Source organism: Streptomyces argenteolus, assembly GCF_042902585.1.
Classification (GTDB): Bacteria; Actinomycetota; Actinomycetes; order Streptomycetales; family Streptomycetaceae; genus Streptomyces; species Streptomyces argenteolus.
The window spans coordinates 55,067-111,563 of sequence record NZ_JBIBEG010000008.1 but is presented as its reverse complement, the minus strand read 5'-3'; the positions used below and the strand labels follow the sequence as shown (position 1 = coordinate 111,563).

At 71.0% G+C, this 56,497-nt stretch carries 51 protein-coding genes (2 of these 51 cut by a window edge); 23 read left to right on the top strand and 28 right to left on the bottom strand.

Annotated features, from left to right (window positions below; genetic code table 11):
- Positions 1–2,442 carry the 5' portion of a D-alanyl-D-alanine carboxypeptidase gene (locus tag ACFY8O_RS25995; protein ID WP_387906294.1) on the bottom strand. Its footprint begins 342 nt before the window's first position, so the window shows 2,442 of its 2,784 coding nt (coding positions 1–2,442); the start codon lies at positions 2,440–2,442; its stop codon lies beyond the left edge, outside the window.
- 164 nt (positions 2,443–2,606) lie between these two features.
- Here ACFY8O_RS25995 and ACFY8O_RS25990 point away from each other — a divergent pair, with 164 nt between their 5' ends.
- The 4 genes from ACFY8O_RS25990 (at position 2,607) to ACFY8O_RS25975 (ending at position 6,985) form a co-directional block, all read left to right on the top strand.
- Positions 2,607–3,326, top strand: coding sequence for a GOLPH3/VPS74 family protein (locus ACFY8O_RS25990; RefSeq protein WP_145809230.1), 720 nt, complete (start codon positions 2,607–2,609; stop codon positions 3,324–3,326).
- A 238-nt stretch (positions 3,327–3,564) separates the two neighbouring features.
- A complete protein-coding gene (locus ACFY8O_RS25985; protein WP_145809233.1) occupies positions 3,565–4,422 on the top strand; it encodes a helix-turn-helix domain-containing protein in 858 nt (285 codons plus the stop codon).
- A gap of 188 nt (positions 4,423–4,610) precedes the next feature.
- Complete coding sequence (locus ACFY8O_RS25980; protein WP_145809235.1) at positions 4,611–4,817, top strand: DUF397 domain-containing protein; 207 nt, start codon at positions 4,611–4,613, stop codon at positions 4,815–4,817.
- A 584-nt stretch (positions 4,818–5,401) separates the two neighbouring features.
- Entirely contained in the window at positions 5,402–6,985 is a 1,584-nt protein-coding gene (locus ACFY8O_RS25975) for a sodium:solute symporter family protein (RefSeq protein ID WP_387906290.1), read from the top strand.
- Between the two features lie 133 nt (positions 6,986–7,118).
- Here the strand turns inward: ACFY8O_RS25975 and ACFY8O_RS25970 are convergent, their stop codons facing one another.
- A complete protein-coding gene (locus ACFY8O_RS25970; RefSeq protein ID WP_145809238.1) occupies positions 7,119–8,234 on the bottom strand; it encodes an ADP-ribosylglycohydrolase family protein in 1,116 nt (371 codons plus the stop codon).
- Between the two features lie 169 nt (positions 8,235–8,403).
- Positions 8,404–9,510, bottom strand: coding sequence for an alkene reductase (locus ACFY8O_RS25965; protein WP_387906288.1), 1,107 nt, complete (start codon positions 9,508–9,510; stop codon positions 8,404–8,406).
- 57 nt (positions 9,511–9,567) lie between these two features.
- On the opposite strand from ACFY8O_RS25965, the gene ACFY8O_RS25960 reads away from it, so the two are divergent.
- Positions 9,568–9,942 carry a MerR family transcriptional regulator gene (locus ACFY8O_RS25960; protein ID WP_387906285.1) on the top strand — a complete coding sequence of 125 codons (375 nt, stop codon included), beginning with the start codon at positions 9,568–9,570 and terminating at the stop codon, positions 9,940–9,942.
- A gap of 258 nt (positions 9,943–10,200) precedes the next feature.
- Here the strand turns inward: ACFY8O_RS25960 and ACFY8O_RS25955 are convergent, their stop codons facing one another.
- Positions 10,201–12,777: a bifunctional FO biosynthesis protein CofGH gene (locus ACFY8O_RS25955; RefSeq protein ID WP_387906282.1), complete on the bottom strand. Its 2,577-nt coding sequence runs from the start codon at positions 12,775–12,777 to the stop codon at positions 10,201–10,203.
- 120 nt (positions 12,778–12,897) lie between these two features.
- Here ACFY8O_RS25955 and ACFY8O_RS25950 point away from each other — a divergent pair, with 120 nt between their 5' ends.
- Entirely contained in the window at positions 12,898–13,584 is a 687-nt protein-coding gene (locus ACFY8O_RS25950) for an HAD family hydrolase (RefSeq protein WP_145809388.1), read from the top strand.
- Positions 13,585–13,857: 273 nt separating this feature from the next.
- Here ACFY8O_RS25950 and ACFY8O_RS25945 read toward each other — a convergent pair whose 3' ends face one another.
- On the bottom strand, positions 13,858–14,598 hold the full coding sequence (locus ACFY8O_RS25945; RefSeq protein ID WP_167526223.1) for a FadR/GntR family transcriptional regulator: 741 nt from the start codon (positions 14,596–14,598) through the stop codon (positions 13,858–13,860).
- A gap of 244 nt (positions 14,599–14,842) precedes the next feature.
- Between ACFY8O_RS25945 and ACFY8O_RS25940 the strand changes: the two genes are divergently transcribed.
- From ACFY8O_RS25940 to ACFY8O_RS25915, 6 genes are read left to right on the top strand one after another with little or no spacing between them, the layout of a single operon-like run.
- Complete coding sequence (locus ACFY8O_RS25940; RefSeq protein WP_145809248.1) at positions 14,843–16,204, top strand: MFS transporter; 1,362 nt, start codon at positions 14,843–14,845, stop codon at positions 16,202–16,204.
- Positions 16,204–17,940: a dihydroxyacetone kinase family protein gene (locus ACFY8O_RS25935; protein ID WP_387906278.1), complete on the top strand. Its 1,737-nt coding sequence runs from the start codon at positions 16,204–16,206 to the stop codon at positions 17,938–17,940. The genes ACFY8O_RS25940 and ACFY8O_RS25935 overlap by 1 nt, the downstream gene beginning before the upstream one ends.
- A complete protein-coding gene (locus tag ACFY8O_RS25930) occupies positions 17,940–18,419 on the top strand; it encodes a ribose-5-phosphate isomerase (protein WP_387906275.1) in 480 nt (159 codons plus the stop codon). The genes ACFY8O_RS25935 and ACFY8O_RS25930 overlap by 1 nt, the downstream gene beginning before the upstream one ends.
- Positions 18,419–19,216, top strand: coding sequence for a triose-phosphate isomerase family protein (locus tag ACFY8O_RS25925; RefSeq protein WP_387906273.1), 798 nt, complete (start codon positions 18,419–18,421; stop codon positions 19,214–19,216). The genes ACFY8O_RS25930 and ACFY8O_RS25925 overlap by 1 nt, the downstream gene beginning before the upstream one ends.
- The gene (locus ACFY8O_RS25920; RefSeq protein WP_387906270.1) at positions 19,201–19,998 is read left to right on the top strand and encodes a sugar phosphate isomerase/epimerase family protein; all 798 of its coding nucleotides are present in this window, start codon (positions 19,201–19,203) and stop codon (positions 19,996–19,998) included. Before ACFY8O_RS25925 ends, ACFY8O_RS25920 begins: the two co-directional genes overlap by 16 nt.
- Positions 19,998–20,867 (top strand): phosphogluconate dehydrogenase C-terminal domain-containing protein, encoded by an 870-nt coding sequence (locus ACFY8O_RS25915; protein WP_387906268.1) that lies wholly within the window; start codon positions 19,998–20,000, stop codon positions 20,865–20,867. The genes ACFY8O_RS25920 and ACFY8O_RS25915 overlap by 1 nt, the downstream gene beginning before the upstream one ends.
- A gap of 258 nt (positions 20,868–21,125) precedes the next feature.
- Here ACFY8O_RS25915 and ACFY8O_RS25910 read toward each other — a convergent pair whose 3' ends face one another.
- The 5 genes from ACFY8O_RS25910 to ACFY8O_RS25890 form a co-directional block, all read right to left on the bottom strand.
- Positions 21,126–22,613, bottom strand: a complete 1,488-nt coding sequence (locus ACFY8O_RS25910; protein WP_145809260.1) for a peptidoglycan D,D-transpeptidase FtsI family protein — start codon at positions 22,611–22,613, stop codon at positions 21,126–21,128.
- Positions 22,614–22,748: 135 nt separating this feature from the next.
- Positions 22,749–23,594 carry an LLM class F420-dependent oxidoreductase gene (locus ACFY8O_RS25905; RefSeq protein ID WP_145809262.1) on the bottom strand — a complete coding sequence of 282 codons (846 nt, stop codon included), beginning with the start codon at positions 23,592–23,594 and terminating at the stop codon, positions 22,749–22,751.
- 156 nt (positions 23,595–23,750) lie between these two features.
- Positions 23,751–25,319 (bottom strand): APC family permease, encoded by a 1,569-nt coding sequence (locus ACFY8O_RS25900; protein ID WP_387906265.1) that lies wholly within the window; start codon positions 25,317–25,319, stop codon positions 23,751–23,753.
- Between the two features lie 308 nt (positions 25,320–25,627).
- Positions 25,628–27,547, bottom strand: a complete 1,920-nt coding sequence (locus ACFY8O_RS25895; protein ID WP_387906262.1) for an AMP-dependent synthetase/ligase — start codon at positions 27,545–27,547, stop codon at positions 25,628–25,630.
- 125 nt (positions 27,548–27,672) lie between these two features.
- Positions 27,673–28,950: an acetyl-CoA C-acetyltransferase gene (locus tag ACFY8O_RS25890; RefSeq protein WP_145809268.1), complete on the bottom strand. Its 1,278-nt coding sequence runs from the start codon at positions 28,948–28,950 to the stop codon at positions 27,673–27,675.
- Between the two features lie 74 nt (positions 28,951–29,024).
- Between ACFY8O_RS25890 and ACFY8O_RS25885 the strand changes: the two genes are divergently transcribed.
- The gene (locus tag ACFY8O_RS25885; RefSeq protein WP_145809270.1) at positions 29,025–30,347 is read left to right on the top strand and encodes a 3-oxoacyl-ACP reductase; all 1,323 of its coding nucleotides are present in this window, start codon (positions 29,025–29,027) and stop codon (positions 30,345–30,347) included.
- Positions 30,348–30,350: 3 nt separating this feature from the next.
- A complete protein-coding gene (locus ACFY8O_RS25880) occupies positions 30,351–31,187 on the top strand; it encodes a MaoC family dehydratase (protein ID WP_387906260.1) in 837 nt (278 codons plus the stop codon).
- A gap of 3 nt (positions 31,188–31,190) precedes the next feature.
- Here the strand turns inward: ACFY8O_RS25880 and ACFY8O_RS25875 are convergent, their stop codons facing one another.
- Positions 31,191–31,811, bottom strand: a complete 621-nt coding sequence (locus tag ACFY8O_RS25875; RefSeq protein WP_145809389.1) for a TetR/AcrR family transcriptional regulator — start codon at positions 31,809–31,811, stop codon at positions 31,191–31,193.
- A 242-nt stretch (positions 31,812–32,053) separates the two neighbouring features.
- Here ACFY8O_RS25875 and ACFY8O_RS25870 point away from each other — a divergent pair, with 242 nt between their 5' ends.
- Positions 32,054–33,244 carry an alpha/beta hydrolase family protein gene (locus ACFY8O_RS25870; protein WP_387906672.1) on the top strand — a complete coding sequence of 397 codons (1,191 nt, stop codon included), beginning with the start codon at positions 32,054–32,056 and terminating at the stop codon, positions 33,242–33,244.
- Between the two features lie 71 nt (positions 33,245–33,315).
- Here the strand turns inward: ACFY8O_RS25870 and ACFY8O_RS25865 are convergent, their stop codons facing one another.
- The 5 genes from ACFY8O_RS25865 to ACFY8O_RS25845 form a co-directional block, all read right to left on the bottom strand.
- On the bottom strand, positions 33,316–34,710 hold the full coding sequence (locus ACFY8O_RS25865) for a dicarboxylate/amino acid:cation symporter (RefSeq protein ID WP_387906258.1): 1,395 nt from the start codon (positions 34,708–34,710) through the stop codon (positions 33,316–33,318).
- Positions 34,711–35,100: 390 nt separating this feature from the next.
- Positions 35,101–35,397, bottom strand: a complete 297-nt coding sequence (locus tag ACFY8O_RS25860; RefSeq protein WP_145809276.1) for a DUF4229 domain-containing protein — start codon at positions 35,395–35,397, stop codon at positions 35,101–35,103.
- 160 nt (positions 35,398–35,557) lie between these two features.
- Positions 35,558–36,085, bottom strand: a complete 528-nt coding sequence (locus ACFY8O_RS25855) for a GNAT family N-acetyltransferase (protein ID WP_387906254.1) — start codon at positions 36,083–36,085, stop codon at positions 35,558–35,560.
- Positions 36,086–36,234: 149 nt separating this feature from the next.
- Positions 36,235–37,398 carry an aminofutalosine synthase MqnE gene (mqnE, locus tag ACFY8O_RS25850; RefSeq protein WP_387906252.1) on the bottom strand — a complete coding sequence of 388 codons (1,164 nt, stop codon included), beginning with the start codon at positions 37,396–37,398 and terminating at the stop codon, positions 36,235–36,237.
- Positions 37,399–37,541: 143 nt separating this feature from the next.
- Positions 37,542–37,997 (bottom strand): Lrp/AsnC family transcriptional regulator, encoded by a 456-nt coding sequence (locus ACFY8O_RS25845; RefSeq protein ID WP_145809279.1) that lies wholly within the window; start codon positions 37,995–37,997, stop codon positions 37,542–37,544.
- 122 nt (positions 37,998–38,119) lie between these two features.
- On the opposite strand from ACFY8O_RS25845, the gene ACFY8O_RS25840 reads away from it, so the two are divergent.
- The gene (locus ACFY8O_RS25840) at positions 38,120–38,269 is read left to right on the top strand and encodes a hypothetical protein (protein ID WP_387906248.1); all 150 of its coding nucleotides are present in this window, start codon (positions 38,120–38,122) and stop codon (positions 38,267–38,269) included.
- A gap of 9 nt (positions 38,270–38,278) precedes the next feature.
- Here ACFY8O_RS25840 and ACFY8O_RS25835 read toward each other — a convergent pair whose 3' ends face one another.
- Complete coding sequence (locus tag ACFY8O_RS25835; protein ID WP_387906670.1) at positions 38,279–38,944, bottom strand: UbiX family flavin prenyltransferase; 666 nt, start codon at positions 38,942–38,944, stop codon at positions 38,279–38,281.
- A gap of 113 nt (positions 38,945–39,057) precedes the next feature.
- On the opposite strand from ACFY8O_RS25835, the gene ACFY8O_RS25830 reads away from it, so the two are divergent.
- On the top strand, positions 39,058–39,651 hold the full coding sequence (locus ACFY8O_RS25830) for a rhomboid family intramembrane serine protease (RefSeq protein WP_387906245.1): 594 nt from the start codon (positions 39,058–39,060) through the stop codon (positions 39,649–39,651).
- Here ACFY8O_RS25830 and mqnP read toward each other — a convergent pair.
- On the bottom strand, positions 39,641–40,552 hold the full coding sequence (gene mqnP, locus ACFY8O_RS25825) for a menaquinone biosynthesis prenyltransferase MqnP (protein WP_387906242.1): 912 nt from the start codon (positions 40,550–40,552) through the stop codon (positions 39,641–39,643). The genes ACFY8O_RS25830 and mqnP overlap by 11 nt on opposite strands.
- Entirely contained in the window at positions 40,549–42,006 is a 1,458-nt protein-coding gene (locus tag ACFY8O_RS25820; RefSeq protein WP_145809282.1) for a menaquinone biosynthesis decarboxylase, read from the bottom strand. The genes mqnP and ACFY8O_RS25820 overlap by 4 nt, the downstream gene beginning before the upstream one ends.
- 87 nt (positions 42,007–42,093) lie before the next feature.
- On the opposite strand from ACFY8O_RS25820, the gene ACFY8O_RS25815 reads away from it, so the two are divergent.
- Positions 42,094–42,498, top strand: coding sequence for a PLD nuclease N-terminal domain-containing protein (locus tag ACFY8O_RS25815; protein WP_387906239.1), 405 nt, complete (start codon positions 42,094–42,096; stop codon positions 42,496–42,498).
- A 98-nt stretch (positions 42,499–42,596) separates the two neighbouring features.
- Here the strand turns inward: ACFY8O_RS25815 and ACFY8O_RS25810 are convergent, their stop codons facing one another.
- Positions 42,597–43,037 carry a MarR family winged helix-turn-helix transcriptional regulator gene (locus tag ACFY8O_RS25810; RefSeq protein WP_387906237.1) on the bottom strand — a complete coding sequence of 147 codons (441 nt, stop codon included), beginning with the start codon at positions 43,035–43,037 and terminating at the stop codon, positions 42,597–42,599.
- 168 nt (positions 43,038–43,205) lie between these two features.
- On the opposite strand from ACFY8O_RS25810, the gene ACFY8O_RS25805 reads away from it, so the two are divergent.
- Positions 43,206–43,901 (top strand): type 1 glutamine amidotransferase domain-containing protein, encoded by a 696-nt coding sequence (locus tag ACFY8O_RS25805; RefSeq protein WP_145809286.1) that lies wholly within the window; start codon positions 43,206–43,208, stop codon positions 43,899–43,901.
- Positions 43,898–45,226 carry an aldehyde dehydrogenase family protein gene (locus tag ACFY8O_RS25800; RefSeq protein ID WP_387906235.1) on the top strand — a complete coding sequence of 443 codons (1,329 nt, stop codon included), beginning with the start codon at positions 43,898–43,900 and terminating at the stop codon, positions 45,224–45,226. Before ACFY8O_RS25805 ends, ACFY8O_RS25800 begins: the two co-directional genes overlap by 4 nt.
- Before the next feature lie 62 nt (positions 45,227–45,288).
- Here the strand turns inward: ACFY8O_RS25800 and ccsB are convergent, their stop codons facing one another.
- The 7 genes from ccsB to hemL all read right to left on the bottom strand — a co-directional run bounded on the left by ccsB (position 45,289) and on the right by hemL (position 53,014).
- Positions 45,289–46,371 carry a c-type cytochrome biogenesis protein CcsB gene (gene ccsB, locus ACFY8O_RS25795; RefSeq protein WP_145809288.1) on the bottom strand — a complete coding sequence of 361 codons (1,083 nt, stop codon included), beginning with the start codon at positions 46,369–46,371 and terminating at the stop codon, positions 45,289–45,291.
- Positions 46,368–48,062: a cytochrome c biogenesis protein ResB gene (gene resB, locus ACFY8O_RS25790; RefSeq protein WP_387906232.1), complete on the bottom strand. Its 1,695-nt coding sequence runs from the start codon at positions 48,060–48,062 to the stop codon at positions 46,368–46,370. The genes ccsB and resB overlap by 4 nt, the downstream gene beginning before the upstream one ends.
- A 4-nt stretch (positions 48,063–48,066) precedes the next feature.
- Positions 48,067–48,837: a cytochrome c biogenesis CcdA family protein gene (locus tag ACFY8O_RS25785; RefSeq protein WP_387906668.1), complete on the bottom strand. Its 771-nt coding sequence runs from the start codon at positions 48,835–48,837 to the stop codon at positions 48,067–48,069.
- Positions 48,837–49,439 carry a TlpA family protein disulfide reductase gene (locus ACFY8O_RS25780; RefSeq protein WP_387906230.1) on the bottom strand — a complete coding sequence of 201 codons (603 nt, stop codon included), beginning with the start codon at positions 49,437–49,439 and terminating at the stop codon, positions 48,837–48,839. The genes ACFY8O_RS25785 and ACFY8O_RS25780 overlap by 1 nt, the downstream gene beginning before the upstream one ends.
- Before the next feature lie 67 nt (positions 49,440–49,506).
- On the bottom strand, positions 49,507–50,763 hold the full coding sequence (locus tag ACFY8O_RS25775; RefSeq protein ID WP_145809291.1) for a hypothetical protein: 1,257 nt from the start codon (positions 50,761–50,763) through the stop codon (positions 49,507–49,509).
- 257 nt (positions 50,764–51,020) lie between these two features.
- Complete coding sequence (locus ACFY8O_RS25770; RefSeq protein WP_145809293.1) at positions 51,021–51,710, bottom strand: histidine phosphatase family protein; 690 nt, start codon at positions 51,708–51,710, stop codon at positions 51,021–51,023.
- Complete coding sequence (gene hemL, locus ACFY8O_RS25765) at positions 51,707–53,014, bottom strand: glutamate-1-semialdehyde 2,1-aminomutase (RefSeq protein ID WP_387906227.1); 1,308 nt, start codon at positions 53,012–53,014, stop codon at positions 51,707–51,709. The genes ACFY8O_RS25770 and hemL overlap by 4 nt, the downstream gene beginning before the upstream one ends.
- A 292-nt stretch (positions 53,015–53,306) precedes the next feature.
- On the opposite strand from hemL, the gene ACFY8O_RS25760 reads away from it, so the two are divergent.
- Positions 53,307–53,903, top strand: a complete 597-nt coding sequence (locus ACFY8O_RS25760; protein ID WP_387906224.1) for a hypothetical protein — start codon at positions 53,307–53,309, stop codon at positions 53,901–53,903.
- A gap of 220 nt (positions 53,904–54,123) precedes the next feature.
- On the opposite strand, the gene ACFY8O_RS25755 is transcribed toward ACFY8O_RS25760, so the two are convergent.
- A complete protein-coding gene (locus ACFY8O_RS25755) occupies positions 54,124–55,371 on the bottom strand; it encodes an MFS transporter (RefSeq protein ID WP_387906222.1) in 1,248 nt (415 codons plus the stop codon).
- Positions 55,372–55,492: 121 nt separating this feature from the next.
- Between ACFY8O_RS25755 and ACFY8O_RS25750 the strand changes: the two genes are divergently transcribed.
- Positions 55,493–56,452: a LysR family transcriptional regulator gene (locus ACFY8O_RS25750; RefSeq protein WP_387906219.1), complete on the top strand. Its 960-nt coding sequence runs from the start codon at positions 55,493–55,495 to the stop codon at positions 56,450–56,452.
- Positions 56,453–56,465: 13 nt separating this feature from the next.
- Positions 56,466–56,497: the 5' end (the start) of an STAS domain-containing protein gene (locus tag ACFY8O_RS25745; RefSeq protein ID WP_387906216.1), read on the top strand. The gene runs 322 nt beyond the window's last position; only the first 32 of its 354 coding nucleotides appear in the window; the start codon lies at positions 56,466–56,468; its stop codon lies off the right edge, out of view.

Sequence of the window (56,497 nt, the reverse complement as noted above, 5' to 3'; positions counted from 1 at the left end):
ACGCTCCAGCTTCGCGTACAGGGTGCCGTCGGTGTCGGCGCCCATCACCGCACCGATGATCCTGCGGTTCTTGCCGTCCACGACGGTGTCGGCGGTCCAGAGGAGGTTGCCGCCGGCGGGGGTGGAGGATCCCGTCTTGATGCCGTTGACCCCGTCCTCCAGGAGGATGGTGTTGTTGTTGTAGATCTTGCCGACGCCCGGGATGTCGGCCTGCGGCATGTTCACGATCTCCCGGAAGATGTCGTTCTGCATGACCGCCTTGCCCAGGGCGATCTGGTCGGCCGGGGTCGACATGGTGGAGGACTTCAGGCCGCTCGGGTCTGTGTAGGTCGAGTTGGTCATGCCGAGGTCCTCGGCCGCGGCGTTCATCTTCTCAACGAAGGCCTTCTCGGTCGTGGCGTCCCAGCGGGCCAGCAGACGGGCCACGTTGTTCCCCGAGGGGATCATCAGCATCTGGAGCATCTGGCGCTCCGTGTACGTGTCGCCCTCCTTGATGCCCGCCATCGACTCGTCCGTGTTGGCTGCCTCCTCGGCCGCCTGCTTGTCCACCGTGATCCGGTCACCGGTCTCCTTGCCGGTGATCGGGTGCCCCTGGAGGATCACGTAGGCGGTCATGACCTTCGCCATACTCGCGATCGGCGCGGGCTTGTCCGCCCCGTACGAGCCGAGGGTTCCGACGCCCTCGACCTCGACCGCGCCCTGTCCCTCCGCGGGCCACGGCATGTCCAGCTTCTCGCCGCCGAAGGTGTACGTCGGCGAGGCGGTGAGCGTCAGCGTGGGCTCCGGCAGCGGCCTCATCGCCTGCGCGATCGCAAAGACGATCACCAGGAGGAGCAGCAGCGGCGTCCAGATCTTGACCCGCCGGACGGCGGTGCGGACCGGCGTCTCCGGGGGCGGCGGCGTGTTCGTGAGTTCGGCGAGGAGGTCGAGCGGCGGCTTGGGCGGCATGGGCTGCTGCCGGGTCCGCTCGGCCTCGGTGAGACCGGCTCCCGGCGCTCCCGGAGCGCCCGCGGCGATCGAGACGTCCGGCGTCACGGTGGGACCGATGACGGGGGGCGCGGGGCGTACGTCGTCCGAGCGCAGCGGCACGAACTTGCTGGTCCGCTCGGCGGGGGCCTCGGGGGCGGCCGAGGCCCCGGAGGCCTTCGCACCCCAGGAGGCGGGCTTCCGGGCGTCCTCCCTCGGGGGGAGCTTCAGCGCGGTCGTCGGCTGGTCGACCTGCTGGACCCGCGGCGCCTTGAAGGCGGTGGTCGGATGATCGATTCCTCGCTGGTCAGCCTTGGGCTCGGCGACGGCGGAGACCCCGGCCTTGTCGCCCTTCCCGGCCGGCTCACGGCCGTCCTCGGCGGACTTGCCGGCGGGCTCGGCAGGGGCGTCGGCCTCAGCGGCGGTCTCTGCCGCCGGGGACTCCTCGCGGGTCTTCGGGATGCGGGGAGCGCCGGCGGAGGCGTCGCGGGCGGCGGGGGTGCCGTCGGCGGCGTCCTCGGCGGCAGCGTCGTCGACCTCGTCGTGGACGGGCACGTCGTCCTCGACGGGCGTCTCGTCCTGGACCGGCACGTCGTCCTCGACGGGCGCCTCGTCCTGGACCGGCACCTCGTCCTCGACAGGCACCTCGTCCTCGACGTCGGCCGGGGATTCGTCCTCGTCCTCGACCTGTGCGGGGGCGTCGGTCTTCGCGGGAGTGTCGGCGCCGGCCTGCGCCGGGGCGTCGGTCTCCTCGGTGGTGGCGTCGTCCTCGGCGGGCGTGGCCCGGCCACCGGCCGTACCGGACCGGGCTGCCTCCGCCTCGTCGTCCTCGCCCGCGACCCATTCCGCGACGACGGCACGGAGCCGGGCGTCGGACGGCTCGCCGTCCGAGCCGGCTTCGGGCCGCGCGGCCGGAGCGGCTTCCGCCTCGGCGGGCGCTCCCTTCACGCCGCGCTCCACTCCCGCGTCGGCGTCCGTGGCGGACCCGCCCACGGAGGCGTCGACGGCCCCGGAGTCCTCAGCGTCCTCGGAGTCGGAGTCGGAGTCGGAGTCCTGCGCGTCCTCGGCGTCCTCGGCGTCCTGGGAGCCCTTCGGCTTCCCGGACTCCTCGGAGCCCACCGAACCCGGCGCACCCGGTGCCGTCGCAGCCGCGCCGGTCTCCTCGCCCTCTCCGGCCGCCTCGCCCTCCGCTGCCTCTCCACGGGCCGTGGAGGCGCCCTCGGCGCCCTCCGCGCCCTTCAGGGGTCCCGGGGCCCCCTCGGAGGCGTCCGCCTCCGCGGAGCGCGGCACGCGGAAGACCGCCGTCGCGCTGTCCGTCGCGGCATCCGCCGTACTCCCGTCCGCCGCAGCGCCCGGTTCACGGAACACGGCGAGACGCGGATCGCGTTCCTCAGCCGTCCCCGACGACTTCCGCTGCTCCGACTTGCCGGGGGACTCGCCCGCCACCGATGCCTCCTTTGTGCGCCGCGGGGTCATGCCCGCACTGTCCGAACCATCTACCAGTGTCCTGTGTGAACCCTTGGACGAGCCGCTAGACGAGAACGACATACCTAACGGTTCCCTCACAAAGCACCCAGGCACCCTCGACAGACCAATGTGAGAGGGGTCACCCTGTCAGACATCCACGCGGGGAGGCATGGATGGGCAGGAGCCGCAGAACAATTCCGGAGGAGCTTCTGCTGCTCGCTCTGGACCCGACAACGGGTACCACAGCGCAGCCGCAGTCGCTCGACCTCGGCCTGGCCGGGGCACAGCTAGTGGAGCTGGCTCTGGCAGGACGGATAGCCCCTGACGGGGATCGTATCGCCGTGGTGATGCCACGGCCGACAGGAGATCCGACTCTGGACTCCGCACTGGAACTGCTGCGCCGTCGTGGCAGTCCGGTTCGGGCGGTCCACTGGATCGGCGGGCCCCGACTGGGACTTCGCCAGATCTATCTCGCTCATCTGGAGCGGTGCGGCATGGTTCATGCCGTGGCGGGCCAGATGTGCGGAGTGCTGCCGACGACTCGCTACCAGGCGACGGACACGGCGATCAGCCGGGACATCAGGTCCCGGCTGGACAGTGCGATCCGCACCGGTGTACCGCCGGACCCGCGGACCGCGGCGCTCGCCGCACTGGCCCACGCGGTCGGTCTCGGCAAGCACCTGTACCCCGGGAACGAGGGGCGTTCATCGCGCTCACGGCTCCGGGACCTGATCAGACACGACCCGATGGGCGGTCTCGTGGCGCATGCCGTGATGGACGTCCAGAACGGTGTGGCCGTCCAGCCACGCCGTAACCAGCAGGCGGCAGGCGTGCCGTTGCAGCCGCAAGCGCAAGCGCGCCGCGGAAGCATGGCGCACACCTCCGTCCACTGACCGCACGACCGCGCGGACACTTGCGTGGAGTTCCACATACCGCCGCACCGACGTCCCCATGACCCGGTTCGGGAGCCGCACCAGGCGCGGGGCAGCCGGATCCACCGGCTGCCCCGCGCTTTTTGCGTGCGCCGGCGCGTGTGGCCGTTTCCCAGCGCGGCCGGGTGCGCGGGTGGCAATCTGCTGAGCAGTAGACACGCACAGCTACAAGAGCTGCATAGCCGGAGGTGCCGTTCCCGTGCCCACCAACGTCAATCCCACCGTCAGGCGACGCCGGCTGGGTCAGGAATTGCGCCGCCTCCGCGAGATCAAGGGCATGACGGCCGAGGAGGTGGCGGAGAGGCTGCTGGTCTCGCAGTCGAAGATCAGCCGCCTGGAGAACGGCCGCCGCTCCATCAGCCAGCGCGACGTCCGCGACCTCTGCGGGGTGTACGAGGTCGAGGACCACCGCGTCGTCGACTCGCTGATGCAGATGGCGAAGGACTCCCGCCAGCAGGGCTGGTGGCACGCGTTCGGCGACATCCCCTACAGCGTGTACATCGGTCTGGAGACCGACGCCGAGTCACTCCGGGTCTACGAGCCCCAGGTCGTCCCGGGGCTGCTGCAGACGCGGAGTTACGCGGAAGCCCTGATCAACGGCGCGCTGCCCGAGGCCCCGCCGACCGACATCGAGAAGCGGGTGAACGTCCGGGCCCGCCGCCAGGACCGGGTCAACGCCCCCGAACACCCCCTGCGGCTCTGGGCGGTCATCGACGAATCCGCCCTGCGCCGGCGCGTCGGCGGCAAGCAGGTCATGATCGAGCAGCTGGAACACCTCATCGAGCAGTCGCAGCTGCCCCACGTCACCGTGCAGGTGCTGCCCTTCGAGATGGGGGCGCACCCCGGCATCAACGGGCAGTACGCCATCCTGGAGTTCCCCGACGCGGCGGACTCCAGCGTGGTCTACATCGAAGGGGTCACCAGCGACCTCTACCTGGAGAAGGCGAACGACGTCCAGCGCTACAGCGTCATGTACGAGCACCTGCGCGCCCAGGCGCTGAACGTGGACCAGACCCGCCAGTTCGTCGGCGACATCGTCAAGGAGTACACCAGGTGAACTCCTTGTGAGCGGGGTGGAGGCGGGAAGATACACCGTCACCACCTCGCCACGGAAGACCCACACGGGATATGCCATCCGGTCGAGTGAACGGCGCCACCACCAAGCGATGTTGGCGAGTAGCGTCGATCACGCCAACAGGAACGAAGTTGGTGCCACTCACATCAACTCTCTGAACCGGAGTGAACATGGCTATTCTTCAGGGCGCCACGGAAAACTGGACGAAGTCGTCGTACTCCGGAGGCAACGGGGCGTGCGTCGAAGTGAAGTCGCCCGTCACGCAGGCCATCGCCGTGCGCGACTCGAAGGCCCCCGAAGGCCCTTCGCTCACCTTCGTGCCGGGAGCGTGGAACACCTTCGTGCGGGACGTCGCATCGGGCTCCATCAACGCCTGACCGGTACGACCGACCGGTGCGCCGGCCGGTTGCGCAGCACTGTCTCCGGTCAGCTCACGACCGCCAGAAGCCCTCTCGACCGGCCCGCCGTCCTGGCCGAGGGGGCCCGGGCGTCACCCGGACACAGCGCCCGCCGCTCGGCGCACCCCGCTCGTCACCGCCTCGGCGGTACAGGCGCGGACAGCGCGGTCCTCACAGACTGCGCGGTCGGCGCACACCGTACACAAGCATCACGTGATCAGCTTTTCCCCTTCTCCGACCGCACGGGACCCGCATCCCGTGCGGTCGTTTCTGCGTTCTCGGCGTTCGTGAGCCCTCTTGCTTCGATCTCTGCACAGCCTGACGAAGTGCCCGCTCATCGTGTGGCCGTGGTCACGTTCACGACAACGCCCCGCAAGGTCAAGAACACGTAAAATCGTTCGACTTGCTGATCCGCGTTCACATCTCTGATCGAGAAAACCTTGACCGGGGACCCGGCCAAGCGGTTCAATCCCCGAAGCCCCCGTTCCCGCACGGGGCCCCGCTGAACGGCCGTACTGACGAAGTGCGTTCCCGTTCACAAGGCGGACCCCTGGAGGGGGCACATGAACAGTCTCGACTGGGCCGTGCTCATCGGCTACTTCGGTGTGATGGTCGCGATCGGACTCTGGTCGCACAAGCGCGTGGACAACGTCAGCGACTTCTTCACGGCCGGCGGCAAGATGCCGTGGTGGCTGTCGGGCATCTCGCACCACATGTCCGGTTACAGCGCGGTGATGTTCACCGGCTACGCCGGTATCGCGTATCAGTACGGCGTCACGTCCTTCGTGACCTGGTCGCTGCCGATCGCCATCGGTATCGGCATCGGGGCGAAGCTCTTCGCGCCCCGGCTCAACCGGCTGCGCTCGCGACTGCACGTCGCCTCACCGCTGGAGTACCTGAAGAACCGCTACAACATCCAGACCCAGCAGGCCCTTGCCTGGTCCGGGCTGCTGCTGAAGATCGTGGACGTCGGCGCCAAGTGGGCCGCCATCGCCACGCTGCTCTCCGTCTTCACGGGCATCTCCCTCACCCAGGGCATCTTCATCACCGGCGCCATCACCGCCGTCTACTGCACGGTCGGCGGGCTGTGGGCCGACGCGCTCACGGAGCTCGGGCAGTTCATCATCCAGCTCTTCGCCGGACTCACCATGCTCGTCATCGCGATGAGCAAGCTCGGTGGCTTCAGCTCGCTGTGGACCGTCTGGGACAAGCTTCCCGAGGGACACACGAGCCCCACGGCCGGCCCGTACACGGTGACCTTCCTGCTCGCCTACCTCTTCATCAAGACCTTCGAGTACAACGGCGGCATGTGGAACCAGGCCCAGCGCTACATGGCCACGGACTCCGCCCGCTCCGCGACCCGTTCGGCCCGGCTCTCCGCCGTGCTGTGGCTGGTCTGGCCGACGGTGCTCTTCTTCCCGATGTGGGTCGCGCCGCTGCTCGTCGAGGCCAAGAAGCCCGACGCGTCCGACAGTTACGCGCTGATGACCGAGCAGCTGCTGCCGCACGGCCTGCTCGGACTGGTCGTCGTCGGCTTCTTCTCCCACACGATGGCCATGTGCTCCTCCGACGCGAACGCCATCTCGGCCGTGTTCACGCGGGACATCGCGCCGGTCCTCTCCAAGTCGGCGCGCACCTGGAGCAACCGCAGCGGTCTGCTGGCGGCGCGGCTCTCCACGCTCGCCTTCCTCGGACTGTCGATGGCGCTGGCGACCCAGATCAACTCGCCCACCTTCAAGGACATCATCTCGGTCGTCATCAAGTGGGTGGCCGGACTGATGGGGCCGATCGCGATCCCGTTCATGCTGGGCCTGCTCCGCAGGTTCCGTAAGTCGGGTCCGACGGCTGCGCTCACCAGCTGGGCGGCCGGTCTGCTGGCCTTCTACTTCACCAACTACAACTTCGACGGTTCGGTGAAGACGGACGTGGCGTTGCAGTACCAGGTGGCGCTCCCGCTCGCGATCTCCCTGGTGCTGTACATCGTCATCGGCTTCGTCAAGCCCGAGGACACCCCGGAGCGCGACGCGCTGATCGAGCAGATCAACACGGAGGGCCCCGGCCCGGTGGGCGGAGCCGCCGCGACGGCCGGCATCCCGCTGCAGAAGGGCCCCGAGGGCACCGGGGTCCCCGAAGGCGTGAAGGACTGACCTGCCCCCTCACACGGGGCGCGGGGACGGTGGGCGGACGCGGCGGCGTCCGCCCACCGCCGTCCCCGGGAGCTGTCTCCAGGGACCCGCCTGCGGTACTCGGCTCCAGGCCCTGTGCCGCCCCGGCTCCCGCTCAGTCCCGCGGGTAGCGGGCCAGCCAGCCAGGGGCCACCGCCGTCGGGCTGTGCAGGGCCGGGCCCTGGGTCATCTCCATGGCGAAGTCGTCGGCGAGTTCGAGCAGCGTCGAGCGCCCCTCCAGCTCCGCCAGCCAGGCCGGCGGCAGGGACGTCTCGCCGTGCAGCGCCCCCAGGAGAGCACCGCAGACGGCCCCCGTGGCGGCGGACGGCCCGGAGTGGTTCACGGCGAGCCGCAGCCCGTGGCGTACGTCCTCGCCGACCAGCGCGCAGTACAGACCCACCGCGAGTACCTCGTCGGCGGAGTCGGTGTCCCCCAGCGCCTCGATGAGGGCCGGTCCCGGAATCCCCTGGCGTACGGAGCCGAGGGCCTGCCGCAGCGCCTCGGCGACCTGCTCGCTGCCCGGCCGCTCGGCGAGCAGCGCCAGCGTGTGCTGGACCGAGCCGTCCAGGGTCTCGCCACGGGCGAGACCGTGGACCATGACGGCGAGCGCGCCCGCCGCGAACTGCGCCGTGGCGTGCCCATGGGTCTGGGCGGCGCACTCGACGGCCAGCTGAAGTACCAGCTGGGGCTCCCAGCCGACCAGCAGACCGAACGGCGCGGACCGGGTGAGCGCGGCCGAGTCCCGTGCGGCAGGGTTCTTGGGCACGGCGAGGGTGCCCATCGTCGCGTCCCCGAAGCCGACGAGGCACTCCCTGGTGGGGGCGCGGCGGGTGTACAGCCACTCCTCCAGGGCCAGCCAGCCGTTGTCCTTACGGCGTTCGTCGGGCCCCCAGGCGCTCTGGGTCGCCGCCCAGCGCAGATGGGCCCGGTACACGTCGGTGGGCGGGTGCCAGGCGCCGGTGTCGCGCCGGACCTGCGCCCGGATGAGGCCGTCGACGGTGAAGAGGGTGAGCTGGGTGACGGCCGTGACGGCCCCCCGTCTGCCGTGCGCGGCGACGAAGTCGGCCACCCCGTCCGCGCCGTGGGCCGCGCGTAGCTCCTCCAGCGTGAGCCCCGAGACCCCCGCCCCGAGCGCGTCGCCGATGGCACCCCCGAGCAGCGAACCGCGTACCCGGCTGCGGAAGTCCTGCTGCTGGACACGGCCCCAGACAGCTGTGGTCCCTGTGCTCACCGTGCCCCTTCCGTCCGCCCTGGTGTGCGACCGCGCAAGCACTGTAATCGAACGGAATGGGCCGTCTCAGGGGTGCAGCGGTATGTACGCAGTACCTCTCCAGAACCCCCTTTGGTCAGCATTGCTCAGGGTTTTCCGGGGTCTGCCCCACGGCCGGGGGGGGAGCCGTTCAGGCGTCGGCGGGCAGGAACGGGTAGTCCGTGTAACCCGTCTCCCCGCCGACGTACATCATGTACGCGTCCCTGACCTTGTTGACCGGTGCGCCCGTGCGCATCCGGCGGACCAGGTCCGGATTGGCGAGGAAGGGACGGCCGAGCGCGATGACGTCGGCCCCGGCGGCGAGCAGCCGCTCGCCGTGGGCCATGCCGCCGTCCCGCGGGATGTGGGCCGCGGGCAGCACGGGGTTGGCGACCAGTGTCCCGGGCCAGTCCTTGCGGATGCGCTGGAAGACGGGGTCCTCCGGGTCGGCGTACCCCACGTGCAGATAGGCCAGGCCCCGGTCGGCCAGGGCGGCGAGGAGGGCGGGGTAGATCGCCGCGGTGTCGCCCTCGACGAGGCTGTTGACCGTGTTGCCGGGCGATACGCGCAGCCCCACCCGCTCCGGCCCGATCTCCGCCGCCACCGCGTCCACGACCTCGACGACGAAACGGATCCGGTTCTCCACGGAGCCCCCGTAGGCGTCGGTGCGCCGGTTGGTCCCCCGGGCCAGGAACTGGTGGAGCAGGTGGCCGTTGGCGCTGTGCACCTCGACCCCCTCGAAGCCCGCCTCGATCGCGTTGCGGGCGGCGGAGGCGAAGTCCGCGACGGTGGAGCCGATGTCCTCGGCGGTCATCTCGCGGGGGACGACCGAGGGCACGCGCCCGGCCGGGGTGTGGATCGTGCCGGGCAGCGCGATCGGTGAGGGCGCCACAGGCGTCAGCCCGCTGGTGTCGGGGTGACCGACGCGCCCGCCGTGCTGGATCTGGAGATACATCCGGCCGCCCCGCGCCCGTACCGTCTCGGTCACCCGACGCCAGCCGGCGACCTGGGCCGGGCTGTGCACGGCGGTGATGTTCGGATACGTCTGCCCCACCGGATTCGGGGTGGACGCCTCGGCGATGATCAGGCCGGCCGAGGCGCGCTGGGCGTAGTACGTGGCCATGAGCGGGGTCGGGACGCCGTCGTGCGTGGCACGGTTCCGGGTCAGCGGAGCCATCACGAGGCGGTGGGGAAGCACGAGGGAGCCGAGGGCGACGGGTTCGAAGAGCTTCGCGGGGGAAGCGGCTGCATGCGTCATGCCGGAACGGTAAGAATTGACACCGGCGTCAGGTTCAAGTCCGGAGGCGAGGCAACCATGCGGATCGGCGAGCTGGCCCGGCGTACGGGCGTGAGCGAACGCTCCCTGCGCTACTACGAGACCCAGGGGATCCTGAAGGCCGACCGTACCCCCGGCGGCCACCGCGACTACCCGGAGGGCGCCGTCGACCGCGTCATCCGCATCCAGGAGTTCTACGCCGCCGGGCTGTGCAGCTCCAAGATCGCCGAGCTGCTGCCCTGCGTACGGGACACGGACGGCGGCCCGTCCGCGATCGCCACCCCGCGCCTGGTCGGTGACCTGACCACGGAGCGCGAGCGCATCGACCGGAAGATCGCCGAACTCCTCCGCTCCCGGGAGGTGCTGGACGAGGTGATCGCCACGGCGGCGGGCGAGGACCCGGTCCGCGGCTGAATGCGCGCCCCGCCCCGGCCAGGCGGCTGCCGGGCAGCCGCCCGCCCGGCTCCGGTACGTCAGGCGTCGACGGAGCCGGTCAGGACGCGGCCCGCGACCCGTGCCTCCCGGGTCGTGGAGTTCGGCGGGGCCCTGCGGCCGGGCGCGCGGTTCAAGCCGAGGGTGTGGAGCCAGAGCACCGTCCGGCTACGGCCCCCGCCGGCCGGGCACGGCTGAGTGCCCAGGGCCCGGCCGACGGGGAGCACGCGCGGCGGGCCCTCAGCCCTCCAGCACCGGGAGCAGCTCCGGCAGGTGGCCGTCCGACGCCGTCGCGGCCGTGACGCGCTCCTCGGGCACCTCGCCGTACAGCGTCGTGCGCGGCTTCGCGGGACGGCCGGCGAGGTCGGCGATGGCCACGAGGTCCTGGATCGAGCGGTACGAGCCGTAACTGGAGCCCGCCATACGGGAGATGGTCTCCTCCATCAGGGTCCCGCCGAGGTCGTTGGCGCCCGAGCGGAGCATTTCGGCGGCCCCCTCGGTGCCCAGCTTCACCCAGCTGGTCTGGATGTTGGTGATGTGCGGGTGGAGCAGGAGGCGGGCCATCGCGGTGACGGCACGGTTGTCCCGGTCCGTGGGGCCGGGACGGGCGATGCCCGCCAGGTAGACCGGGGCGTTGGTGTGGATGAAGGGCAGGGTGACGAACTCCGTGAAGCCGCCGGTCTCCTGCTGGAGGCGGGCCAGCGTCCTGAAGTGGCCGAGCCAGTGCCGGGGCTGGTCGACATGGCCGTACATCATCGTCGAGGAGGAGCGCAGGCCCGTCTCGTGCGCCGTCCTGATGACCTCCAGCCAGGTGGCGGTCGGCAGCTTCCCCTTCGTGAGGACCCAGCGGACCTCGTCGTCCAGAATCTCCGCGGCGGTACCGGGGATGGAGTCGAGCCCGGCCTCCTTGGCGGCGGTCAGCCAGTCGCGGATGGACATGCCGGTGCGGGTGGCGCCGTTGACGACCTCCATCGGCGAGAAGGCGTGGACGTGCATGCCGGGGACGCGTTCCTTCACCGCCCGCGCGATGTCGAAGTACGCGGTACCGGGCAGGTCCGGGTGGATGCCGCCCTGCATGCAGACCTCGACGGCGCCGACGTCCCAGGCCTGCGCCGCGCGGTCGGCGACCTGGTCCAGGGAGAGGGTGTAGGCGTCGGCGTCCGTGCGGCGCTGCGCGAAGGCGCAGAAGCGGCAGCCGGTGTAGCAGACGTTGGTGAAGTTGATGTTCCTGGTGACGATGTAGGTGACGTCGTCGCCGACCACGTCACGGCGCAGGGTGTCCGCGATCCCGCACAGTTCGTCCAGCGCCGGGCCGTCCGCGTGGAGCAGGGCGAGGGCCTGGTCGTCGGTGAGCTTCGTGGGGTCGTCCGCGGCCTGGCTCAGGGCCTGGCGCACGTCGGCGTCGATCCTGGACGGCACCATGCCGGGGGCGGCGGCCTCGCGCAGGGCCTCCCAGTCGCCGTACACCTCGTCGAAGTCGTCGCGCCGGTCGCCGGTGCGTCCCTCGGTGTCGATGGTGCGGTGCAGATCGGTGCGGCCGGAGGCGTTGAAGCCCTCGTCGGGCTCCTGCCAGGGCAGCCCGGAGGGGATCGCGCCCTCCTTCGCGAGGCCCGTCTCCGGGTCGGCGAGCGCCCGCACGTGCGGGAGGAGGCGGGGGTCGAGCCACGGCTCGCCGCGCTGGATGAACTCCGGGTAGATGGTGAGCCGTTCACGCAGCTGGAAGCCGGACTCGGCCGTCCGCGCGACGAGTTCGTCGATGTGCGGCCACGGCCGCTCGGGGTTCACGTGGTCCGGGGTGAGGGGCGAGACGCCGCCCCAGTCGTCGATGCCCGCGCCGATCAGCAGGGCGTACTCGGCGTCGACGAGATTCGGCGGGGCCTGGATGCGGGCCGAGGGGCCGAGGATGTGCCGGGCGACGGCGATCGCCGCGGCCAGTTCCTCCAGTTCGGCGTCCGGCATCCCGCGCATCGCGGTGTCCGGCTTGGCGCGGAAGTTCTGGACGATCACTTCCTGTATGCCGTGGTACGCCCGGGCCGTCTTGCGCAGTTCGAAGAGGGAGTCGGCACGCTCCTCGTACGATTCGCCGATCCCGATCAGGATGCCCGTGGTGAAGGGGACGTTGGACCGGCCGGCGTCCTCCAGCACCCGCAGCCGGACCGCCGGCTCCTTGTCGGGGGAGCCGTGGTGCGGACCGCCCTTCTCCGACCACAGCCGGGTCGCCGTGGTCTCCAGCATCATCCCCATGGAGGGGGCGACGGGCTTGAGCCGCTGAAGGTCCGTCCACGTCATCACGCCGGGGTTGAGGTGCGGCAGCAGCCCCGTCTCCTCCAGCACCCTGACCGCCATGGCGCGTACGTACGCCAGGGTGTCGTCGTACCCCTCGGCCTCCAGCCATTCCCGCGCCTCGGGCCAGCGGTCCTCCGGGCGGTCCCCGAGCGTGAACAGCGCCTCCTTGCAGCCCATTTCCGCACCCCTGCGGGCGATGTCGAGCACCTCGTCCGGGGAGAGGAACATCCCGTGGCCCTCGCGGCGAAGCTTCCCGGGCACGGTGACGAAGGTGCAGTAGTGACAGGTGTCGCGGCAGAGCCGGGTCAGCGGGATGAAGACCTTGCGGGAGTACGTGATCACACCCGGGCGGCCTGCGGCTTCCAGGCCCGCGTCCCGGACCCGGGCGGCGGACGCGGCGAGATCGGTGAGGTCCTCCCCGCGCGCCTGGAGCAGGACGGCGGCCTCGGCCACGTCGAGGGCGACACCGTCGCGAGCCCGCCGCAGGGCACGCCGCATGGCGTTGGTCGTGGGGCGCTGAGCATCGGTCATGGACCGAGCATACGAGCGCGGCACTCCGTCCGGACCATGGCCTCTGTCCGGCGTAACCGGCCGTCCGCCGCTGGCGCCTTGGCCGTTATGTCCGCCTTGCCCCGTAGGCTCGGAGGGGTGATGGAAACGATCGTCTTCGACATCGGAGAAACCCTCGTCCGCGACGACCGCCTCTGGGCGTCCTGGGCCGACTGGCTCGGAGTCCCGCCGCACACCGTCAGCGCCCTCGTCGGCGCCTCGGTCGTGCAGGGCCGCGACGGCACCGACGCCCTGCGCGTCCTGCGCCCGGACATGGACGTCACGGAGGCGGCCCAGGCCCGGGCGGCGGCCGGCAGGGGCGAGCACCTGGACGAGACGGACCTCTACCCCGACGTCCGGCCCGCCCTGGCCGAACTGCGCGCGCTCGGCCTGCGGGTCGTCGTCGCGGGCGACCGGTCGGCGCGGGCGGGCGAGCTGCTGCGGGCACTGGACCTGCCGGCGGATCTGGTCGTCACCTCGCAGGAGTGGGGCGTGACCAAGCCGCACCGGGAGTTCTTCGCCCGCGTGCTGGAGGTGTCCGGCGCGGCCCCGGGGTCCACCCTCTACGTGGGTGACCATCCGGCCGACGACCTGTTCCCCGCCACGTCCGCGGGGCTGCGCACGGCACACATCCGCCGTGGCCCGTACGGCCATTGGTGGGCGGACCACCCCGACGTCATGGAGACGGCCGACTGGCGCGTCGACTCCCTCACCGAACTCCCGGGGCTGCTGGGCGCGGCCGGGCGGCGAAAGACCCCGGCCGCGGCCCCGGAAGCGGCGCGCGGCTGAACGAGGGCGCCGGGGTGCGGCTCACGGGCTCGGGCGGGTCCGCGCCAGGACAGGACGTCGTACGCGGACATGGCGGGGCACGCCGCACCGGGGCTCACCGACACGCGCCGGCGCACGCCGACACCGCACGGACTCACCGACACGCGCCGGAACCGACAGCCCGGGCGCGCGGACCTGCGCCGGACACCACCGCGGGCGCGCCGGGGCGGAGGAGCGGGTGCACGAGGCCGGCCGGCACCACCCGGCGGGGTCAGCCGCCGCCGGCCCGGGGGGTCAGCCCTCGTCGCCCCGGAGCGAGAGTCGCAGCCGGTCGCTGGCCAGGCGCATGTGCTCGGCCATCGCCGCGTCCGCCCCGTCGGGGTCGCCGGCCCGGATCGCGTCGAGCACGGCGCCGTGCTCGTGCAGCGTCCCGCTGACCGTGCCCTCGATGTCCCCCGCACGCTCCATCCACACCTGGAGCAGCGCCCGGATGGAGTGCAGGATGTCGCTGAGCACCGTGTTGCGGGCGATGTTCGCGGTCTCCAGGTGGAAGGCGATGTCGGCGTCGATGAACGCCTTCACGTCCGTCCCCGCCTCCCGCATCCGCTCCAGGTGCTCCTCCAGGCGCTCGACGTCCTCCTCGGACGCCCGGTCCGCGGCCAGCCTCGCCGACATGCCCTCCATGAACGTACGGACCTCGACGAGGTCCTGCGTGCGGCGCTGACCGAGCATCAGGCCCCAGTTGATGGCGCGGGGCAGGAACTCCGAGGTCCCCTCGCGGACGTACGAACCGGAGCCCGGCCTGATCTCGATGATGCCCAGCACGTCCAGCGCCGACAGCGCCCCGCGCACGCTGGAGCGCGCGACGCCGAGGGCGTCGGCGAGCTGGCGCTCGGCGGGCAGGCGCGTGCCCGGCTTCAGATTGCCCTCGGACAGATGATCAAGGAGCCGCTTGGCCACCTCACTGACCGAGGACTCCCGGACGACGGGGCGCAGAAGTGACGTGAAATCGGGCTCTTCGGGCTGCGTGGACACGCTGACCAGTACATCAGACCGGGTGGCGGAAGCCCGGAGCGGGCGGACGATAACGCGCTCATCGGTCCAGGAGAAGAGCTCAGGGGAGCGACCTACGTCACTTTGGTAAATTGGTGACCAATTTAGATTCCGGAGCTAGCTTGGGATTGTTCACCGGCTGGAAACACGAGCTTCAACGGTTCGACTTCGCCTGCCGGAGTAGACCAGAACCGGACAAAGCGGTCCGCAAGCGAGGAGTCTTCCCATGGGCGCCACTGCGCATTCAGCCATCGAGAGATCAGCGATCAGGAAAGTCTCGATCCGGCTCGTCCCCTTCGTGGCCCTGATGTTCTTCGTGAACTACCTGGACCGCACGGCCGTCTCCTTCGCCGAGCCGAACGGCATGGGGCAGGACCTCGCACTCACCGCGGCACAGTTCGGCTTCGCCTCGGGCGTCTTCTTCATCGGCTACATCATTCTCGAAGTGCCCAGCAACATGGCCCTGCACAAGTTCGGCGCCCGGCGCTGGCTGGCCAGGATCATGGTGAGCTGGGGCATCGTCGCCCTCCTCTTCACCTGGGTGCAGAACAGCGAGCAGCTGTACACGCTCCGCTTCCTGCTCGGGGTCGCCGAGGCCGGGTTCTTCCCCGGCGCGATCCTCTTCCTCAGCCAGTGGGTGCCCTCCCGGCACCGTACGAAGGTGCTCGGCCTCTTCTACCTCGCGCAGCCCCTGACCACCGTCATCGGCGCCCCGCTGGCCGGCTGGTTCATCAACCAGCACGGGCTGTTCGGGCTGGAGGGCTGGCGCGTGATGTTCCTCGGCGTGTCCGTCCCCGCGATCCTGCTGGGCGTCATCGCCTGGTTCTACCTGATCGACAAGCCGGCCGACGCGAAGTGGCTGACCGCCGAGGAGAAGAACTGGCTGACGACGGAGCTGGCCGCCGAGAACGCCGGCAAGACGGGAGCCGACGAGAGGAGCAGCCACGGCAGGCAGGCCCTGAAGGCCGCCTTCACCAACGGCCGCGTCTGGACCCTCGCCCTCATCTACTTCGGCTTCATCTACGGCCTGTACGCCCTCGCCTTCTTCCTGCCGACGATCATCAACGACTTCCAGGAGCAGTTCGGCACGACGTTCAGCGTCATGGACAAGGCCCTGATCACGGCCATCCCCTATCTCCCGGCCGCGGTCGTCCTCTTCTTCTGGTCCCGCCACGCCACCCGGCACGGCGTCCGCACCTGGCACATCGCGGCCCCGGCCGTCGTCGGCGGGATCTCCATCCCGGTCGCCCTCTACATGGGCTCACCGGCCGCGACGATCGCCGTCATCACCGTCACCGCCTGTGCGATCTTCGCCGCGCTGCCGGTCTTCTGGTCCGTCCCCTCGCAGTTCCTGACCGGCGCGGCAGCCGCCGCCGGTATCGCCCTGATCAACACCGCGGGCAACGTGGCCGGCTTCGCCGCCGGATACGTCACCGGCTGGCTGAAGGACTTCAGCGGCGCGTACTACCTGCCGCTGTTCCTCGTCGGGGCCTTCATGCTCATGTCCGCCGCGCTGATGCTGTGGCTCGCCAAGCGGTCCGAGGGCCGCGACGCGCACCACGGCCGGCCTCTCGCAGAGGTTCGCTGATGACCCGCCTGTCCAACGACCCCGCCGCCTTCGCCGACGAAGCGCTCGAAGGATTCGCCGCCGCCCACCCCCGCAGGGTCCGCCAGGTCCCCGGCGGGGTGGTCCGGGCCACCCGCACCGCCCCCGGCCAGGTCGCCGTGGTCGTCGGCGGTGGCTCCGGGCACTACCCGGCCTTCTCCGGGCTGGTCGGCCAGGGCCTCGCCCACGGCGCGGCGGTCGGCAACGTCTTCGCCTCGCCCTCGGCCCACCAGGTGCGCCGGGTCGCGCAGGCGGCCGAGACCGGTGGCGGGGTGCTCCTCGCGTACGGGAACTACGCGGGCGACGTCCTGCACTTCGGCGAGGCGGCCGAGCAGCTGGCCGCCGAGGGCATACCCGCCCGCACGGTCGGCGTCACGGACGACATGTCCAGCGCCTCTCCCGAGGAGGCCCACAAGCGCCGTGGTGTCGCCGGTGACCTGGTCGTCTTCAAGACGGCCGCGGCGGCGGCCGAGGCCGGGCTGCCCCTCGAAGAGGTGACCAGGATCGCCGAGCTGGCCAACGCCCGTACGCGGTCCTTCGGCGTCGCCTTCTCCGGCTGCACCCTGCCCGGTGCGGGCCGGCCGCTGTTCACCGTGCCGGAGGGCCGGATGGCCGTCGGGCTCGGCATCCACGGCGAGCCCGGCATGGGCGAGCGGCCCGTCCCGACCGCCGACGAGGCGGCCGAGCTCCTCGTCTCCACCGTGCTCGGCGAGCTCCCCGAGGGCGTCGCCTCACCGCGCGGGCAGCGGGCGGCGGTGATCCTCAACGGCCTCGGCTCGGTGAAGTACGAGGAGCTGTTCGTCGTCTACCGGCGGGTCGCGCAGCTCCTGGAGGAGGCCGGTGTCCGGGCCGTGGACCCCGAGGTCGGCGAGCTGGTCACCAGCTTCGACATGGCCGGCGTCTCGCTCACCCTGTGCTGGCTGACCGACGAGCTGGAACCCCTGTGGACGGCCCCGGCCGACGCCCCCGCCTACCGCAAGGGCACCGTCGAGGCCGCGGACCTGATCACCGGCGACGCGGCGGCCGAGGCGGCCGACGAAGCCGTCCCACCCGCCTCCGGGGTCTCGCGCGACGCGGCCCGCACCGCCCTCGCCGCCCTGCGCGTCCTCAAGGACACCGTCGACACCCACGCCGAGGAGCTCGGCCGGATCGACGCGGTCGCCGGCGACGGCGACCACGGCATCGGCATGCAGCGCGGCTCCACCGGGGCGTACGAGGCGGCCGTCCGCGCCGAGGCGCTCGGCGCCGGGGCCCGGACGCTCCTGTACCGGGCCGCCGACGCCTGGGCGGACCGGGCCGGTGGCACCTCGGGCGCCCTGTGGGGCGTCATCCTCCGGGCCGTCGGAACCGCGCTCGGCGACACCGCCCGGCCCACGGCCCCGGTGGTCGCCGCGGGGGTCTCGGAGGCGGCGGCAGCCGTCATGCGCCTCGGGAAGGCGGAGGTCGGCGACAAGACGATGGTCGACGTCCTCGTCCCCTTCTCCTACGCGCTCACCGCCGCCACCGACGCGGGACAGCCCCTGGCCGCCGCCTGGGACACGGCCGCGCACTCCGCGTCCGCCGCCGCGGAGGCGACGGCCGACCTGCTCCCCCGGATGGGCCGCGCCCGCCCGCACGCCGGGAAGAGCCTCGGCACCCCGGACGCCGGAGCCCACTCGCTCGCCCTGATCGTCCGTGCCGTGCACGGAGTGTTCGTACCCACCCTGGAGAACCACTGATGTCCGAAAAGCTCCGCATCGTCGTCGGCTCCGACGACGCCGGCTACGCGTACAAGGAAGCCCTCAGGCAGGACCTGGAGGCCAGCGGCCTCGTCGCCGCCGTCACCGACGTGGGTGTCGACGCGGACGGGCTCACCGCCTACCCCAAGGTGGCCATCGCCGCCGCCGAGATGGTCGCCCGCGGTGAGGCCGACCGTGCCCTGCTGGTCTGCGGCACGGGTCTCGGGGTGGCCATCGCCGCCAACAAGGTCAAGGGGATCCGGGCCGTCACCGCCCACGACTCCTTCTCCGTCGAGCGCGCCGTCCTCTCCAACAACGCCCAGGTCCTCACCTTCGGCCAGCGGGTCGTCGGCCTGGAGCTGGCCAGGCGGCTGGCCGCCGAGTGGCTGACGTACCGCTTCGACGAGGCGTCGGCCTCCGCCGCCAAGGTCGCGCTCATGGACGCCTACGAGAACAACCAGCAGGAAGCCGCAGCCTGATGTCCGCCCCGCAGAGCCCCCGGGTCACGATCGGGGTGAGCCTGAAGATGTACTTCGGCCACCACCAGACCCTCAACTGGGCCCGCAGCATCGCTTCCCTGGCCGCCCGGCACCCGGCGGTCACCGGCGGCACGGCCGAACTGTTCGTGCTGCCCGCCTTCCCCGCCCTCGTCCCGGTCACCGGCATCCTGGCCGGTACGGCGGTACGGACCGGGGCGCAGGACCTGGCGAGCGAGGACTCGGGCCCGTACACCGGCGAGGTCAGCGGCGCCCACCTGTACGAGATCGGCGCGCGCTACGCCGAGGTCGGCCACGCCGAGCGCCGCCGGCTCTTCGGCGAGGGCGACACGGTCGTCGCCGCGAAGACCGCCGCCGCCCTGCGCAACGGCCTCACGCCGGTGCTCTGCGTCGGCGAACTCGACCAGGTCGCGCCGGCGGAGGCCGCCGCCCGTACGGTCGCCGAGGCCGAGCGCCTCCTGGCCACCGCGGCCCACGACGGCCGGCCCGCCCCGGTCGTCCTCGCCTACGAACCGCAGTGGGCCATCGGCGCCGCCAGGCCCGCGTCCCCGGAGCACATCCGCACGGTCTGCGAGGCCCTGACGGCGTGGCTCGCCACCCAGCCGGCCCTGGCCGGCAGCCGCGTGATCTACGGCGGCAGCGCGGGCCCCGGCCTGCTGACCGAGCTGGGCTCCTGCGTCGACGGGCTGTTCCTCGGCCGCTTCGCCCACGACCCGGCGGCGGTGGAACGCATCCTCGACGAGACACGGGAAGGGGCTTTCGCGTGTCCTACGGCCTGAGCACCTACGCCTACTTCTGGCGCCTCTCCGACCGGGCCCCCCGCCCGCTCACCCTCGACGAGATGCTCGCGCAGACCCGGGAGCTGGGCGGCGAGGTCTTCCAGATCTGCGACTACCCGCTGATCGAGACGTACGACGACGAGCGGCTCGACGCCCTGCGTGCCACGGCCGCCGGGCACGGCATCACGCTGGAGCTCGGCACCCGGGGCGTCGGCACGGAACACCTCGCCGCCTACCTCCGCATCGCACGGCGCCTGGGCGTCACCCTGGTCCGCTCCATGCTGAACACGGCCGACCACCGGCCGACGGTCGCGGAGGCCACCGCCCTGCTGCGCGAGACCGTCCCCGCCTACGCGGCGGCGGGCGTCACGCTCGGTCTGGAGACCTACGAGCAGGTCTCCACCGACGACCTGCTGGCCGTCGTACGCGGTGTGGACAGCCCGCACCTCGGCGTCGTCCTGGACCCGGGCAACAGCGTGGCCCGGCTGGAGCGCCCGGTGGACGTCGTCGACGCCACCGCCCCCTACGTGGTGAACATCCACGTCAAGGACTTCTCGTTCTCCCGCCGTGACGGCTGGGTCGGCTTCACCTTCGCCGGCTGCCTTCTCGGCGAGGGCCTGCTCGACCACCGCCACATGATCGACACCGTCGGGGCGGACGAGCGCGGCATCAACCAGATCGTGGAGCACTGGCTCCCCTGGCAGGGCGATTTCGAGGAAACCGCCCGCCTGGAGGACCGGTGGACCCGGCACAGCATCAACACCCTTCTGAGGAGCAAGTAATGGCCACCGGATCCAGGACCGTCGCCGTCATCGGGGCCGCAGGTAAGATGGGCCGGCGCGTCTCCGACAACCTGGTCGAGAGCGACTTCACCACCCTCTTCGCCGAGAACTCCCCCAAGGGCCAGGAGCTGATCCGTGAGCTCGGCCGCGAGCTGACGGACAGCGCCGACGCCGCCGCCCGGGCCGACGTCGTGATCCTCGCCGTCCCGGACGTCGTCCTCGGCACGGTCTCCGAGCAGCTCGTCCCGGTCATGAAGCCCGGCGCGATCCTGCTGACCCTGGACCCGGCCGCCGCCTACGCCGGTCTGCTGACCCGTCGCGCGGACGTGCACAACGCCGTCGCGCACCCCTGCCACCCGTCGGTGTTCCTGGAGCGCACGACGAAGGAGGAGTGGGCGGACACCTTCGGCGGCATCGCGGCCCCGCAGGAGGTCGTGGCCTCCTTCGAGCCCGCCGCCGAGGCGGCCGACCCGGCGGCCCAGGAGCTGGCCGAGGCCGTCATCTCCACCATGTACGCCCCGGTCGTCGAGGTGCACTGGGTGACCGTCAAGCAGCTCGCGGTCCTGGAGCCGACCCTCGTCGAGACGATCGCCTGCATGGTCGGCGCCCTGCTGACCGAGGCCCTCCACGAGACCGTGCACACCGTGGGCGTCCCGGAGAAGGCGGCCCGCGCCATGCTGCTCGGCCACACCCAGGTCGCTCTGGCCAACACCCTCAAGGGGTCCAACCCGTTCTCCGACGCGTGCCTGATCGCGATGGACTACGGGCGCGAGTCGATCGTCCGTGACGACTGGAAGAACGTCTTCAAGGACGATGAGCTCGACAAGGTCATCACGCGCATGCTCAAGATCAAGGAGATCAGGCGCTGACCCGGTCCTGAAGACCGGTTCACCGCGCGGTGCTCCCGCACGGCCGGCCGGGCTCTCCATCAGGGGTGGAGGGCCCGGCCTTCGCGCGTGGACCGGGGGACCCGCGAACCGGGCAGCAGCCCCACCACCGCACCAGGCACCGGTGGAACCCACCGCCCGGCCCGCCGAACGGCAGCGGCCCCCGCCCGGGGTACCGGACGGGGGCCGCACAGGGTTTCGGCGCCTGGGCCGAGGGCTGCCGTGAGCAGGGGCGCCGCCCTACTTCCGGAGCAGCACCGCCTCCATCACCTTCTTCGCGATGGGGCCACCGAGGCCACCGCCCGAGATGTCCGAGCGCGAGATGTCCATCGCCGTCGGGTCGATGAAGACGGCGACCGCCACCGACTGCCCGTCGGACTTCTTGCCGTACGAGACGAACCAGCCGTACGGGACTTCCTTCGTGACGTCGTTCCCGCGCTGCGCCGTACCCGTCTTGCCGCCCACCGTCACACCGTCGATCAGCGCGCGCTGCGCACTGCCCTCCTTGGCGGTGAACTCCATCATCTCCTGGACCTTCTGGGCGGTCTCCGCGGAGACGGCCTGGCTCTTCAGCTCGGGCTCGTGCTTCTCCAGGGTGGACAGGTCCGGGCCGCGCAGTTCGTCGACGATGTACGGCTGCATCAGCTTTCCGTCGTTGGCGAGGGCCGCCGTGACCATCGCCATCTGCATCGGGGTGCTCGTGAGGCTGCCCTGACCCATGCCGGTGAGGGCGGTGCCCGGCTTGTCCAGCTCGGCCGGGTAGAGGCTCTTGGTGGCGAGCATGTCGCCGAAGGACTCGGAGTAGACGTCCGCGTTGAAGCCGAACTTCTCGGCGGTCTCGCGCATCCCCTCGTCCCCCACCTGCAGGGCGGCGTCCAGGAAGACGTTGTTGCAGGAGTACTGCATGGCCGTCTTCATCGACGCCTTGCTGCACGTCGCGTCGCCCGCCTCGCTGCTGATCGTGCTCGACGACAGCGGCAGCTTGTACGGGGAGGTCGCCTTGCTCGGCGCGTCGACGTCCGTGACGACGCCGTGCTCCAGGGCGGCGGCGGCCGTCAGGATCTTGAAGGTGGAACCCGGCGGGAAGGTCTCCCGCAGGGGCCGGTTGGCCAGCGGCTTGCTCTTCGCGTCCACCAGGCTCTGGAACTTGTCGCCCTCCTTGAAGGAGTTGCCGGCGAACACCGAGGGGTCGTACGAGGGGGTCGAGACCAGGGCGAGGACCTTGCCGGTCGCCGGGTCGAGCGCGACGACCGCGCCCCGTGCGTCGAGGTCGGTCAGGCCCTTGTAGGCCGCCTCCTGCGCCTTCGAGTCGATGGTGGTGATCACATCGCCCCCGCGCCGCTCCTCACCGGTGAGGATGTCCTTGGCGTGCCGGAAGGCGAAACGCTCGTCCTGGCCGCTGAGGATGGGGTCGTACGTCTTCTCCAGGAGGGACATGCCCTGCGCCTGCGAGGCGTAGCCGGTGACGGGGGCGTACATCGCGCCCTGCTTGAAGGTGCGCTGGTACTTGAAGTCGGTCCCCTCGACCTCCTTCGACCCGGTGATCGCCTTGCCGTCCACGATGATGTCGCCCCGTGGCGTGGCGAACTGGGTGATCTTGACGCGGCGGTTGTGCTCGTGGGTGGCCAGCTCCTCGCTCTTGGCGAACTGGATCCAGTTCGTCCTGATCAGCAGAGCCAGCATCAAGAGCCCACAGAAGATGGCTATGTGCCGCAACGGCCTGTTCATCGTGCTCCCGCTCCCAGGCAGCCGGGCACACACGCCCACGGGCCGCACCATCGATGTCCGGAGGTGATAGATGCGATTTTAGCGTCGCCGGTTCCACCGGAAGATCACCCTGACCCGTTCTCGTTCACGGGTTCCTCACAGGTACGCCGCGAAGGCGTCCAGCGCCCGCAGCACCTCGGCGTCCCCCGCCGGGGGCAGCTGGAGGACGACCTCCTCGACGCCCAGATCCGCGAAGTACGCCAGCTTGCCCGGCGAGGGCATCACGGCGTACGGCACCACCTGGAGCTGCTCCGGGTCGCGCCCCGCCTCCTCCCAGGCCGCGCGCAGCTTCGGCACGGACTCCGACAGGCCGCGCCCGCCGATCGGCAGCCAGCCGTCCGCCTCCCGGGCGATCTGCGCGAAGAGCCTGGGGCCCGCCGCCCCCCCGATCAGGGTGCGCGGACCGCTCACCGGACCGCGCGGCTTCCGCACCGGCTTGGGGTAGGCGTGGCTGGCCTGGACCGAGCCGAACTCGCCTTCGTACGCCGTCGGTTCCTCGGCCCACAGCGCCCGCATCAGGGCCAGCCGGTCACTGCCGAGCGCACGCCGGGTCGACCACTGCACCCCGTGGTCGGCGGCCTCCTCGACGTTCCAGCCGAAGCCGATGCCGAGGGTGAGACGGCCGCCCGAGAGGTGGTCGAGCGTGGCGGCCTGCTTGGCCAGGTCGATGGGGTCGTGCTGGGCGATGAGCGTGATGCCGGTGCCGAGCGCCAGCCGTTCGGTGACGGCCGCTGCCTGCCCCAGCGCGACGAAGGGGTCGAGGGTGCGGCCGTATTCGGCCGGCAGCTCGCCGCCCGCCGGGTAGGGCGTCCGGCGGCTCACCGGGATGTGGGTGTGCTCGGGCAGGTACAGCCCGTCGAACCCCCGCTGCTCCAGTTCCCGGGCGAGCCGTACCGGCCTGATCGTCTCGTCGGTGAGGAAGATCGTTGTGGCGATCCGCATGCGAGGCACCTCCGTCGTCGTCCGTGACGGCACCACGGTATGCGCTCACCCGCGCCCACGAGTCCCCTCCCGCGGACCCTGATTCCGGTTCGGCCAGCTTCGCGTCCCCGGGGACCGGGTCGAGGCGCTGGGCTGCCGGCGCGCCGGCTGACCCGCTCAGTCGCTCACCACGAGGGCCGGGGTCTCCTTCGTCAGCACCTCGCCGCGGAAGAACGCCGGGCTGCGGCGCCGCATGGCCTCCATCAGCACCACGCCGAGCAGCAGCAGCCCGACGCCGATGACGAAGACGGAGCCGACGCCGAGGACCGAGGAACCGGAGCCGTACGCCGGGTCCCACATGTCGTACAGCGTCTTGCCGAAGACCGCCGTGAGCAGGATGCCGCCGGCGACGGGGCAGAGGCCCTTGAAAACGAGGTCCCGGAGGGAGCGGGTCAGCTCGCCGCGGAAGTACCAGGCGCAGGCGAAGGCGGTCAGCGCGTAGTAGAAGCAGATCATCAGGCCCAGCGCGTAGATGGTGTCCACCAGGACGTGCTCGCTGACGAGGGTCATCACCGTGTAGAACACCCCGGTCGCGACGCCCGCCACGACGGTGGCCTTCCCGGGGGTGCGGAAGCGGGGGTGGACCCGGGCGTAGGAGGCGGGCAGCGCTTCGTACGCCGCCATCGCCAGCACCGTGCGCGCCACCGGGATGAAGGTGGTCTGGAGGCTCGCGGCGGCCGAGGCCAGCACCGCGAGGAAGAGCAGGATGCCCAGGCCGGGACCCATGACCGGACCGGCGAGGGCGGCGAAGACGTTGTCGGAGGTGTCCGGGTTGGCGAGGCCGAGCCCGGTGTCGCCCGCGCCGACGGCCATCTGGGCCGCGATGCCGGTGGCGAGGTAGGAGCCGACCAGGACGACCATCGCGATGAGAGCGGCGCGGCCGGGCGTCTTCTCGGCTCCGGTGGTCTCCTCGTTGGCGGTCAGGCAGGTGTCCCAGCCCCAGAACATGAAGATCGAGAGGGACAGGCCCGCCGTGAAGGCGGCGAAGGACTGGACCGCGAACGGATTCAGCCAGGACCAGGAGAAGTCCGTCGACGTCGCGGCGAAGTCACCGCTGCCCGCCTTCTGCACGGCCATCACCACGAAGACGGCGAGGACGACGAGCTGGAGGGCCACGAGGGTGTACTGGATGCCCTTGGTGGCCGTCATCCCCCGGTAGCTGATCGCCGTAGCCACGGCGATCAGGAGGAGGCAGGTGAGGATGTGGACCGGCTTGCTGTCGTCCAGCGCCGCGACCGACCCGCTGCCGGAGATCTCGCCGGCCAGCAGCCAGAAGTACGAGGTGGCGACCCCCGCGAGGTTGGACAGGACGATGATCGTCGCGATGACCAGACCCCAGCCGCACATCCACCCCAGGCGCGGCCCGAAGGCCTTCACCGTCCAGGTGAAGGAGGTGCCGCAGTCCGGCACCGCCTTGTTGAGCTCGCGGTAGGCGAAGGCGACCAGCAGCATCGGGAGGAAGCCGGCCAGGAAGACGGCGGGCATCCGCACACCGACCTCGCCGGCGGTGGAGCCGAGCGTGGAGGTCAGGCAGTACACGGGGGCGACGGTCGAGATGCCGAGGACGGCGCTGCCCATGAGCCCGACGGAATTCCCGCCCAGGCCCTTCTCGCGTACGCCACCCTCGGCAGGGGCGCTCGCCCTTACCGTGTCTCCGGCCTGTGGCCGCGCGTCCAGCTGAGTCATGGAGAGGACGGTATGCGCTGCGATTTCCACATCCGGAGGATGAGACTCCGACGTCTCACCCTTGACCGTCCACAGCGCTAAGCCACTTGAGCCAACAGATCAAAGGCTTGAGATGAACAGAGCATTGCAATCAACGCCTCCGCGGGGACCGTGACGGCGTACGGGAATCGCAGCCCTGCCCGTTTTGTGGCGGTTCAAAAATTTCCCGCCGGGTACTTCCAGGTCCTCGGCCCCCCCCGCGCTCCGCACGCAGGGGGCACCGGGCCCCCGTGCGTACGGAGCAAGGCCTCCCGGGCCGGACGGGCGGCCTACTTGCGGTACAGCTCCTCGATCTCCGCGGCGAAGTCCCGCGCGATCGCGTCGCGCTTGAGCTTCAGCGACGGGGTGAGATGGCCGCTCTGCTCGGTGAAGTCCTGCGGCAGGACCGCGAACGTGCGAATGGACTCGGCACGCGAGACCAGCCGGTTCGCCTCGTCGACCGCGCGCTGGAGCGCCGAGCGGAGTTCCTCGTCGTGGACGAGCTCGCGCAGGGGGATGCCCTCCTTCTTCCGCATCCGGCGCCAGTGGGCCAGGCCGTCCGGCTCCAGGGTGATCAGGGCGCTGATGAACGAGCGGTTGTCGCCGACCACCATGCACTGGCTCACCAGGGGATGGGCGCGCAGCCAGTCCTCCAGCGGGGCCGGGGTGACGTTCTTGCCGCCGGACGTGATGATGATGTCCTTCTTGCGGCCGGTGATGGTGAGGTAGCCGTCCTCGTCCAGGGCGCCCACGTCGCCCGTCGGGAACCACTCGCCGTCCAGGTACGGGGCGGCCTCGCCGCGCTCGGTGTCCCAGTACCCCCGGAACACCTGGCCGCCGCTGAGCAGGACCTCCCCGTCGTCCGCGATCCGTACGGCGGTGCCGGGCAAGGGCCAGCCCACCGTGCCGAGGCGCGGTTTGAGCGGCGGGGTGACCGTGGCCGCCGCCGTGGTCTCCGTCAGGCCGTAGCCCTCGAAGATCTGGATGCCCGCCCCCGCGTAGAACGCGGCGAGCCGCCGTCCCAGGGGGGAGCCACCGCAGATGGCGTACCGGACGTGCCCGCCCAGGGCGGCGCGGATGCGGCGGTAGACCAGCGGGTCGTACAGGGCACGGGCGGCGCGCAGCCCGATACCGGGGCCCGGGCCCGTGCCGTGCTCGGCGGCCTCCACCGCCTCCCCGTACCGCTGCGCGATGCGGGCCGCGCGGTCGAAGGAGGAGGCGCGGCCCATCTTCTCGGCGGTGGCCCGGCCGGTGTTGTAGACCTTCTCCAGGACGTACGGGATGGCCAGCAGGAACGACGGCCGGAAGCCCGCCAGGTCCGCGAGCAGGTCCTCGGTCTGGATGGAGGGCGCGTGCCCCAGCCGCACCCGGGCCCGCAGGCAGCCGATCGCGACCATCCGGCCGAAGACGTGGGAGAGGGGGAGGAACAGGAGGGTGGACGCCGGGTACTTCGACACCGACCTGAAGACCGGGTGGAGCAGTTCGATGGCGTTGTCCACCTCGGCGAAGAAGTTCCCGTGGGTCAGGACACAGCCCTTGGGACGGCCCGTGGTACCCGAGGTGTAGATGAGGGTGGCAGGGCTGTCGGGTTCCAGGGCGGCCCGCCGGGCGGCGACGGCCTCGTCGGGTACGTCCTTCCCGAGCGCCTTCAGCCGCCCCATGGCGCCCGTGTCGAACTGCCACAGATGCGTGAGGTCCCCGAGCTGCTGGCGCTCCTGGCTGACCAGCCGGCCCTGCTCCTTCGACTCCACGGCGCACGCGACGGCTCCGGAGTCCTGGAGGATCCAGCGCGTCTGGAAGGCCGACGAGGTGGGGTAGACGGGCACGGTGACCAGCCCCGCAGCCCAGGCGGCGAAGTCGAGCAGCGTCCACTCGTAGGTGGTGCGGGCCATGATCGCGATCCGGTCCCCGGCCTGGAGCCCTTCCGCTATCAGGCCCTTGGCGACGGCGTGCACATCAGCGGCGAACTCCGCCGCCGTCATGTCCGTCCAGCCGCCGTCCGCCTGCTTACGGCTGAGGACCGCCTCGGCGGGGGCCTCCCGGGCGTTGTCGAAGGGGATCTCGGCGAGCGAGCCGCGCCGCACGACCGGTGCGAGCGGCGGCACGGAGACCTCCCGTACGGTGCCGTCCGCCGCTCTGACCTTGGTCGGCTCGACGAGGACGGGAACGGCGGGCGCGGCGGTTACGGCGGCGGGGGCGGGCGTGGACACGAGCGGCTCCTCGGCATGGGGTCCGGCGGCGGTCCCGTCCCTGGGGCCGGCACCGGTGCGGCTGCTGGATGCGTGGGGTCGTTCACGTACGGGTGGGCGGGTCCTGCTGGCGTCGTCGCGGAGGGTCAGGGGCGCTCCAGGATGGCGGTGACTCCCTGGCCGCCCGCGGCGCAGACCGAGATCAGACCCCGGCCGGGCCCGTCCCGCTCCGCCAGGAGCGCGGCCAGCGTCGCCACGATACGGGCGCCCGTCGCGGCGAAGGGGTGCCCGGTGGCGAGGGAGGAACCGGCCACGTTCAGCTTGTCCCTGTCGACGGCGGCGAGCCCCTGCTTCTCCCAGGCGGCCAGGGTGGCGAGCACCTGGGAGGCGAACGCCTCGTGGATCTCGAAGAGGTCGAAGTCCTCGATGCCCAGACCGGCCCGCTCCAGCATGCGCGGCACCGCGTGGGCGGGCGCCATCAGGAGCCCGTCCTCACCGTCCACGTAGTCCACCGCGGCCGTCTCGTACAGCGACAGGAAGGCCAGCGGCTCCAGCCCGTGCGCCGCGGCCCACTCCTCGCTCGCCAGCAGGACGGTGGCCGCGCCGTCGGTGAGCGGGGTCGAATTGCCCGCCGTCATCGTCGCGTCGGGGTGGCCGGCGCCGAACACCGGCTTCAGCGTGGCCAGTTTCTCCACCGTGGAGCCGGGACGCAGATTCTGGTCACGCTCCAGGCCGAGGTAGGGCACGACGAGGTCGTCCAGGAAGCCCCGGTCGTACGCCGCGGCGAGCCGCTGGTGGCTGGTGGCGGCCAGCAGGTCCTGCTCCTCGCGGGTCACCCCCCACTTCCGGGCGGTGATCGCCGCGTGCTCACCCATCGAAAGCCCGGTGCGAGGCTCGGCGTTGCGCGGGATGTCCGGGACGAGATGGCTGGGCCGGACGGCCGCCAGCGCCTTGAGCCGGGCACCCGCCGACCGGGCGCGGCGCGCCTCCAGCAGGATCCTGCGCAGCCGGTCGTTGACCCCGAGGGGCGCGTCGCTCGTGGTGTCCGCTCCGCCCGCGATCGCCGAGTCGACCGCACCGAGGGCGATCTTGTTGGCCGCGGCGACGACGGCCTGCAGACCGGTGCCGCACGCCTGCTGGATGTCGTAGGCGGGGGTACGCGGATCGAGGGCGGAGCCGAGCACCGTCTCGCGGGCCAGGTTGAAGTCGCGGCTGTGCTTGAGGACGGCCCCGGCGACGAACTCGCCGACCTGCCGGCCCCGCAGGCCGAAGCGCTCGACGAGGCCGTCCAGCGCGGCGGTCAGCATCTGCTGGTTGGAGGCCTGCGCGTAGGGGCCGTCGGAGCGGGCGAACGGGATGCGACTGCCACCGACGACCGCGACACGGCGCGGCTGGGGGAGTGCGAGGGGAATCAACTCGACCAACTCATCTCGACAAGTCCTGACCCTTGAGTAACCTTACTCCGGAGTAAATCTACGACCGAGCAGGAGTCCAGACAATGGCCGACCGCTATCTGCACTTCACCGCCACGGCGCCCGGCCGCTTCCTGACCCGCAGGCTCGGCCTGCCGCAGCCGGCCCCGCTGCGCCGCTGGACCCTGGAGACCCCCTCACTCACCGGGCCGTTGCTGCACCTCACCGCGGGCACCTCGGCCGTCCCCGGCGCCCTCGGACCCGTACTCGCCGCGACCGGCCTGAAGGCCGCCGGGCAGGCCGACCGGCCGGCGGCCGTCGTCCTGGACGCCACCGGCGTCACGACGGCCGCCGGGCTCGCGGACGTACACGGCGCACTGCACCCCGTCGTACGCTCCCTGGCCGCCGGCGGCCGGGTCGTCGTGCTCGGCACCACGCCCTCCCCCGACGACCACCACCAGGCGGCGGCCCAGCAGGCACTGGAGGGATTCGTACGCTCCCTCGGCAAGGAGATCGGCAGGGGCTCGACCGCCCAGTTGCTGCGGCTCGCCCCGGGGGCGGACGCGGCCTCGGCGGAATCCACCCTCCGCTTCCTGCTGTCCCCCCGCTCCGCGTACATCAGCGGCCAGGTCATCGAGCTCACCGCCGACGCCCCCGGCGACGTGGCCGACTGGGCGGCCCCGCTGTCCGGACGCACGGCCCTGGTGACCGGCGCGGCACGCGGCATCGGAGCGTCCGTCGCCTCCGTCCTCGCCCGGGACGGCGCCCGGGTGATCTGCCTGGACGTACCGCAGGCCCAGGAGGAACTCGTGCGCACCGCCGACCGCCTGGGTGCCACCGCCCTCCCGCTGGACATCACCGCACCCGACGCGGCCGACCTGATCGCCGCCGCCGTCCCCGGCGGCCTGGACGTCCTCGTCCACAACGCGGGCATCACCCGCGACCGCCGGCTGGCCAACATGCCGGCCGACCGCTGGGCCTCCGTCATCGACGTCAACCTGGACAGTGTCCTGCGCACGACGGACGCCCTGCTGAAGACGGGCACGGTGAACCGGGGCGGCCGGATCGTCGCCACCGCCTCCATCGCCGGGATCGCGGGCAACAACGGCCAGACCAACTACGCGGCCAGCAAGGCGGGCATCATCGGCCTGGTCCGGTCCCTGGCCCCGCGCGCCGCCGCCGAGCACGACGTCACCGTCAACGCCGTGGCCCCCGGCTTCATCGAGACGAAGATGACGGCCGCCGTGCCCCTCCTCATCCGGGAGGCGGGCCGCAGGATGAACTCGCTCGCACAGGGCGGCCTCCCGGTCGACGTGGCCGAGACCACCGCCTGGTTCGCCCAGCCCGCGTCCGGCGCCGTCAACGGCCAGATCGTACGGGTCTGCGGCCAGAGCCTGCTGGGGGCCTGAGCCATGACCGGACTCGGCATGACCCTCGTCCGCGGAGCCCTCACCTCGCCGTTCAAGCGGGCCGGGCGTACCGGCGCCACGCTGCCCGCCCGCCGCGAGGTCCTGCCCGCCTCCCGCGTCGCTCCCGCTCGCCTCGCCGCGTACGGCGGGATCTGCGGCTTCGCCGCGTCGGACGTGCTGCCGCTCACCTACCCGCACGTGCTGGGCTTCCCGCTCGCCATGCGGCTGATGACGGCCCGTGACTTCCCGCTGCCGGTGCTGGGGCTGGTCCACACCTGGATCGACATCACCTCGCACCGGGCGCAGCGCGTGACGGACGAGCTCGAACTCACGGTGTACGCCGCCGGGTTGCGGCCCCACCGGCGTGGCACCGAGGTCACGGTCGTGACCGAGGCACGGCTGGCGGACGCGCTCGTCTGGGAGTCCCGCAGCGGCTATCTGTCGCGGCACGCGACCTCCGCGGACTCCCCGGCGCGGTCCTCCACCCCCCTGCCGGAGCTGCCGGCCGTGGCCGAGTGGCGGCTGCCGGCCGACCTCGGCAGGCGTTACGGCGCCGCCTCGGGCGACCGCAACCCCATCCACCTCCACCCCGCGACGGCGAAGCTGTTCGGCTTCCCCCGGCACATCGCGCACGGCATGTGGACCCTCGCCCGCTGCCTGGCGGAGCACGAGGGACGAAGCGGCTCCGGGGCCCAGGGCCGGATCCGGAGCGTACGGGCCGACTTCAGGGCGCCCGTCCTGCTGCCCTCCACCGTCACCTACGCCACCGACGGCACCGCCTTCCAGCTGCGCGGCGCCGGCCGTACGCACCTCACCGGGCAAGTGGACGAGGAGGACTGAGGCTCAGTCCTCGCGGGGCTGCCAGCCACGCCCGTGCATGAGGTTCTCCAGACCCGCCCAGGAGAAGTTCATCAGCGTGGTGGCGGCCTCCTTGGCCGAGACGCCGGGGGTGACGTTCGCCCAGCCCGCGAGGGCCTCCGCAGCCCCCACCAGCGCCTGCGCGAGCCCCGCCACATCCCGGTCGGGCAGCGCGGGATCATGGTGCGCCTCCCGCGCCGCCGCCCCGATCAGACCCGTCACGAACGCAACGATCTCCTTGCGCAGCGCCCCGACCTCGCTGACGAACGGCTCCCCGTGCGAGCTCGCCTGCTGGTGCAGCACCGCCCAGCCGTCCGGATTCTCCGCGGTGTGCGTGAAGAAGGCCCGCAGCCCCGACCAGAGTTGCCGGTCGGCGGGAATCCCCGGCTCCACGGCCGACTGCACGGCTTCCACCAGCGCTTTCGACTCGCGGCGGATGCAGGCGGTGAAGAGCTCCTCCTTGGAGTTCAGATACAGATAGACCAAGGGCTTGGAGACCCCGGCCAGTTCCGCGATCTCGTCCATGGAGGCGGCCCGGTACCCGCGCTGCGCGAAGGTCCGCACGGCCGCGTCCATCATCTGCTGCTCACGCACCGCGCGCGGCATCCGTTTGCTCTTCACTGCACTCACGTCAGACGTCCCTCCCGCCCCCACTGCGCCACTCCTCGGTAAGAGTACGGCGCGGGCCTGCCCGCCGCCGTACGGACGGACCGCGGTCCGGCCACAGTGGCCGACAGTCGCCCGGGTACCTCCGGCGTAGTCCCGCGTACACCTCCGGTAGCCCACGGGATCCCCCCGCGGCCCGATGCCTCCGTCCGGCCCCACCGCCTAGCGTTCCCGGCATGACGATGAGACCCCGCGGACGCACGGCAGTCGCCGCCCTCGCGGTCACGCTCCTGCTGACCACACCCGTCGCCACCGCCCAAGCCCTGTCCACCCCTGCGCAGGCCTCTCCTGCCGCCGCCGCGCTCACGCTGCCCGGCCCGGCCGGCCCGTACGCCGTCGGCACCGAGGTCCTGCACCTCACGGACCACAGCCGCACCGATCCCTGGGTTCCCGAAGCCGGGGCCCGGGAGCTGATGGTGTCGCTGCACCACCCCGCCCGGTCCGGCGGCGCGGGTGCGCCGGCCCCCTACATGAGCACCGAGGAGGCCAGGCTGCTGCTGGCGGAGCGAGGACTGGACGGCATCGTGCCCGCCGGCGTCGTCAGTTCCACCGTCACCCATGCCCGCACGGACGCCCTCCCCGCCCGGGGCCGGTTCCCCCTGGTCCTGCTCTCCCCCGGCTTCAACACGCCCCGCGCCACCCTCACCTCGCTCGCCGAGGACCTGGCGAGCCGCGGCTACGTCGTGGCGAGCGTCGACCACGCCTACGAGTCCACCGGTACCGCCTTCCCCGGCGGGCGGGTCCTCACCTGCGCGGCCTGCGACGTCGCCGAGGCGGCGCCGGACGAGGAGGCCGAGCGGGAGGTGCTGAGGACCGTCTCCACCGGGCGGGCCGCCGACCTGTCCTTCGTGCTCGACCGGCTGACCGGCCCCCACCCTGCCTGGGACCACTCCCGCATGATCGACCGGCGCCGGGTCGCCGCCGTCGGTCACTCCGTCGGCGGCAGCGCCGCGGCCTCCACGATGCTCACGGATCCCCGCGTCGACGCCGGGGCCGACCTGGACGGCACCTTCTTCGAGCCGATCCCGCCGTCGGGCCTCGACGGCCGCCCGTTCCTGATGCTCGGCACCGATGCGGACCACCACCCCAGCAGCGCCGACACGTCCTGGGACGAGGGCTGGCAGCACCTGGACGGCTGGAAGCGCTGGCTGACCGTCGAGGGCGCGGGGCACTTCACCTTCACCGACCTGCCCGCCCTGGCCGAGCAGCTGGGGCTCCCCGATCCCACCGCGCCGCTCTCCGCCACCCGCTCCACACGGATCACCCGGGACTACGTGGCGGCCTTCCTCGACCTGACCCTGCGAGGCCGGGAACAGCCGCTCCTGGACGGGCCCACGGCGCACAACCCCGAGGTCGTCTTCCAGAACCCCTGACCGGCCGCGACACACGGGAGCGCCCCCGGACCGGGGTCCGGGGGCGCTCTCCACGCACGGCGCGGGTGACGCTAGGCGGTGACGGGCACGCCCGACGGGCGCGCGTCCTCCACCTCGGGCTCGTCCACCTCGGGCTCGTCGACCGGGGAGGCCGAGGCCGAGTTGTACGCGTCGTGGTCGAGGATCTTCTCGCGCGCCGCGACGATGACCGGGACCAGCGCCTGACCGGCCACGTTCGTGGCGGTCCGCATCATGTCCAGGATCGGGTCGATGGCGAGCAGCAGACCCACGCCCTCCAGCGGGAGGCCCAGCGTCGACAGGGTGAGGGTCAGCATGACCGTGGCGCCGGTGAGACCGGCGGTGGCCGCCGAGCCGATCACCGAGACGAACGCGATCAGGATGTAGTCACCGATGCCCAGCTGGACGTCGAAGATCTGCGCGATGAAGATCGCCGCCAGCGCCGGGTAGATCGCGGCGCAGCCGTCCATCTTGGTCGTGGCGCCGAACGGGACGGCGAAGGAGGCGTACTCCTTCGGGACGCCGAGGCGCTCGGTGACCTTCTGGGTGACCGGCATGGTGCCGACCGAGGAGCGGGAGACGAAGGCCAGCTGGATCGCGGGCCAGGCGCCCTTGAAGAACTGGAGCGGGCTGACCTTGGCGACCGTGGCGAGCAGCAGCGGGTAGACGCCGAACAGCACCAGGGCGCACCCGATGTAGACGTCCGCGGTGAACGTCGCGTACTTGCCGATCAGGTCCCAGCCGTAGTCGGCGATCGCGTAGCCGATGAGGCCGACGGTGCCGAGCGGGGCGAGGCGGATGACCCACCACAGGGCCTTCTGGAGGAGCTCCAGGATCGACTCGCTGAGGGTGAGGATCGGCTTGGCCTTGTCGCCGAGCTGGAGCGCGGCGATGCCGGCGACGGCGGCCATGAAGACGATCTGCAGGACGTTCAGCTCGGTGAAGGGCGTGATGACGTCCGTGGGGATGATGCCGGTGAGGAAGTCGAGCCAGGAGCCCGCGCTCTCGGGCTTGCTGCCGTCCTTCGGGGTGAGGCCGGTGCCGGAGCCCGGGTTGGTGACCAGGCCGATCGCGAGGCCGATGGCGACCGCGATCAGCGACGTGATCATGAACCAGAGCAGCGTGCGGGTGGCCAGCCTGGCGGCGTTGTTGACCTTGCGCAGGTTGGTGATCGAGACCAGGATCGCGAAGAACACGAGCGGCGCGACGGCCAGCTTCAGCAGCTGGACGAAGATGTGGCCGATCTGGTCGAGCGTGGTGTACAGCCAGTCGATCTCGTAACTGCGGGTGAGCCAGCCGAGCAGCACACCGAGGACCAGACCGGCGACGATCTGGATCCAGAACGGGACGCTCGGTATACGGAAACCGGAACCGGACGGCTTGCCCGCCTCGGTCTCGGCGGGGGGCGCGGAATTCGCGGACACGGACACACTCCAGACGGGACGCATCGGGACGTACGGGGTCAGCCGTACGGTCGTGCGGTCGAACAGGGGGGACGGGGGTGCGGCGCCCGCGTCAGAGGCGGCGCCGCTGCATGATGCCGGTTCAGACGTTGCGGCAACAGACCGCGGACATACAGCGGCAGAGATCGACGTGCAGGCGCACCACGAGCGGGACGCCCGAGGCGTGGTGGGTGCGCACTGCTGCAATCATGTCGAACACGTTAACACTGAAACTTTGAGAACCTCAAAGTCCTGCTTCTCGATCGTCCGGTTCGCCGTCCGGGCGATCCGGACGTCAGGGACCCCGGAAACGCCGGAACCCCGGTGCGGGAGCGGCTGCTCCGGTACCGGGGTTCTGCGCGTACGGGTTCGGGTGTGAGGAAGCTTACGCGGCGCTCACCTGGTGACACTGTCCTCGCGCGTGCGGTTCGACTCGAGCCGGGCCTTGGTCCGGTCGACCGTGGAGATCAGCTGCTCGGACATCTCGTCGCGCTGCTTGCGCAGCAGGACGAAGCTGAGCGGCGCGGACAGCAGCAGGCCGAGGAGGATGACCCAGACGGCGTTGGAACCGCCCACCCCCGAGGGCAGCACACCGAAGTGGACCGCCACACCGGCGACGAAGAAGCAGCCGACGAAAATCAGCAGGCGCATCGCGGTGTACCGGATCGTTGCGCTCGGCTTGGCAGCGGACACGGCTGGCCTTCTCTCTACGTCCGACGTTCCTGCGGTGTCGTGCAGTCTGGAATCCTGCCCGACCAGTGAAGCATGCCCCGAATTCGATCAGTTCGCAGGGTTGTCCCGAAGCTCTCGCCCGGGCACTCCCGCCGGGGCGCCGCCCCCACCCGCACGCGCTCTACCGCATGAGCGGGAGCAGCATGATGATGTCGTCGCGGTAGTCGTCCTCGGCGACCCGGATGGCGTCGGGCACCCGGCCCACCTCCTTGTAACCGCAGGAGGCGTAGAAGCGGTCGGCGCCCGTGCCGCCGCGGCAGGTGAGGCGGATGGCGTCGATGCCCTCGATGGCGCGGGCGGCGTCGGCGGTGGCCGCCATCAGTTCGCGCCCGTAGCCCTTGCCCTGGTGGCGGGGGTGGACCATGACCGTGTAGGCGCCGATCCAGTGCCGCATCAGCCGGTGGGTGTTGTGGGTCAGGAAGGCGGTGGCCGCCACGGTGCCGTCCTCGTCCCGTCCGACGACCAGACGGGTGCGGCCCTCGACCATCCCCGCCAGGTGCCTGACCAGCTCAGGCCGCACCTCGTCGGCCGTCACCGGCGGTACGAAACCGACGGCCCCGCCGGCGTTGCTGACATCGGTCCAGAGCGTGGTGATCTCGTCCCGCAGGGTCCGGTCGAACGCCGGGTCCACCTCAAAAGTAAGCGCCATTTCGCAAGATTAACCATTACATCTGGTGGGTTCCAAACGGCGTCCAGCACGCGAGAAAGCCCCGGCCTGGGGACGGATGGCCGGGGCTTTCGGACAGCGGGCGCCTCGCCGCCCTCGGCGGGCGCGGGGCTCCTGGCAGGCGTACGGGGTCAGACGCGCATGGGCTGGGGCGTCTCGCGCCGACCGGCGTCCGGACCCGGGTACTCGCGCAGGATCTCGTACCGCGTGTTGCGCTCGACGGGCCGGAAGCCGGCGTCACGGATGAGCCCGAGCAGGTCCTCGCGGCCGAGCTTGTTCGGCGTGCCGTAGTCGTCGGCGTCGTGCGTGATCTTGTACTCGACGACCGAGCCGTCCATGTCGTCGGCGCCGTGCTGGAGCGCGAGCTGCGCGGTCTGCACGCCGTGCATCACCCAGAACACCTTGACGTGCGGGACGTTGTCGAAGAGCAGCCGCGAGACCGCGAAGGTCTTCAGGGCCTCCGCGCCGGTCGCCATCGAGGTCCGCGCCTGGAGGGTGTTACGGACCTTGCCGTCCTTCATGTCCACGAAGTCGTGCTGGTAGCGCAGCGGGATGAAGACCTGGAAGCCACCGGTCTCGTCCTGCATCTCGCGCAGCCGCAGCACGTGGTCGACGCGGTGACGGGGCTCCTCGATGTGCCCGTACAGCATCGTCGCCGGGGTCTTGAGACCCTTCTCGTGCGCGAGGCGGTGGATGCGCGACCAGTCCTCCCAATGGGTGTTGTGGTCGACGATGTGCTGGCGGACCTCCCAGTCGAAGATCTCCGCACCGCCCCCGGTCAGCGACTCCAGACCGGCCTCGATCAGCTCGTCGAGGATCTCGGAGGCCGAGAGCCCCGAGATCGTCTCGAAGTGGTGGATCTCCGTGGCGGTGAACGCCTTGAGCGCCACCTCCGGCAGGGCTTCCTTGAGCGCGCTGAGCGAGCGCGGGTAGTAGCGCCAGGGCAGCGTGGGGTGCAGTCCGTTGACGATGTGCAGCTCGGTGAGGTTCTCGCCCTGCATCGCCTTCGCGAGGCGGACGGCTTCCTCGATGCGCATCGTGTACGCGTCCTTCTCGCCCGGCTTCCGCTGGAACGAGCAGTACGCGCAGGACGCGGTGCACACGTTGGTCATGTTGAGGTGCCGGTTGACGTTGAAGTGGACGACGTCGCCGTTCTTCCTCGTCCGCACCTCGTGGGCCAGCCCGCCGAGCCAGGCGAGGTCGTCGGACTCGTAGAGCGCGATCCCGTCCTCGCGGGTCAGCCGCTCGCCCGCCCGGACCTTCTCCTCCAGCTCGCGCTTGAGTCCCGCGTCCACCAGGGCGCCTCCCTATCTACGTAACAGACTCCGGCAGCCAACCGTACTCCCCCGCCCCCCGGGCGGTGGCACCCTGGTCCGCCCCGCCGTGGCCAGGACCTTCACGTCCGGATCGCGCGGGTCCGCGCGACCCGGACGGGGACCTAGACCTCCTCGGGGAGCTCCCCGACGCGGCTCTCCCACTTGGTGGAGAGCACGACCGTCGTACGGGTCCGGGAGACGCCCTTGGTGCCGCTCAGCCTGCGGATCGTCTTCTCCAGGCCGTCCACGTCACCGACGCGCACCTTGAGCATGAACGAGTCGTCGCCCGCGATGAACCAGCAGTCCTCGATCTCGGCGAGCTCCTTCAGCCGGTGCGCGACGTCCTCGTGGTCGGCGGCGTCCGAGAGCGAGATGCCGATCAGCGCCGTGACGCCGAGACCCAGCGAGGCGGCGTCGACGGTCGCGCGGTACCCGGTGATGACCCCGGCGGTTTCCAGCCGGTTGATCCGGTCGGTGACGCTGGGCCCGGAAAGCCCGACGAGCCGTCCCAGCTCGGCATACGAGGCCCTGCCGTTCTCCCTGAGGGCCTGGATGAGCTGCCTGTCCACCGCGTCCATATGACTGAAACCTTCCATTGTTCAGCAGTACCGCGAGTTTACGTGTAGAATTTAAGGCACAACAGGGGTTATGCCCTGCGAATCTTCCTCATCGCCCCAGAAACGCTTTCGAATCTTCAGGAGTGAACGACACCGTGTACTCGATCGAGATGGCCTACGCCCGGATGCGCGAGCTGCAGGACCTGGCCAACCGCTCGCGTGCCCACCAGCCCGCCGCCGCCCAGCGCGTCGACCGGACCCGCGCCCCCCGCCTGGGCCGGAAGAAGCGCTGACCTCACCGGTCAGTCCCGGGAAGCGCCACCGAGCTCTCCTTCCCACCTGCGGTACAGCTGGTGCGGCACCCCCGCCGCGTCCAGCACCCGCCCGGCGACGAAGTCCACCAGATCCTGGATGTGCGTCGCCCCCGCGTAGAACGCCGGAGAGGCGGGCAGCACCACGGCGCCCGCCTCGTCGAGCGCGACCATCTGCTTCAGCGTCGAGCCGCTGAGCGGGGTCTCGCGCACGGCCACAACCAGCTTCCGCCGCTCCTTGAGCGTCACGCTCGCGGCCCGCTGGAGCAGATCCTTCGACAGACCCAGCGCCACCCCGGCCACACAGGCCGTGGACGCCGGGACGATCAGCATCCCCTTCGCCGGGTACGACCCCGAGGACGGCCCCGCCGCCAGATCGCCGGCCGCCCAGTGGCGCACCTCGCCGACGTCCGGCCGGAAGGTGTCCGGCTTCCCGTCGGCGCCCCGCGCCAGCCAGCGGCCGAGGTCCTCCTGCCAGTGGGCGTCGCGGAAGGCGATGCCCGTCTCGTCCAGGAGCGTGAGCCGTGAGGCCCGGCTGACGACCAGATCGACACTCTCACCCGCGGCGAGCAGCCCACGCAGGACCGAGGCCGCGAAGGGCGTGCCCGAGGCGCCCGACACCCCGACAATCCAAGGCCTGCGCTGCTGCTGACTCATCGAAGTCCCGGCTCTCACACCGCCGAGCCTATCCGGCACCCCCGCGCAGGAACCGGGCGAGGCCCTCCGGGCGTTGCAACGGATGAGGGAACGGCGAAGGACAGGGGGTGACCATGAGGGACACACGCACGAGCGCCACCACGCGGGCCGTCACAGCCGGCGCGGTCATGCTCGCGTGGACAGCTCTGCTGTGGGTGCTGGAAGGCGTCGACACGGCGACGGGCCACTCCCTGGACACCTACGGCATCAGCCCGCGCGAGCCGGCCGAGCTGGCCGACGTCGTGCCCTCGGCTTTCCTGCACAGCGGGTGGGAGCACGTGGCCTCCAACAGCGTCCCGCTGCTCGTCCTCGGCTTCATCGCGGCGCTGGGCGGCGCGGGCAGATTCGCCGCCGTGGTCCTCGTGGTGATCCTGACGTCCGGGCTGGGGGTCTGGCTCACCGCACCGCCGAACACCGTCACGCTGGGCGCGTCCGGCGTGGTCTTCGGTCTGTTCGGCTATCTGCTGGTCCGCGGCTTCGTCGACGGGCGTCCGCTGGACGTCCTCGTGGGCGTGGGCGTCGCCGCGGTCTACGGCTCGCTGCTCTGGGGCGTGCTGCCGACGGACTCCGGCATCAGCTGGCAGGGCCATCTCTTCGGCCTCGTGGGCGGGGTGGTGGCGGCGTTCGTCCTCCGCCGCCCCCGCCGCCCGGGCCCCGTCACGGTGTGAGGCCCCGCACCAGCAGGTCGAGAAGCGCGCAGGCGAACAACGCGATGCCGATGAAGCCGTTGACCGAGAAGAAGGCCCGGTTCAGCCGCGACAGGTCGTGGGGCCGCACGACCCGGTGCTCGTACACGAAGGCGACGGCGACGATCGCCATGCCGATCCAGTAGAAGATCTCCGCGTCCGTGGCGAGGCCGAACCACACCAGCAGCCCGGTCGTCACCACGTGGCAGACCCTCGCACCCCACAGCGCGGCGGGGATCCCGAAGCGCGCGGGGAAGGAGAGCACGCCGTGGGCCCGGTCGGCCCGTACGTCCTGGCAGGCGAAGATCAGGTCGAAGCCGCCGATCCAGACGCCGACGGCCACGCCCAGGATCACCGCGTCCCACGACCAGCTGCCGGTCACCGCCAGCCAGGCGCCGATCGGGCCGATGGCCTGGGCCAGGCCCAGGATCGCGTGCGGGAAGTTCGTGAACCGCTTGCCGTACGGGTAGACGACCATCGGCACGACGGCGATCGGCGCCAGCGCCAGACACAGGGGGTTGAGCAGCGCGGCGGCGCCGAGGAAGAAGACGAGGGCGACGATCGCACCGGTCCACGCCGACTTCACGGAGACCGCGCCCGTCACCAGCTCCCGGCCGGCCGTGCGCGGGTTACGGGCGTCGATCTCCCGGTCGATGATCCGGTTGGCGGCCATGGCGAACGTACGCAGCCCGACCATCGCGATGGTCACGAGCAGCAGCGTGCCCCAGTGGATGTTCCCGTCCAGCTGGAACATCGCGGTCAGCGCGGCGATGTAGGCGAAGGGCAGCGCGAAGACCGAGTGCTCGATCATCACCAGCCGCAGGAACGCGCGGGACTTCCCGCGCGGCTGCGGCACCGCCGCCGCCGAGGCCGATGCACTCACAGGCCGTACTCCTTCCACCGGCGGTCGACCTTCGCCGCCGTCTCCGGGTCGGACTCGACCATCTCCGGCCAGCCCCCGTCCCGCGTGTACCCCTCCTCGGGCAGCTTGCGCGTCGCGTCGATGCCCGCCTTGCCGCCCCAGAACTGCTGGTAGGAGGCGTGGTCGAGATGGTCGACCGGTCCTTCGGCGACCGTCAGGTCCCGTGCGTAGTCGGTGTTGCCGAGCGCCCGCCAGGCGACCTCGTGCAGATCGTGCACGTCACAGTCGGAGTCCACGACCACGATCAGCTTGGTCAGCGACATCATGTGCGCCCCCCAGATGGCACTCATGACCTTCTGGGCGTGCTTCGGGTACTTCTTGTCGATCGAGACGATCGCGCAGTTGTGGAAGCCGCCCGCCTCCGGCAGGTGGTAGTCCACGATGTCCGGGACGATGATCTTGAGCAGGGGCAGGAAGAAGCGCTCCGTGGCACGGCCCAGCGGGCCGTCCTCCGTGGGCGGCCGGCCCACGACGATCGACTGGAGCAGCGGGCGCTTGCGCATCGTCACACAGTCGATCTTCAGCGCGGGGAACGGTTCCTGCGGGGTGTAGAAGCCGGTGTGGTCGCCGAAGGGGCCCTCGGGCAGCATCTCGCCCGGCTCCAGCCAGCCCTCGATGACGACCTCGGCCTGGGCGGGGACCTGGAGCGGGACGGTCTTGCAGTCGACCATCTCGATCCGCTTGCCCTGGACGAAGCCGGCGAAGAGGTACTCGTCGATGTCCCCGGGCAGCGGCGCCGTGGAGGCGTAGGTGACCGCAGGCGGCGCCCCGAAGGCGATGGCCACGGGCAGCTTCTCACCGCGCCGGGCGGCGACCTGGTAGTGGTTGCGGCTGTCCTTGTGGATCTGCCAGTGCATGCCGATGGTGCGCTTGTCGTGGCGCTGGAGGCGGTAGAGCCCGAGGTTGCGGATGCCCGTCTCCGGGTCCTTGGTGTGGGTGAGCCCCAGGTTGAAGAAGGAGCCGCCGTCCCCGGGCCAGGTGAAGAGCGCGGGCAGCCGGTCGAGGTCCACGTCGTCGCCGGTCAGGACGACCTCCTGGACCGGGGCGCTGTCGGACTTCACCTTCTTCGGCGGCAGGTGGGTCACCGCGCCCAGCTTCCCGAACGCCTCCCGGATGCCGACGAAACCCTGCGGCAGCTCCGGCTTGAGGAGCCCGCCGATCTTGTCGCTGATCTCGGAGTAGGACTTCAGCCCCAGCGCCTTGAGCAGCCGCCTGTCCGTCCCGAAGACGTTCATGGCGAGGGGCATGGACGCCCCCTTGACGTTCTCGAAGAGCAGCGCGGGGCCGCCCGCCTTGTTCACCCGGTCGACGATCTCGCCGACCTCCAGATACGGGTCGACCTCGGCCTTGATGCGCTTGAGATCGCCCTCGCGCTCCAGAGCCCGGAGCAGGGATCGAAGATCGTCGTAAGCCATAACGTCCAGTATCTGCCACCGGCTACCCTGGGCCCGTCACCGGGGGCGGGACAGCGCCTCCCCATCTCATCGCGGGGGACCTTCACGATGCTCAGGGCCTTGATCTACCTTCTGCCGCTGGCGCTGACGATCTACGCGTTCATCGACTGCCTGAACACCCCCGAGGACGAGGCGAAGCACCTGCCGAAGGTGGCCTGGGTCTTCATCATCCTGTTGTTCTGGATCGTCGGCCCGATCGTCTGGCTCGCCGCGGGCAAGATGCGCACGCCGCCCGCCGGAGGCCGTACGCCTTCCGAGTGGCACCGCAGCCACCGCACCACCTGGGTGGCCCCCGACGACAACCCGGACTTCCTGAAGTCGCTCAAGGACGAGAACAAGAAGGACGAGTCCCTCCTCCAGGACTGGGAGGCGGACCTGCGCCGCCGCGAGGAGGAGATCAAGCGCCGGGAGGGCGGGGCGGGCCCCGAGGACCAGGCTCCGCCGACGGCGTGACCTATTCCTCATGAGGGGCCCCGGTGCCCCTCATGAGGCATGCGCTCCCCCATGAGAGCTCCCCCATGAGCGGCCCCCTGCCCAGGAGGCGCGCGGTCCTATGAGGACAGCAGTCGCCCCAGCCGGTCGAGCAGGGGCAGCAGAGCCGTGCGCTCCTCGGGGGTGAGAGCCTCCAGGGCGCCGTGCACCACGCGCATCTCGGCACGGATGCGGTGCGCCAGCTCGGTTCCTTCCGCGGTGCGCGCGGCCACCTTGGAGCGGCGGTCGCCGGGCGCGGGGGTACGCGTGACCAGGCCGCGGGCCTCCATGCGGCCGATGAGACCGGTCGCGTTGGACGCGTCGCACACCAGATGACTGGCCAGCGCGCTCATGGGCATGGGTTCGTTGAGGGCGATCAGAGCCCTGGCCTGCGAGGTGCTGAGACCGTGGCGGCCGGCGACGGCCGTGAGGTCGTCGTGGTGGCCGCGGACCACGACCGCGAGGGGTTCCAGCAGTTCGTCCGGAGTAGGGACGGCGCGGGGTGCCGGTTCCGTCGTCATGGTCGGTCATCCTTCGATCGGTACGTGCTCCGGAGGCCCGGGCCTCTGTCCGCCACGCACCCGCAATCATTTGACATGGTCAACTTTGGGCCGTTACATGGACAGCATTGCTTGAGCATATCAAGCTTCATGTCCCACGCGCCTCTCGTCTCGTAGGGAGCACCCCCCATGCCCTCCGTACTCTTCGTCCTCACCGGTGCCGACCACTGGACCCTGAACGACGGCACCACCCACCCCACCGGCTTCTGGGCGGAGGAGCTCGCCGCTCCGCACCGCGTCTTCACCCAGGCCGGTTACGACATCACCGTCGCCACCCCGGGCGGCGTCGCCCCCACCGTGGACGAGGCCAGCCTGGCCGCCGACGCCAACGGGGGCCAGGAGCAGGCCGACGCCGTGGCCTCCTACCTCGCTTCCATCGATGAGACCCTCCGCATCCCCGCCCGGCTCGAGGACGTCGTCCCCACCTCGTACGACGTCGTCTTCTACCCCGGCGGCCACGGCCCCATGGAGGACCTGGCCGTCAACGCGGCGTCCGGGCGGCTGCTCACCGCGGCCCTCGACCACGGCACGCACGTGGCCGTCCTGTGCCACGCCCCCGCCGCGCTGCTGCCCGCCCGGCGCGAGGACGGCAGCTGGCCGTTCGCCGGGTACCGCCTGACCGGCTTCAGCAACGCCGAGGAGACCCAGGCCGGGTTCGCCGCCAAGGCCCCCTGGCTGCTGGAGAACCGGCTCGTCGAGCTCGGGGCCCAGTACTCCGCCGCGGACCCGTGGGCGGTCCACACCGTGCACGACCGCAATCTGCACACCGGCCAGAACCCGGCCTCCTCCGAGCAGCTGGCGCGCGAGATCGTGGCGGCCCTGTGAGCCCCGCCGCGACCCGCACCGCCGAATCCCCCGCCGACGTCGTCACCCGGCTCCGCGCCGCCTTCCGCACCGGGCACACCCGGGACCTCGCCTGGCGTGAGGACCGGCTGTCCCGGCTGCGCGCGCTCCTGACCGAGCGCGGCGACGAGCTGGCCGAGGCGCTCCACGCCGACCTCGGCAAGAGCCGCAAGGAGGCCTACCGGACCGAGATCGACTTCACGGTCCGCGAGATCGACCACACCCTTCAGCACCTGGCGCAGTGGCTGCGCCCGGAGCCCGCCCCGGTACCGGCGGTGCTCGCCGGCGCCACCGCGAGCACCGTGCGGGACCCCCTCGGGGTCGTCCTCGTCATCGCGCCCTGGAACTACCCGGTGCAGCTGCTCCTCGCCCCCGTCGCGGGCGCGCTCGCCGCCGGCAACACCGTGGTGGCGAAGCCCAGCGAGCTGGCGCCCGCCACCTCGGCCGTCATAGCGAGACTGCTGCCGGAGTATCTGGACCGCGACACGGTCACGGTGGTGGAGGGCGGAGTTCCGGAGACCACCGCGCTGCTGGCCGAGCGCTTCGACCACATCTTCTACACGGGCAACGGCACGGTCGGCCGGATCGTGATGGCCGCGGCGGCCCGCCACCTCACCCCGGTCACCCTGGAACTGGGCGGCAAGTCGCCCGTCTTCGTCGACCGGGGCACCGATCTGAAGACCGTGGCCGCCCGGCTGGCCGCGGGCAAGTTCCTCAATGCCGGCCAGACCTGCGTGGCCCCGGACTACGTCCTGACCGACCCGGAGACCGCTCCCGCGCTGGAGGGGGCGCTCGCGGAGGCGGTCGAGGCCCTGTTCGGCGCGGACGCGTCGGCCCACCCGGAGTACGGGCGGATCGTGAACGAGCGGCACTTCGACCGGCTCGTCGCCCTCCTCGGCTCCGGCCGTACGGTGACCGGCGGCGCCCACGACCGCGGCACGAAGTACATCGCGCCGACCGTGCTGGCCGACGTGACGCCGGACGCGCCCGTGATGCGTGAGGAGATCTTCGGCCCGGTCCTGCCGGTCCTCACCGTCGACGGCCTCGACGAGGCGATCGCCTTCGTCAACGAGCGGGACAAGCCGCTCGCGCTGTACGCGTTCACCGAGGACCCGGCCGTCCGGGAACGGCTGCTGACCGAGACCTCGTCCGGCGGCGTCGGCATGGGCCTCCCGCTGGCCCATCTGACCGTGTCGGACCTGCCGTTCGGCGGGGTCGGCGAGAGCGGCATGGGCAGTTACCACGGCCGGTACTCCCTGGACACCTTCAGTCACCGCAAGGCGGTCCTGGACACCCCGCTCGGCTGACGGCCCCCATGCCACGAGGGCGCGACCGCACCGAAGCGGTCGCGCCCTCGCGGCTGTGCCGGTCAGACCCCGGCGTAGGAGTGCTTGCCGGTGACGAAGATGTTCACGCCGTAGTAGTTGAAGAGCCAGCAGCCGAAGGCGATCAGCGCCAGGTAGGCCGCCTTGCGCCCCTTCCAGCCGGCCGTCGCGCGGGCGTGCAGGTAACAGGCGTACGCGACCCACGTGATGAAGGACCAGACCTCCTTGGGGTCCCAGCCCCAGTAGCGGCCCCAGGCGTCGCCCGCCCAGATCGCGCCCGCGATGATCGTGAACGTCCACAGCGGGAAGACGGCCGCGTTGATGCGGTAGGAGAAGGTGTCCAGCGACTTCGCCGCGGGCAGCCGCTCCAGGACCGAGGTGGCGAACCTGCCGGGGGTCCCGCCGTTCGCGATCTTGTTCTCGTAGCTGTCGCGGAAGAGGTACAGCAGCGTGCCGACGGCCCCGAGGTAGAACACCGCGCCACAGATGATGGCCGTCGAGACGTGGATCCACAGCCAGTAGGAGTGCAGGGCCGGGACCAGCTGGTCGCTGTCGGTGTAGAGCGTGGTGGTCGCGATGCCGAGGTCCAGCAGCACCGTGGTGACCAGCATCAGGCCGATCCAGCGGACGTTCTTCCGCAGCGCCAGGAGGACCAGGTAGGCGCCGACCGCCACCGTGGAGAAGGTGATGGAGAACTCGTACATGTTGCCCCAGGGGGCGCGCTGCACCGACAGGGCGCGCGCGACGACCCCGCCCGCCTGCACGGCGAAGGCCACCACCGTCAGCGAGACCGCGATCCGCCCCCACAGGTCACCCTTGAAGGTGCCGCCCGCCGCGCCGGGCCCGTCCGGTACGTCGCGGGTCCCGGCGGCCGAGCGCGTGATGATCTTGGGGCGGTCCAGCACGGCGGTGCCGCCCTGCTGCGCGGCCTTCACCGTGACGGCGGGAGCGACGGCGGGCGAGTCCTTCTTCAGCGCGGCGGCCGTGCGGCCGACCTTGCTTCGGCTGCCGAACACCCACTCCGCGATGTGCGCGAAGAAGGCCAGGGTGTAGACGGCCATGGACGAATAGATCAGCGTGTTGCTGACATTCGCCAGGTTCTCGTTGGTTGCGGCGGCGAGATTCACTTCTCAGCCCCTTCGGCAGGTTCTTCGGAGGGTTGTGCGGACTCGGGTTCGGGATCGGGCGCGGTGGGCGCCACGGTGTGGAGCGCGAGGGCGAGGCCCGCCAGCTCCTCGGGGAGCTTCGCGGACTCGCTGCGGCCCAGGCCGGCCATCTCCACGACGGTGACCCCGTCGGGACCCTCCACGGCCCGCACCCACACACGGCGGCGCTGGATGAAGAGCGAACCGGCGAGCCCGGCGATGGCGGCGACGGCACCGGTGAGGGCCCAGCCGCTGGCGGGCTGGCGTGAGATCTGGAAGCTGGCCCACTCCTCGACGCCCTCGAAGGTGATCGAGCCGGCGCCGTCGGGCAGCTTCATGGTCTCCCCGGGGCGCAGCCGCTTCTTGAGCTGGTCCCCGTTGCTGTCCTTGAACTCCTTCATCTTGGACGTGTCGAGCTGGTAGACGTTCTGCGGCAGCCCGGAGTCCACGCCGAGGCTGCCGTGGTAGCCGTTGAGCGCGAGGACCGGGTAGTCGAGGCCGGGGTACTGCGAGAACATCGTGCCCTGGCCGTCACCGGCGAAGGTCGGCACGAAGAACGCCTGGAAGCCCAGCTGCGACTTCTTGCCGTTCTTGTCCTTGTAGCCGTCCATCACCTTGATGGCACCGGTGGAGGTGACGTTGTTGTCGATGGGCAGCAGCGGCACCGCGCTCCGGTAGACCTCCTTGCCCCTGCCGTCCTTGACGGAGAGGACCGGGGCGTAGCCGTGCGCGTTGAGGTAGACCTTCGTCCCGTCGACGACGAGCGGCTTGTTGACCTCGATGACCTTCTTCTTCGCCTTCCCGTCCGCACCCTCGGCGTACGTCACCCGGGCCTCGTAGGTGCGGGGCGTACCGCGCTGAGGTCCGCTGCGCTCGTACGTACCGACGAAGTCCCGCAGGTCGAAGCTGAAGGGGGTGAGGTCGTCGTCGTCGAAGAGCGAACCGGACTTGAAGTCGTCGTACTGCGTGATGGTGTTGGCGAAGCCGTCGCCCTCGACGACGAGCTTGCCGCCCTCGGACTTGAAGAGCTGTCCGCAGGCGAAGGCCACCAGCATGACGATCAGCGAGATGTGGAACAGCAGATTCCCGGTCTCGCGCAGATAGCCCTTCTCCGCGGCCACCGCGTCACCCTCGACGTGCGAGCGGAAGCGCCGCTTGCGCAGGATGGAGAGCGCGGCCTCGCGGACCTGCTCGGGCCCGGCGTCGGTGCGCCATGTGGTGTACGCGGGCAGCCGGGTCAGCTTCCTCGGCGCGCCCGGCGGGCGGCCACGGAGCTGCCCGACGAACTGCCAGGTGCGCGGGACGATGCACCCGATCAGCGAGACGAACAGCAGGATGTAGATCGCGGAGAACCACACCGAGCTGTAGACGTCGAACAGCTGCAGCTTCTCGTAGACCGGGGAGACCGTGGTGTGGGTTTCCTTGAAGGTCTGCACCTTCAGTTCGTCCACGCTGTTCTGCGGGATCAGCGAGCCGGGGATGGCGCCGAGCGACAGCAGGAACAGCAGGATCAGCGCGACCCGCATCGAGGTGAGCTGCCGCCAGAACCACCGGGCCCAGCCGATGACCCCCATCGAGGGCACCGAGGCGGCGGACTCCTCGCGCGGGGCGGTGGAGAGCTGTTCCCCGGCCTGGCCGAGGTCGCGCTCGTCCGTGGTGTTCGTGTTGCTCATGGACTCAGATCCCCACAGTGAAGCCGTTGGACCAGACCTGCATCTCCTGGATGAGCACGTCCCACGCACCCGTCAGCAGGAGAATTCCGGTCACGATCATCATGCCGCCACCGATCCGCATGACCCATGCGTAGTGGCGCTTGACCCAGCCGAACGCGCCGAGCGCCCGGCGGAAGGCGATCGCCGCGAGGACGAAGGGGACGCCGAGCCCGAGGCAGTACGCCACCGACAGGATCGCCCCGCGCCCGGCGGTCGCCTGGTCGAAGGCGAGCGCGTTGACGGAGGCGAGCGTCGGGCCGAGGCACGGCGTCCAGCCGATCCCGAACAGGGCGCCGAGGAGCGGCGCTCCCGCCAGCCCGGTCACCGGCCGCTTGTGGATGCGGAACTCGCGCTGCGTCATCCAGGGCAGGAGGCCCATGAAGAAGATCCCCATGAGGATCATCAGTGCGCCCAGGACCTTGGAGAGGGTCCCGCTGTACTCCTGGAGCGTCTGGCCGAAGAAGCCGAACAGTGCGCCGCCCGACACGAACACGGCGGTGAAGCCGAGCACGAAGAGCGAGGCGCCCGCCACGGTCCTGCCCCGCCGCCGTTCGGCGAGGTCGGCACCGCTGACCCCGGTCACATAGCTGAGGTAGCCGGGCACGAGCGGCAGGACGCACGGCGAGAAGAAGGAGACGAGCCCGCCGAGCAGGGCGATGGGAAGCGCCACTACGAGGGCCCCGCTGACCACCGTCTCGTTCCCGCCGGTGGCCGCGGCCAGCTGGAGTGCGGGGATCACTTCTCTGCGACCAGCGGGTCGATCATCTCGCGCAGCTTCGTGGCGTCGAGCGCCGCGAGTGACCGGGCGGCGAGCTTGCCCTCCCGGTCGACGACCACGGTCGACGGGATCGCCTTCGGGTTCAGCGTGCCCTTCGGGAAGCGCAGGAGCTGCTTCCCGGTCGGGTCGTAGAGGCTCGGGTACGTGACGCCGAAGTCCTCCTCGAAGCTGACCGCGAGGGACTTCTGGGGGTCACGGGTGTTCACGCCGACGAACTGGACGCCCTGGTCCTTCATCTCCTCGGAGACCTTCACGAAGTGCTTGGCCTCCGCGCGGCAGGGACCGCACCACGATCCCCAGAAGTTCAGGACGACGACCTTGCCCTTGTAGTCGGCGATGTCCAGGGCCGTGCCGTCCAGAGTGGCGCCCGCGAGCTTCGGCGCGTCGGTGCGTTCACCCTTGGCGACGGTGGAGATCCCGCCACTGCCGGTGACGAAGTTCGTGTTGCCACCGCCACCCGCCTTGGTGCCGTCACCGCATGCGGACAGGGTCAGGGCACCGGCCACGACGGTGGCGGCGAGCAGGGTGGAGCGGCGTCGGGGTGCACGGCCAGAGCTCATGTGAAAAGTTTCGCATGGCAGTTCCGGGGATCTTCCGCACCCCCCTCGGTGCCCGTAAAGCCCCTTGTCAGGCCTGTTTAAAGAAGGCGTTCCAGCCACCCTCGGGCGCCTGTCCGACCTGAAGCGTCCGCAGCTTCGCGAGGACCGCGGGATCCTGCACGTCGAGCCAGTCGACGAACTGCCGGAAGGAGACGAGGCGCACATCCGGCTTGCCGGCGATCTGCTTGAGCACGTCTTCCACGGCGTCCATATAGATGCCGCCGTTCCACTCCTCGAAGTGGTTGCCGACGTAGAAAGGCGCGCGATTCGTCTCGTAGGCCCGCTCGAATCCCGCGACATAGGCCCCGGTGGCCTGGGTGCGCCACCCCGGATAGCGCGACGGCATGCCGTTGGTCGAATTCTTCGACTGATTGGCGAGGATGTTGTAGTCCATGGAGAGGACTTCGAAGCTGTGCCCGGGGAACGGAATGCCCTGGAGGGGGAGATCCCACACTCCCCCGCGCTTCTCGGGCCACATCTGGGTGCCGCCGGGCGAGCTCGCGTCGTAGCGCCAGCCCAGCTGCTTCGCGGTGGGCAGCAGATTGTCCTGGCCGAGCAGACAGGGGGTGCGGCCCCCGACCAGTTCCTTGCGGTAGTCGAAAGGCAGCGGTTCGAGATCCTGCCAGCCGGTGTTCGTCCGCCATTCGGTGACGAAGGAGACCGCCTGGTCGATCTCGCTCCGCCATTGATCGGGCGTCCAGTTGCCGACGGATCCGGAACCGCCGCAGAAATGCCCGTTGAAGTGCGTGCCGATCTCGTGCCCGTCCAGCCAGGCCTGGCGCACGTACGTCAGGGTCTGCTTGACGTGGTCGTCGGTGAGATAGCCGATGTCGGACGCGCCCCGGGGGTTGTTGGGCGGACGGTAGAGGGACTTCTTCGACTCGGGCAGCACATACAGGCCGGAGAGGAAGAAGGTCATCGCCGCGTCGTGTTCCCGGGCGAGTTCGAGAAAGCGCGGGAAGAGGCCGTTGCCGACCTCGCCCGCCCCGTCCCAGGAAAAGATCACGAACTGCGGCGGCGTCTGGCCGGGTTCGAGCGGGACGGGCGCCGTGGGCTGATTCGGCTGCTTTCCGGTATCGGCCGTGGAACCGTCACCGATCAGCCTGACGTGTTTCTCGGGAGGGCCTCCGCCATTCCCGTGCGTCCCCTTGCCCCCTGCGGGTCCCTTCCCGGGTTCGGGTCCGCCGCCTTCCGGGGAACCGGTGGAGCCGCAGCCGGCCATCGACAGTGCGGCTGCGGCTCCGAGTCCGGCTCCGAGCAGACCCCTCCGGTTGATTTCACGCATAGCGTCCCCATCTGCGGTCGTATTACCTCAATGCCATACAAACTGGCGATGGCTTAGATGAGGAAAACAACACGACGGTTCCGCCGATAATCATAAAAGTTGTCACGTGAACAGACCCTTACGGATGCTGCACACGACCCTCGGATCGGCGCACCCGTGCGCACGCGGAGCGCGGCCGACGGGGGTGTCCCGGAGTGGCCCCCGGGACACGGCCTGCGGGGGCCGGCCCCGCAGCCCCGGAAGGCGATGGGCGAGGGTTACGCCCCGAACGCCTTGGACTTCCCCTTGACCGGCTTCGCACCCGCCAGCAGATGCGCGGGCACCAGGTCCCGAGCGGGCTCGGTGTACCCGACCGACACGATCTTGTCGCCCTGGTACGTGAAGCTCGTCAGCGACGCCAGGGTGCACTGCCGCTTGCGCGGGTCGTGCCAGAGCCTGCGCCGCTCGACGAAGCTCCGCACGATCCAGATCGGCAGCTGGTGGCTGACGCACACCGCCTCGTGCCCCCGGGCGGCGTCACGCGCCGCGTCCAGGGCGCCCATCATCCGTACGACCTGCTCGATGTACGGCTCGCCCCAGGACGGCTTGAAGGGGTTGGTGAGGTGCTTCCAGTTCTCCGGCTTGCGCAGCGCGCCGTCGCCGACCCCGAAGGTCTTGCCCTCGAAGACGTTGGCCGCCTCGATGAGGCGCTCGTCGGTGGCCAGCTCCACGTCGTGCGACATGGCGATCGGCGCGGCCGTCTCCTGGGCACGCTCCAGCGGCGAGGCGACGACGTACGTGATGTCGCGCTTCTCCAGGTGCTCGGCCACCCGGTCGGCCATCCGGCGGCCGAGCTCGGACAGGCTGTAGCCGGCCCGGCGCCCGTAGAGCACGCCGTCCGGGTTGTGCACCTCGCCGTGGCGCATCAGATGGACGACGGTGATGTCCTTCGCGCTGTTCTCACTCATGCGGTGGCCTCCGACGCGGCACGGGCGGCGGCGGGCAGCGCCGCGGCGATCCGCTCCAGCGCCCGCTGGTCGTGGGCGGTGGAGACGAACCAGGACTCGAAGGCGGACGGCGGCAGGTACACGCCCTGCTCCAGCATCGAGTGGAAGAAGGCGGTGAAGCGGAAAGCTTCCTGCTTCTTGGCGTCCTCGTAGTCGCGGACGGGCTCGTCGGTGAAGAACACGGAGAACATGTTGCTCGCCGCCGACACCGTGTGCGCGACACCCGCCTTGGTGAACGCCTCGCCCACCAGGGACCGCAGCTCCGCGGAGACCGCGTCGACCGTCGCGTACGCCGCGTCGTCGAGCAGCCGGAGCTGGGCGAGACCGGCGGCGGTGGCGACGGGGTTCCCGGAGAGGGTGCCCGCCTGGTAGACGGGACCGGCGGGGGCGAGGTGCGCCATCACGTCGGCCCGGCCACCGAAGGCCGCGGCCGGGAAGCCGCCGCCCATGACCTTGCCGAAGGTCATCAGGTCGGGCCGCACCCCGTCGATGCCGTACCAGCCGGCCTTCGACGTGCGGAAGCCGGTCATGACCTCGTCGGAGATGTACAGCGCGCCGTGGGCCGCGCAGATCTCCTTGAGCCCGGCGTTGAAACCGTCCAGCGGGGGCACGACGCCCATGTTGCCCGGCGACGCCTCCGTGATCACACAGGCGATCTCGTCCGGCTGTGCGGCGAACGCGGCGCGCACGGCCTCCAGGTCGTTGTAGGGCAGCACGATCGTGTCGCCCGCCTGCGCCCCGGTCACCCCGGGCGTGTCGGGGAGGCCGAAGGTGGCGACCCCGGAGCCGGCGGCGGCGAGCAGCGCGTCGACGTGGCCGTGGTAGCACCCGGCGAACTTCACGACCTTGGCGCGCCCGGTGAATCCCCGGGCGAGCCGGATCGCCGACATGGTCGCCTCGGTGCCGGACGACACCAGCCGCACCTGCTCGACGGGCTCGATCCGGGCCACGATCTCCTCGGCGAGCGCGACCTCGCCCTCACCCGGCGTACCGAAGGAGGTGCCACGGGCCACCGCGTCCTGGACGGCGGCGGTGACCTCGGGGTGCGCATGGCCCAGGATCATCGGCCCCCACGAACACACGAGGTCGACGTACTCACGGCCGTCGGCGTCGGTGAGGTACGGACCCGTACCGGACACCATGAACCGGGGCGTACCGCCCACGGCACGGAAGGCACGCACGGGAGAGTTCACGCCGCCGGGCGTCACGAGGGACGCACGGTCGAAAAGCGTCTGCGAAACTGGGGCTTCGTATGAATACGCCACTTTGGTCCTGATCTGCGATTCGGGGTTCGGGGGGCCTGGCCGGAATTCCGGCGAGCCGGTGAGCAGGGAGCGCGCTCTCCCCGTATGAGGCTCGTACAACGAAAGGGCGTCAGTCTCCTCGCGTCTGCGAAACTGGGGCGTCATAGGGAAAGCTCACACATGCCATGGTGTCAGAGGCATCGACGGTCTTGCGGACTGGTGTTTCACCGCACGCCCGTGGGGGAGGTCACTGACGATGATCGGGTTGCGCGGCGGGGCTGTGTCTCCTAAGAAGTAGTCGGGTGGATGAGATATGCATCGCGGTGGCGGAGTGGGCGAAGGGACCGACGACCTGGGGCCCGAGCCTGCCCGGCGAGGGCGGCACCGGCGCAAGGCCGAACGCGAGGCCGAGCGTGCACGGGACGCCCGGGCGGGCGGCGTCGACGGTTCGGGGAGCAGGAGCAGTGGACGGGTGGGGGTGACCTACAAGTACTTCGGGGCCCCTGACGGCGCCACCGCCGCACGGGTGCCCATTTCGATGCGCCCCGAGGAGCTCGGCGGCGACGAGCTGGGCATGGGCGGCATGTTCAGCAAGATCAAGCCCGAGACGGTGGCGGCCATGGTCCTCACCGGCATACAGGGCATACCCCTGAACAAGGTCCCCCCGCTGGAGCTGGTCGTGCTCCACCCCGACTACGCGGTGGTCAAGCTGCCGATGACCGTGGTCGACCCGCTGCGGGACGTCGGCGAGGAATCGGTCGGCGCGGCGGCCTTCATCTGGTCCACGGTCCCGGACCGCGGCGGCCCGCGCGACGCGTTCAACGTCTACCAGCTGCTCCACGAATGGCAGGACTTCAGCCATCGGTTGCACGAGGCGGGGCACCAGCCGTACTGCCTCGTGTGGCCGTGACGCGGGGGTGAGACCCCTCCGCCTGGCGCGGCCGTGACGCGGGATTCCGTCCCGGGCGGCCCCTGTGCGGCCGTGACGCGGGAATCCGTCACGCGCGAGCTCGCGCCGCCGTGACGCGGGGCCGGCCGCCGGTCGGGCCGGGGCACATCGACGTGAACGCGGGGGAACCCTCCGCGCCCGGGGGTGCCGGGCCAGCCGGAACCCTCCGGACCGCCGTGTGTCACGCGGCCGGGAAGCCTGCGGGAGCCACCGCCGGCCGGGCAGCGGCCATGTCCGACCGCCTGGGCAGCAGGAGCGGAGTCGCGAGCAGCAGCACGCCGGCCGTGGTGATCGCGGTGAGAGGGCCCACGAGGGCGGCGAGCACGCCCCAGCCCACCATCAGCGTGGCCTGCACGAGCTTGCCGACGGCGCTCCACGTGGCGAGGACCCGAGCCGTGCGGTCCGTCGGAGTCCTGCGCAGACGTTCCGTCGCGTGGATCGGGTTGAAGACACCCATGCAGGTGATCAGCAGGCCCTCGACGACGATCACGGTGAGGAGGCCGGGGACGCCGGGGCCGACGAACGCGAGGCCGAGCGGGAAGAGCGAGCGCAGCCGGCCCGAGACGATCATGACCCGGTACCGGCCGTAGCGGTGCACCAGGCGCGGGGAGAGGCGGGCCCCCACGAAGCCGCCGAGCGCCGGCAGGCCGAAGGCGAGACCGTACTGCCAGGCCGGGAAGCGGTACCGGTCCAGGAGCAGGACGGCCAGGAGCGGGGCTGTGGCCATGATCAGCCCGCCGACCAGCACCGAGTTGAGGAACAGACGCCGCAGCACCCGGTCGCGGAGGATGAACCGCCAGCCACCGAGCAGCCCCGCTCCGCGCGGCTCCGCGGTCCGGTCGCGCGGTACGACGACGTCGCCTCCACGGATGCGGAGGACCGCGAGCGCGGACAGCAGATAGCTGAGAGCGTCCGCCAGGACGGTCACGACCGCCCCGAGCAACCCGATGAGCACCCCGCCCAGGGGCGGTCCCACTGCCGTCGCCACCCAGCTCGTTCCCTCGAACCTCCCGTTCACCACGAGGAGGCGCTCGCCCCGGACGAGGTGCTTCAGGTAGGCGCCGGACGCGGCGGTGAAGGCGATGCCCGCGCTGCCCGAGACGATCGAGACAACCAGGAGTTGGGCATAGGAGAGCACCCCGAGGACATGGGCGACCGGGACACTCGCCATCGCGGCGGACCGGGCCAGGTCCGTCGCGACCATCACGGGCCGCTTGGCCCGGTGCTCCACCCACGGCCCGAGCGAGAAGGCGACGGCCGCCGCGACGGCGGGACCGGACGCCTCCAGGAGCGCCACGGCGAAGGCCGATGCGTGCAGTACCTGGACCGCGATCAGCGGGAACGCGCCGAAGGCGATCCACGTGCCGTACGTACTGACCGCGTACGCCGACCACAGCAGGCCGACGTCACGGCCCGACCACACGCGCATGCGACTCCCTCACGAGCACCGGTGTCCCTCCCCCGCATCACACCGGGCGCGCCGCACCGGGATCAAACAACCGGCTCCCGGCCTTGCACAACCACTGGTTGTGCACCCCTAAGCTGGCCCGATGGATACCGAAGCGGTGCGTTCGTTCGTCCGCGCGGCCGAACTCGGCCAGCTGCGACACGCGGCCGACGAGCTGGGCGTGACGCAGCAGGCCGTGTCGAAGCGGATCGCGGCCCTGGAACGTGAACTGGACGCCCGGTTGTTCGCCCGCACCCCGAGAGGGGTCGAACTCACCCTCGACGGACAGGCCTTCCTTCCGCACGCCCGGAGCATCGTCACGGGTGCCGACCGGGCCGTCACCGCGATCAGGCCCGGGTCCCGCGCCCTGCGGATCGACGTCCTCGGTCTCCGGTCCGCACAGGCCGTCGTCCTGCACGCGTACTGGCGGTCGCGTCCCGAGACGGACCTCGACGTGGTGACCCTCCGGGTCGAGGACCCGCGCGCCGCCGCCTCCGCCGTCCGGGCGGGCGAGGTCGACGCCTCGTTCCGCTCGGTGACCGACCCGGCGGCGCTGGGGGAGGACGTGCGGATGATCCACGCGTTCGACTCCCCGCTGGAACTCCTCGTCGGCCCGAAGCACCCGCTGGCCTCCGCACGGCGGCTGACACCTGCCCGGCTGCGGGGGCACCGGATCTGGGTGCCGGGGATCGCACCGCTGAGCGAGTGGGCGGACTTCTACGATCAGCTCGTCACGGCCTTCGGCCTCCGCGTGGACGCGGCGGGCCCCAACTTCGGCAACGAGGTGCTCCTCGACATCCTCGCGGACTCGGCCGACGTGGCCACCCTCGTGGGCTCGCGCGACCGCTACCTCTGGCCGGCCGGCCACGACCTGCGCCGTATCCCGATCGTCAACCCGACGCTCGCCTACCCGCTCTCGCTCCTCCTCCCCCGGGCGGATCCGCACCCGGGGCTGCGGCCGGTCGTCGAGCACCTCGCAAGCCTGGCACCGCTGCCCGGCACGGTGTGGCGGCCCTCCTGGGCCCTGTCACCAGGTCCGCTCCCCACCGCCCCCACCGTGTAGGAAGATATGACGCATGTCGGCTGATGAACTGGGTGTGGTCGTGGA

Bases quoted from the DNA above. Each gene is read 5' to 3' on its own strand.
- ACFY8O_RS25990 (WP_145809230.1), top strand. From the start codon at position 2,607: ATGGGCAGGAGCCGCAGAACAATTCCGGAGGAGCTTCTGCTGCTCGCT.
- ACFY8O_RS25980 (WP_145809235.1), top strand. From the start codon at position 4,611: ATGGCTATTCTTCAGGGCGCCACGGAAAACTGGACGAAGTCGTCGTAC.
- ACFY8O_RS25975 (WP_387906290.1), top strand. From the start codon at position 5,402: ATGAACAGTCTCGACTGGGCCGTGCTCATCGGCTACTTCGGTGTGATG.
- ACFY8O_RS25965 (WP_387906288.1), bottom strand. From the start codon at position 9,510: ATGACGCATGCAGCCGCTTCCCCCGCGAAGCTCTTCGAACCCGTCGCC.
- ACFY8O_RS25960 (WP_387906285.1), top strand. From the start codon at position 9,568: ATGCGGATCGGCGAGCTGGCCCGGCGTACGGGCGTGAGCGAACGCTCC.
- ACFY8O_RS25955 (WP_387906282.1), bottom strand. From the start codon at position 12,777: ATGACCGATGCTCAGCGCCCCACGACCAACGCCATGCGGCGTGCCCTG.
- ACFY8O_RS25950 (WP_145809388.1), top strand. From the start codon at position 12,898: ATGGAAACGATCGTCTTCGACATCGGAGAAACCCTCGTCCGCGACGAC.
- ACFY8O_RS25940 (WP_145809248.1), top strand. From the start codon at position 14,843: ATGGGCGCCACTGCGCATTCAGCCATCGAGAGATCAGCGATCAGGAAA.
- ACFY8O_RS25935 (WP_387906278.1), top strand. From the start codon at position 16,204: ATGACCCGCCTGTCCAACGACCCCGCCGCCTTCGCCGACGAAGCGCTC.
- ACFY8O_RS25930 (WP_387906275.1), top strand. From the start codon at position 17,940: ATGTCCGAAAAGCTCCGCATCGTCGTCGGCTCCGACGACGCCGGCTAC.
- ACFY8O_RS25925 (WP_387906273.1), top strand. From the start codon at position 18,419: ATGTCCGCCCCGCAGAGCCCCCGGGTCACGATCGGGGTGAGCCTGAAG.
- ACFY8O_RS25915 (WP_387906268.1), top strand. From the start codon at position 19,998: ATGGCCACCGGATCCAGGACCGTCGCCGTCATCGGGGCCGCAGGTAAG.
- ACFY8O_RS25910 (WP_145809260.1), bottom strand. From the start codon at position 22,613: ATGAACAGGCCGTTGCGGCACATAGCCATCTTCTGTGGGCTCTTGATG.
- ACFY8O_RS25905 (WP_145809262.1), bottom strand. From the start codon at position 23,594: ATGCGGATCGCCACAACGATCTTCCTCACCGACGAGACGATCAGGCCG.
- ACFY8O_RS25900 (WP_387906265.1), bottom strand. From the start codon at position 25,319: ATGACTCAGCTGGACGCGCGGCCACAGGCCGGAGACACGGTAAGGGCG.
- ACFY8O_RS25885 (WP_145809270.1), top strand. From the start codon at position 29,025: ATGGCCGACCGCTATCTGCACTTCACCGCCACGGCGCCCGGCCGCTTC.
- ACFY8O_RS25880 (WP_387906260.1), top strand. From the start codon at position 30,351: ATGACCGGACTCGGCATGACCCTCGTCCGCGGAGCCCTCACCTCGCCG.
- ACFY8O_RS25875 (WP_145809389.1), bottom strand. From the start codon at position 31,811: ATGCCGCGCGCGGTGCGTGAGCAGCAGATGATGGACGCGGCCGTGCGG.
- ACFY8O_RS25870 (WP_387906672.1), top strand. From the start codon at position 32,054: ATGAGACCCCGCGGACGCACGGCAGTCGCCGCCCTCGCGGTCACGCTC.
- ACFY8O_RS25865 (WP_387906258.1), bottom strand. From the start codon at position 34,710: ATGCGTCCCGTCTGGAGTGTGTCCGTGTCCGCGAATTCCGCGCCCCCC.
- ACFY8O_RS25855 (WP_387906254.1), bottom strand. From the start codon at position 36,085: ATGGCGCTTACTTTTGAGGTGGACCCGGCGTTCGACCGGACCCTGCGG.
- ACFY8O_RS25845 (WP_145809279.1), bottom strand. From the start codon at position 37,997: ATGGACGCGGTGGACAGGCAGCTCATCCAGGCCCTCAGGGAGAACGGC.
- ACFY8O_RS25835 (WP_387906670.1), bottom strand. From the start codon at position 38,944: ATGAGTCAGCAGCAGCGCAGGCCTTGGATTGTCGGGGTGTCGGGCGCC.
- ACFY8O_RS25830 (WP_387906245.1), top strand. From the start codon at position 39,058: ATGAGGGACACACGCACGAGCGCCACCACGCGGGCCGTCACAGCCGGC.
- ACFY8O_RS25820 (WP_145809282.1), bottom strand. From the start codon at position 42,006: ATGGCTTACGACGATCTTCGATCCCTGCTCCGGGCTCTGGAGCGCGAG.
- ACFY8O_RS25815 (WP_387906239.1), top strand. From the start codon at position 42,094: ATGCTCAGGGCCTTGATCTACCTTCTGCCGCTGGCGCTGACGATCTAC.
- ACFY8O_RS25810 (WP_387906237.1), bottom strand. From the start codon at position 43,037: ATGACGACGGAACCGGCACCCCGCGCCGTCCCTACTCCGGACGAACTG.
- ACFY8O_RS25805 (WP_145809286.1), top strand. From the start codon at position 43,206: ATGCCCTCCGTACTCTTCGTCCTCACCGGTGCCGACCACTGGACCCTG.
- resB (WP_387906232.1), bottom strand. From the start codon at position 48,062: ATGAGCAACACGAACACCACGGACGAGCGCGACCTCGGCCAGGCCGGG.
- ACFY8O_RS25780 (WP_387906230.1), bottom strand. From the start codon at position 49,439: ATGAGCTCTGGCCGTGCACCCCGACGCCGCTCCACCCTGCTCGCCGCC.
- ACFY8O_RS25775 (WP_145809291.1), bottom strand. From the start codon at position 50,763: ATGCGTGAAATCAACCGGAGGGGTCTGCTCGGAGCCGGACTCGGAGCC.
- ACFY8O_RS25770 (WP_145809293.1), bottom strand. From the start codon at position 51,710: ATGAGTGAGAACAGCGCGAAGGACATCACCGTCGTCCATCTGATGCGC.
- ACFY8O_RS25760 (WP_387906224.1), top strand. From the start codon at position 53,307: ATGCATCGCGGTGGCGGAGTGGGCGAAGGGACCGACGACCTGGGGCCC.
- ACFY8O_RS25755 (WP_387906222.1), bottom strand. From the start codon at position 55,371: ATGCGCGTGTGGTCGGGCCGTGACGTCGGCCTGCTGTGGTCGGCGTAC.
- ACFY8O_RS25750 (WP_387906219.1), top strand. From the start codon at position 55,493: ATGGATACCGAAGCGGTGCGTTCGTTCGTCCGCGCGGCCGAACTCGGC.